Here is a 57671-nt window from a genome sequence, read left to right on the forward strand (position 1 = left end):
GCTTGATTGTTCATCCCTGACGAAAAACTTCCCCTTCTCTTGTTTTACATAAAGGAGGGAATAGCGTTCATGCTCTGCTTACTCTTCTTCACGAATAAATTCTTGGTAGCCATTTTCGCTTAAAAGTTCTTTAAGCTCTTCTGGATTAGACATTTCTACTTCAATTAACCAGCCGTCTTCATATGGCTGCTCGTTAATTAACGCAGGTTCATCTTCTAATAGCTCATTCACTGTCACGACCGTGCCAGATACAGGAGAGAATAACTCTGATACCGCCTTGACCGATTCAATTGTTCCCATCGATTCATTTGCTGCTACTTCGCCATCCACTTCTGGATTTTCTACGAATACGATATCACCCAACTGTTTTTGTGCATAATCAGAAATACCGATTCTTACACGGTTTCCACTTAGTTGAAATACCCATTCGTGCTCTTTGCTATATAGTAAATCTGCAGTCGCTTTTGTCATTGTTTCTTTTCTCCCTTTCTCTACAACGCTTTTTCTTTTATTTATATAAAAACTTAGTAAACCCCTTTTGTGTAAGACAGCACCTCTATCGTGACGTCTTTTTTGTGCATGGATGGGTACAGCTCCCAAAAGCTATACCCTATCCTTTCTTCCCTCTGAAAATACGTAGCGATCAAACTCACGCTTCCCCTTTTATCGTGATGTTAGATCCAGACATCATGTTGTTCCCCCTGCATGATGTCTGGATTGACTTACGAACTTCTCGTTATTTTTTACTGCAAAACAGCCGTTCTTTAACCTTGAGTCCCGTTTCCGTTACGGCAAGGCCCCCAAGAGCTGTTTCCCGGAGTGTTCTTGGCATGTCTTTCCCTACCTTATACATTGCCTCAATCACTTCATCACACGGAATCCGGCTTTCTACTCCGGCAAGAGCCAGATCGGCAGCTGAAAAAGCAATGGATGTGCCAATTGCATTTCGTTTAACGCAAGGCACTTCGACAAGACCGGCAACAGGATCACAAACTAATCCCAAAAGAGATTTCATTGCTATAGCGGTTGCATGTACCGCTTGCTGCGGGCTTCCTCCCTTTAATTCCGTAATGGTACCGGCAGCCATCGCAGCTGCCGAGCCAACCTCTGCCTGACAACCGCCAGCAGCCCCTGAAATAAATGAGCGATTGGCAATTACATACCCAAGCATGCTAGCCGTAAATAATCCCATAACCAAATCTTTAAAAGGCGTTCCATCATTTTGATGCAGGGAGAATAGCACGCCAGGTAAAATGCCTGCTGCTCCAGCAGTTGGAGTGGCTACAATAACACCCATTCGAGCATTGCTCTCTGAAGTAGCGAGTGAAAATGTCATAGCCTGGCTAATATAGCTGCCTGTAAGCGGTTTTCCAGACTTCACGTACTCTCCCATCTTAACGGCATCTCCCCCTGAAATACCGCTTGGTGCAGGAGAGGAATCCTTTGTTCCAATATCAACGGCTTCCTTCATCTTGATCAATCGTTCTTCCATCATACGAAGAATCGTTTGTTGATCTCTTCCTGACTTCTTTTCTTCCAGCATCAGCATGGTTTCACCGATCGTTTTCTGTTCCTTTTCACAGAATTCCAGAAGTTCTCTCATTGATAAAATTTCCATCAGGCATTCCTCGCAATTTCTTCTCTTAATCGGTACACTTGGTAGTTTTTAGCCAAGGCTGAAAAATCATCGCTTGTGCTCAGACGGATATCCACCATTCGTCCGTTAATCATAAAGATTTTAGATAAACCGCCTCCTAGCGAAGCTCCGCCTACTTTTACAAGATGATCCCCTCTTTTTGCGGTTACCATCGTTGTATTGGGATGATCAAAGAATAGGCAAGACCCTTGAGGTTCAATCGTGTAATCAAGACCCGCTTTATATGCAAGCTGCAATGCATGCCGAATTCCCGGGTCATCCGTACCCATGCCGAGTAATCCGCCAAGAAGTGCTTTATCTGTCCCATGGCCTTGATACGTTTCAGCAAAAGAGTCGTAGAAAATAATGTCTGCCTCTTCAGGACAACCATCCAGCAGTTCATAAATGAATTTGCCAATCGACACAACACCAGCAGTATGGGAACTTGATGGTCCAACCATAATAGGTCCGATAATATCAAAGCAACTCTGAAATTCCATTATGATGCTCCTTTCTTATACGTTGATCGGCTGTTGGAATAACGGATAAACTCCGCAGATAGACGCAGTTTTTTCTTTAGCCTCTGCCACCACTGCCGGCTCCCCTTTACTTTTCAGTACAGCAGCAATCACTTGGGCAATCTGTTCCATTTGTTCTTCTTTCATTCCGCGCGTTGTTAAGGCAGCAGTTCCCATCCGGACTCCGCTCGTCACAAAAGGACTTTCTGGATCGTAAGGAATCGTATTCTTATTCACTGTGATTCCTGCTTCTTCAAGCAGACGCTCTGCTTCTTTTCCAGTTAACCCCCATGGGCGCACATCTAGCAAAATCAGATGATTATCCGTTCCTCCAGAGACGAGAGCTGCTCCTTCTTTCTTTAATACTTCCCCAAGTTTTTGGCTGTTTTTAATCACCTGTTTGGCGTAATCTTTAAAGGCTGGCTGTAGAGCTTCGTTAAAAGCAACCGCTTTTGCGGCAATGATATGCATCAACGGTCCACCTTGAATACCAGGGAATACCGCTTTGTTAACCGCTTTAATGATCTCTTCGTCGTTCGTTAAAATAAAGCCGCCGCGTGGTCCTCTTAATGTTTTATGGGTCGTGCTTGTCACTACATCTGCATAAGGAATCGGAGAAGGGTGAAGACCGGCTGCTACAAGTCCCGCGATGTGTGCCATGTCTACCATGAACTTTGCACCCACTTGATCGGCAATTTCTTTGAATCTGGCAAAATCAATCGTCCTTGGGTAAGCGCTTGCACCAGCAATAATTAATTTGGGCTTTTCTTTACGAGCCATCGCCTCTACTTCGTCATAATCAATTAATTGTGTATCTTCCTTGACTCCGTAAGAAACTACTTCAAACCACTTGCCAGAGATGCTTACAGGACTTCCGTGAGTTAAATGCCCGCCGTGCGAAAGATTCATCCCCATAATTTTGTCGCCAGGCTGAAGCAATGCATAAAAAACGGCAAGGTTCGCCTGTGCCCCTGAATGAGGCTGAACATTGGCATACTTGGCACCGAACAGTGTCGTTAACCGTTCAATCGCTGTCCGCTCTGCCACATCAACAAATTCACAGCCGCCGTAATAACGTTTCCCCGGATAACCCTCAGCATATTTATTTGTCATGACGCTTCCCATTGCTTCTAAAACATCCGTGCTGACAAAGTTCTCTGATGCAATCAACTCCAGCGTTTCATGCTGGCGACGTTTCTCATGCTCAATCGCTTCGAAAATAGTGAAATCATTATTTTGCAAACTCATCTCTACGCCTCCTATTCGTTTACATTTCGTTCGCTCGCTGCTGAATAACCAAGCTTTTTCACTCTTCTCTTTTAGAAAAGTGCTCTATCTCGTCACCTTTTCTGCACGCAAAAAAGGACAGAAAAGGGTAACGTTCCCTTCTCTGTCCTTTTACCTGAGAGTTTAACTCCATCCAGCGATCGGATTGAGTCTTCCCCTTTGGTGGCGTATTTAAACGCGCTCTCCAGAGGTGCGTCCCATTGTGGTTCTTCTACCTGAGAGATTAGTTCCAAGGGTCTTTTTTGGAACTTGCTCCTTCGGTGGCTCATTACTCGCACTCTCCCACAATCGTCATCCGCTATGTTTCGTTTAGAATATTAAAAATAGTTGTAATTGTCAACTGTTTTTTGATTAATTTGTTATTTTTTTATCGTTAATAAAATGAACAAAGGAGCATCCCGCAAAATCGCGGAATGCTCCTTCACTCCCCTATTGATAGAGGTATTTATTTAATTAGATAAAACGAACCATTTCTTCAAGCGGCAGCCGGGTCGTTTTATGAGCTGGCGCAGCGGCCTTGCCAAGAGCGATTAAAACAATTGGAATATATCTTTCTGGCACATCAAACCGCTCAGCAAATTTTTGCTTATCAAATCCACCCATCGTTACCGTATCGTAACCATTCGCTTTGGCAATCAGCATAAGCTGCATCGAGACGAGGCCTGTGTCAAATGAAGCAATATTAGCTCTTGCTTCAACAGGCGCATTAGGATAAGTATTATTCGTATTCTGAATTAGCTTGTTCATGCTCGCTTCGTCGATGAAACCTGCCTCATAGCTGCTGCGGTATACTTTTTCGACATTCTTGTACATCTCAATATCACCTAAAACGGCAATAACTGCTGAAGATGTCTCAACTTGCTCCTGATTATAAGCAATAGCCTTCAGTTCCTTCTTCGTTTCTTCATCATCAATGACGATAAAGCGCCACGGCTGAAGATTACTAGATGATGGAGCTAACATGGCTTCTTGCAGCATTTCCTCTATTTCCTGTCTCGGAATTTTATAATGTGGATCATATTTTCTAACAGAATGTCGATTGCGAATGACTTCTGATAAGCTTGGCATCGTTGTTATCATACTTTTCCCTCCCAATTAAACTTACTAATAGTAAGTTCAAAAATAAGCTTACTACTAGTAAGCTTGGGTTGTCAAATACTCTATGCTAAAATTAAGATAAAAACATTGAGGTTATCAGAATGAGCGAACAAAATGAATGGAATTGTCTTCAGAAGAAACATAAAGACAAAGCGACGATTTGCGATAACTTTCACCATACGATTGAATTCATTGGCAAGCGTTGGATGGGAATCATTATTTATACTTTGCTAAAGGGTGATAAAAGATATCACGAATTGCTAAATGAAATCTCTGGCATCTCTGACCGGCTCCTCACAGAACGGCTGCGGGAGCTAGAAAACGAAGGACTAGTCGTAAAGAAGACATTCGAATCCTCCCCAAGAAAAGTCATCTATTCCTTAACCCCAATCGGCAGAGAACTGGAAGATGTCATCACGGCTGTTATGCGCTGGGTTAGTAAGGCTTCTCGTATCTAAACCCTATACTTGGATCATTATCTAAATAAAAACTTAATTTTTATTATCCTTTCTTAGAAAAATAGACTCATAGAAATAACAATTCTATGTTTTGAAGCTTCTATACAAGTTGATGATCATCACAACTTGACGAGTTTTTTCTTTCATAAAGCTTCCATTTTTTCAGGAATAACAATAATTTAGGGGGAGAGGACATGAAAGATTGGGAAGCGGGCTATTTAGCAGGAATTATAGACGGGGAAGGCTCTATCACACTAACTAGAATGCATCAAAGAGAACATCGGCGTCCTTGCATTACCATTTCTTCGTCGGATAAAGAGCTTCTTCTATACATTCAAACACTGACCGGCGGAGCCATTAGTAACAAGAAGAATTATAAGCCTGGCCTTCACAAGGACTCTTATACATTGTCTATAAAGAACAAAGAGAGTGTGTTGATTATTTTAAAAGAAGTTTCCCCCTATCTCAGAATAGATAAAAAAGAAATCGAGCCAAATGGATATTGGAACACTACGACAGAGTCACTCCTCGAAATGGAAAGTATACAACAGCTATGCTAAAAGCAAAATTATTATTTGAGGAAGCCTTTTTTAACATATAAAAACTGTTAAAGACCTCCTTCTCGTTCACGAACACAAAAAGACTTGCCACGTTTGGCAAGTCTTTTAATTAACTAGATAATATCCACCAAATTATGTATGGTGGAGACGGTGGGACGTGCTTTTCCATGCTTTCGTCATGGCACTGACTATATCTTGAACCTGCGTAGTAAGACAGGTCCTTCGGCGTCTTATGCGAAAAATAGTTTTACCCAGATCTCTCAGGCAGCTTCCCGCATCCTAGTACTGCCCGCTAAGTGGCAGCCTATAAGTCGATACACGGCTGTTGGATTGCTCCACATACCGCTCGGCATTGCCTTATCATCATTCGATGACTTAGGTTTCACCGATAAAGCCGAATTTTCACTTGTATGTTACCATACAAGGCGACTATTTACTAATCGAACCCACGTCCAAAGATAACGGCACTTGAACGTCTACGAGCGTAGTCGATATATTACGGGTTTCGCTGTTCCTTTTGCCTATCGACGGGCGTCTGGACAGCTAGCCTGATTCATCTCTTCCTTTGTCCCCAGGCGGAGAACTACGGCGTAGCCCACTAAGAGTGAGTCCCTTACCCTACCACATGGGCGATGGAGGGAGGAACCGCTTCAAGCTGTTATTAGGCAGCTAAAGCGAGGTTGTTGTTTTGTTTGCCAGTTATTATTGGCTTTGACGTTTTTACGAGGACGATCCCCTCGGCTCGCAGCCCAAGCTCGAACTATCCCTGTCGAATCCGTAACGTCCCCATTATAAAAATAGGAATTGGACTCTATGTCCGAAGCTTAGCTACAGTTCTTATTATAACATAATCAGCAAAAAAAGCAACAGCTGTTCGCTTTTCACCCTTTTTGCCGTTCTCTAAATGCACGCTCCACGTCACGCTTCGCTTCTTTCTTCTTCAAATCTTCCCGCTTATCGAATTTTTTCTTCCCTTTAGCCAGACCAATTAACAGTTTCGCATAGCCGTCTTTTAAATACATTTTCAGCGGCACAATGGAATAGCCGGCTTCCTTCGTTTCCCCAATCAGCTTATCAATCTGCTTACGGTGCAGCAGCAGCTTTCTCGTTCTAAGCGGATCATGGTTATAACGGTTCCCTTGTTCATAAGGGCTGATATGCATGTTATATACGAATACTTCCCCTTTTTGTATGCGGGCAAACGCATCTTTCAAATTTACCCGTCCGGCGCGAATTGATTTAATTTCAGTTCCTTGCAGTACAATCCCCGCTTCAAATGTTTCTTCGATAAAAAAATCATGATGCGCCTTTTTGTTTTGCGCGACTACTTTTCCTTCTCCCTTTGGCATCCTTCTTCACCTTCCATTATTCAGTCCGACCCGGCAGCTAAAAGAGCCGCCGGGTACCTATTATCCTTTATTCCGGCGTCTTTTCTTCGCTTGCTTTTTCGGTACGCCTTCATAATACTTGCCGCGTTTTTTCTTTTTGTTCGGCGACTGATTCGTCCACTCACCGCCCGCTCCTTCTTCACTGTTTCCTTGCGGGCCGCTCGCTTTTTGACTTTTTGATTTTACATTAATCGTTTTAGTCTCCACAGCTGGACGCTTTCTTATATTTTTCATGCCAACGATTTCAAAGTCAATCGATTGTTCATCCTTATTGACATCTCTCACCCGAACAGTGATTTGGTCACCGATGCGGAACACATTGCCCGTTCGCTCACCAATCATAGCAAACTGGCGCTCATCATAACGGTAATAATCATCTGTCATATAAGAAACGTGAACTAAACCTTCAATTGTATTTTCCAGTTCAACGAACATACCGAAGTTTGTAACAGAACTGATGATGCCGTCAAATTCTTCCCCAATCTTATCCAGCATAAATTCTGCTTTTTTCAGTTCATCTGTGTCACGCTCTGCATCTACAGCCCGGCGTTCCATATTTGATGTGTGCTCAGCAATTTCCGGCAGGCGTGCCTCCCACTTTGCTTGTGTTGCTGGATCGACATGTCCTTCAATTAAATACGTACGGATCAAACGGTGCACAATTAAATCCGGATAGCGGCGAATTGGCGAAGTGAAATGAGTATAATAATCCGTTGATAATCCAAAGTGGCCTAAGCTCTCATCAAAGTATTTCGCCTGTTGCATAGAACGAAGCATAACTGTTGAGATGACTACCTCTTCCGGCTTCCCTTGAATCGCTTCCAGCACCTCTTGTAAAGCCCGTGGATGCACAGCGTTTGATGTACCTTTTACAACAAGCCCAAAATTCGTAATAAACTCAAAGAAACGCTGTAATTTATCTTCTTTTGGATCTTCATGGATTCGATAAATGAATGGAACGTCCATCCAATGAAAATGTTCAGCTACTGTTTCATTCGCTGCCAGCATGAATTCTTCAATTAACCGTTCGGCAACGGAGCGTTCACGCAGCACGACATCGATTGGTTTGCTGTCTTCATCGACAATGACTTTTGATTCTTTAAAATCAAAGTCAATAGCGCCACGTTTTTCCCGCTTTCTGCGTAAAATAGACGCCAGCTCTTCCATATTCTCAAACAACGGCACGAGCGATTCGTATTTAGCCCGCAGTTCTTCGTCTTTGTCAACGAGAATTTGATTCACATCGCTGTACGTCATTCGCTCTGTCGTCTTAATAACACTTTGAAAGATTTCATGTTTGACCACTTCCCCTGCTGGGTTAATCTCCATTTCACACGAGAGCGTCAATCGGTCCACTTTCGGATTCAATGAACAAATACCGTTGGAAAGACGATGCGGAATCATTGGAATGACGCGGTCAACTAAGTAGACACTTGTTCCCCGCTCATATGCTTCCTCATCAATAGGTGAACCTTCTGTCACATAATAGCTGACATCCGCAATGTGAACGCCAAGCTTATAATGGCCATTATCAAGCTTGGTCACGGTAACAGCATCATCTAAATCTTTTGCATCGGCCCCGTCAATCGTTACAATCGTTTGATCACGCAAATCCCGGCGGCCTTCTATATCCTTTTCACTAATTGTTTCCGGTACAGCATGTGCCTGCGCCATTACCTCCTCAGGAAATTCTTGCGGCAGACCATGCTTGTAAATGATCGAAATAATATCAACGCCCGGATCATTTTTATGACCAAGAATGTTGATGACTTCTCCTTCAGCACTCTTGCGGCCATCAGGATAAGAAGTAATTTTTACGACGACTTTATGGCCTTCAACAGCGCCGTGAGCAGCCTCCTTCGGGATAAAAATGTCGCTCGCAAACTTTTTGTCATCCGGAATAACAAATCCAAAATGCTTGCTGTCCGTGTATGTACCGACAATCTCTGTTTTTCCGCGTTCGAGAATGCGAACAACGGTCCCTTCCCGGCGTGATCCGCTCGTTTCCGATGTAATCCGCACAAGGGCAATGTCTCCATTTAAAGCCCCGTTCGTTTCATGGGGCGGAATAAAGACATCATCCATCCCCGGCTCTTCTGGTATTAAAAAGGCAAATCCTTTTGAATGGCCGGAAATCTTGCCGCGGATTAAGTTCATTTTCTCCGGCAGGCCATAACGATTGGCTCTCGTCCGAACGACTAGCCCCTTTTCTTCCATATAAACAAGGGCTTTTACAAAGTCCTTAAAATCAGCAGAATCTTCAATCTGCATCATTTCTTCCAGCTCTTTCACTGTGAGCGGCTTGTAAGACTCTTCTTTCATATACGTCAACAGCCGATCAACGAGTTCATTTTGCTGATCCATCATATTCCCTCCTCACATTTCATCTTAATCGTTCCAGTCCAGCCTTTCTAAAAAAGCATAAATATCTTCATGAAGCTGCTCTTTTTCTTTATCAATGGTAATGACATGGCCGGACTCTTCATACCATTTTATTTCCTTCATCGTTGATTCAATCTCATTGTAAATAATGTTAGCACTCTCTGGATTGATCATCTCGTCATGACGGGCTTGAACGACAAAAGCCGGCGCATAGATCATATCGATATTATTGCGCACATCAGATATGAGATTTTGCAGTGCTTTCAACGTATTCATCGGTGTTTTTTTAAATGCTTCTATTTCTTGTTCAATTACCTCTTCCGATTTTCCTTCAAACTTCTTAAATTGGCGAGCGTAATCGATCACACCTTGATACATTACTTCTTCACTTTTGATATACATCGGCGCACACATCGTCACAATTCCTTTGACAGGAACAGTATAGCCGAGCTTTAACGAAAATACCCCGCCGAGCGATAGGCCAGCTACCGCAATTTCAGTGTGTCCTAGACTTTTCAGGTGCTCGTAGCCGTCCATTACATCTTGCCACCAGTCTTGCGGGCCGGTATGGACCAGCTCCTCCGGCGGTACTCCATGGCCTTTATAATGCGGTGCATGTGATGTGTAGCCTTTTTTCTGTAAAAAACGCCCAAGCATTCGCACGTCGGAAGAGTTCCCCGTGAACCCATGAAGCAAAAGCACCGCCCGCTTCCCAGCTTCAAACGTAAATGGTTTCGGCAAACGTAATCTCATAATTCAAAAAACCCCTTTTCTCTAGTATGAACCGTTCCGCAGACATTCATTATCATTTTACGAAATAATGTCCTCAGAAACCAGCAAGAGAGCCCAATTCCTTTTAATAAAAAGATTTCGCCGCTCTAATAAAAGATAAGAGACTACCTGCACGATTTCACTGTAAAAAATTGAGCGGCCCTTTCCTTAATGAAATCATAGGAAAAGACCGCTGTTCGTTATACTTATCCTTCATAGCACGGTTCCAATTCATATTAAAGAGAAAGACTTTTAACTACTCACGCCTGCCCAAAAAATCTTCCATATATTTTGAAGTCTCGGAGCCATTTTTTCTGTTCCATAGAAAGACAATTCAATAAAGATTCCATCAAGCAAACAGTAATAAGCAATGATTAAATCTTCTATGTTCTCTTCACGTATTTCTTTCTTCTCTATTCCCCGTGTAAAAATCGAACGCAAAATAGCAGACAAAGCTTCCTCCGATAACAAAAACTCTTCATTGACAAGCTCTTTAAGTGACTCCGGCGGAAAGACTACAGCTCTTCTTAGAAAAGTGGTTTTTTCCTCGTCATCTATGTAATCTTGGGCTGTTAATAGCATAATTTGCTTCAATTGTTCTTCAGAAGAAGCGTCTTTTATACTCTCCATCAGCCGCCTTACATCCTCGATATGATTCCATAAAATCTTCTTATAAATCGTCAAAAATATTTCTTCTTTACTTTTATAATGGTTGTAGATAGACGGCTTTTGAATCCCGACTCCCTTTGCAATCTCCGCTAAGGTCGTTCCCTCATATCCATTTTTAGCAAATAACGCAATCGCTATAGCGATAATCTTATCTTTTGTCATTAGCAGCCTCCGAATCCTTTTCTTTCATTAAGAAAATGATAAACGATTCTCGCTGTTTAGTCTAAGTGTTTCCTTATAAACTTACACAAAAAGCCCTGTCCTTAGTCAATAGAACTAAAAACAGGACTCTTTGTTAACTGAAAGACGGCTGTTCTTGTTTAGAATAAATAATTTTTCCGTCACTTATCGTCATTTCCACTTTCGTATCAAGAATTTCCTCAACGGGCACATCAAAGATATTTCTATCCAACACCGCAATATCGGCTAATTTTCCGGCTTCGAGCGTTCCTAGCTCATGATCTCTAAATGTACCAAAGGCTGAACCATACGTATAGGCACGCAGAGCCTCAGATACAGTAATTCGCTCATCAGGATTCCATACATCTTTTCCGCCGCTGTCAATTCTGGAGACTGCCCGGTATATTTGCAGCATCGGATTTAAAGAATCAATTGGAAAGTCTGTCCCTAATGCAAGCTGTGCTCCTGATTTTTTCAGTGTATTAATAATAAAGACATCTTTTTCCCGTTCTTTGCCGATTCGTTCTGTATAAACTCCTCTCTCAGATAGAGCCATGTGATCCGGCTGCATAGAAGCAATCACTCCTAATGAAGCAAAGCGGGAAACATCGTCTCTATTCATCACTTCTATATGTTCAATCGCATGGCGGGAATCTCTTGCTCCATTAATTTTTTGAGCTTCTTCAAAGACATCCAAAGCTAAACGGATAGCTCCATCCCCGATAGCGTGAAAACGAATACTAAATTCCTCTTTATCGGCTGCAGCTACCCAATCTTTTAATTGGGCTGAAGAGAAAGCTGCATGTCCGCAAGTGTCCGGCTCGTCCGCATAAGGCTGAAGCATATAAGCTGTCCGGCTCGTCACGACACCGTCAATGAACTGCTTTAATCCAGCAACTCTTAATTTAGCTGATTGATATTTTTCCCGCAGTTGTTTGGCATAGTCAATATCGCCGTCAAGCTGCGGAAAAAGATGCATGCGCACCGTTAATTGGGCATTCTCTTCAAATTCCTGAAAAAGTTCAAAATCATCTAGCTTGCTTAATGTTTCTGTTCCATATAAATTATTGACAGATGTAACTCCGTAACTCGCTGCTTCTTTCAGAAAATTTCTAAATAAACTAGCTTTCTTACCTTTCGGGAGATCGTAAGCATACTCTGTTACCAATGAAGAAGCTTCCTCAATTAATATGCCTGTCGGTTCCCCGTTATCATCTTTTTCAATGGTCCCATAAGATGGATTTTTCGTATCCTTATCAATATTAGCAATCTCTAATGCTTTACTGTTTACCCATGAATAATGCCCTTCCGCATGAAACAACACAACCGGCCGGTCTGGGAATACACGGTCAAGAGAAAAGCGGCTCGGCAGCCCCTTATCCTCCCAATAGCTCGAATCCCACATAAAGCCAATAACCCAAGGTTCATCTGGATGCTGTTCTGCGTACTGCTGCACCATTTCGACCGCTTCTTGTTCTGAGCGTGCTTCAAAAAGATTTACACATTCCAATGCAAGACTGCCCATCATCGCATGCAAATGAAAATCATGAAAACCAGGCATAATTAATTTGTCTCCACAATCAAGAACTCTAGTTTCTTCTCCGATCAATGACTGGAGCTCTTCCTTGGAACCTGCTGCTGCAATTTTATTATTAACAATGGCGATCGCCTTTGGCTCCGGGTTGCTTTCAAGTCCTGTAAACACAGCATTGCTAATAAGAACAATATCTGCTTTCTTTTGCTTATTCACCATAACGTCTCCTCTTCTTTTTAAGTTATAACTCTAGCAATTACTTATTCGACCATTTTCATTTCATATTCTGTTTCCTCAAAATGCAATTCAGGCGGACGCTGCTTGAACATTTTGGTTAGATGCAGGAGATACCCGAACCCAATGAGCAGCCAAATACTCCCCAGAGTCATGGAATGAATGTCTAGTTTCGTCCAAAATAAAGCCGTTGTAGCAGCCCCCATTAACGGGATGAGCATGTATAACAATAGCCCTTTTATTGAACGTTGTTTTTTTCTGATAAAATAATGGACAAAAACCGAAAGATTCACGAATGTAAAAGCAAATAAGGCACCGAAGTTAATAAAGGAAGTAGCTGTCTCTATACTTAAAAACAGAGCGCTCATCGCGATAACAGCAATAATCAATATATTATAGACAGGTGTCTGGAACTTGGCTGAAAGATGGCCGAATATCTTGTTTGGAAGGATATTTTCCCTTCCCATTGCATATAAAATCCGCGATCCGCTGCCGCCGGATGCAACTGCTGAAGCAATAGCTGCTGTTACAGTTACAGAAAGAAAGAATGCGTTTAAAAAATTCCCTCCGGCATACATAAAAATCTCCACAGCAGCTGACTCAGGATCCTTAAATACATTAAAGTTTGGGAAGATGGACTGGGCAAAATAAGTAGAAGCGATGAACAACACTCCACCTATCAAGACAATCCCATAAATAGCCTTGGGCATTACTCTTTTTGGATCTTTCGTTTCTTCCGATAAAGTTGTTATGGCGTCAAACCCTAGAAAGCTAAAACATAACAGAGGGACAACCGCTAATAAATTTGAGAACTTAACATCCGGGTCAAAAAACGGAGCAGACGTGAACAGTTCTCCAGATCCTTTTCCTTCCAATAGTCCTTTAAAGCACAAAATACAGAAAACCACGATAAAGAGAATTTGAAAAAAGACAAGAAGCGCATTCACATTAGCCGCAATCTTAATCCCAAAAATATTGATAGCGGTTACAATTACGATGAAAGAAAGAATGCATACGCCGATAGGAATTGCCGGCAAGTAAGCATTCACAAAAATCCCAAAAAGCAAGGCACTGATCATAGGACTGAATAGGTAATCCAGCAAAATCACCCATCCCACAAGAAAACCAAGTGATGGACTAATCCCTTTTTGCACAAACGTATAAGCTGATCCTGTTATCGGAAACTCCTGAACCATCTTTCCGTAGCTATAAGCGGTAAACAGCATGACCATCAAAGCAATCATATAAGCAACTGGTATCATTCCGTGCGTGCTTTCAATGGCAATACCGTATGTTGTAAACACGGTGATTGGCGCCATAAAAGCAATGCCGAATAAAATTACGTGTCGTAAAGTGAGCGATCGTTTTAATGCTGGAGACCCATTCATGGTAAAGTCTTCCCCCCTATGAATACAATTTAAAGATCTATCTATTTTTCAAGCTCATTTCTGAACAGAACACTTATCCCAGAACATTTTCTTTCTCTTGATCTTTAATTTTTAACGCCGTCAAGCTGGCAAATTCATGGACAAGCGTTGCCGCCAACAAAGACGTAATCTGCGTCGGATCATAAGTAGGCAGCACCTCTACCAAATCAAACCCAATATAATTAAACCCTGTAAGGGAGCGAACCATTTTTAAGGTCTCAAGACTATTGAAACCGCCTACCTCCAATGTTCCAGTTCCAGGAGCACAGGAAGGATCAACAAAGTCAATATCAAATGTTAAAAAGCACGGTGTATCGCCAATAACTTCTTTCATTTGCTTCAGCACACTTTCAAATCCGCGTTCATAAAGCTCAGGAGTCGTGATCACCTGATACCCTAAATCATAACTCGCTTGCATATCGCCCGGGTGGTTTAATGTTCCCCGGATGCCAATTTGAAACACCTTATCCGGCTGCAGCAGGCCTTCTTCATGCGCCCGGATAAACGGCGAACCATGCCAATACTTCTCCTCATAGTATGTATCCCATGTATCTGTGTGGGAGTCAAAGTGGATCAACGCGACAGGTCCATGTATTTTAGCTGCAGCGCGAAGGTTAGCCAGCGTAACAGAATGGTCTCCTCCTAAACCAATAGGAATGATTCCTTGCTTCATCAAATCGACCATCGCGTTTTCGATTAATTCATAGCTGCGATGAATGTTATGAGGAATAACTGGCACATCTCCTATATCAATGGCGTTACACTCATCAAATGGGTATACCTGATGAATCGGATGATAAGGAAAAAGTGTCATGGAGGCCTGACGAATAGCTTGAGGTGCAAAGCGTGCCCCTACACGAAAAGAAGCGGCTGTATCAAAGGGCATGCCTACGATCGCCAGCTTTGCATTTTCTTTTGAGGAAGGCAAACGCATAAACGTGCCAGTCGTACAAAATTCAGGCTTTACATCGGGTGAAAGTGGATATTTCATTTTTATCAGCTCCTATTGTATGAAATGTTACTAACTACCGGTAGTTAGTTCCACTATAAAACCAGCTCACTAAAAAGTCAAACTATTTTAAACCTTTAAAATAAACTTGGATACGTAAACCTATGCTTCAAAGCGGAAAGCATATGGATTCGTTTTCCGCTTTGATTCTAACTCTTTTTTTACAGAATAATTTTTTACATTTCATCCGGCGCTTCAATTCCAAGCAAGGATAAGCCTTTCCTTAAAACTTGCGTGACGGCCGAAACGAAAGCAAGGCGGGATTCCTTCTGCTCATCCTCTTGGAGCACCTTTACCTCTGCATAATATTTGTTAAAAGCCTGTGCCAAATCAATAATATGTTTTGCAACTCGTGAAGGATCAAAGTCCGCTGCCGCTTTTTCAATCGTCTCCGGAAATGCCATCAGCAGACCGAGCACTTCCCACTCTTGTTCACCGGACAGTTGAATATGCATTTCTTTTTTACCATCCCAAGCGGCCTTCCGCAAAATAGAACAGGCTCTCGCATGCGTATATTGCACATATGGCCCGGTTTCTCCTTCGAACCGTAAAATATCCTCCAGTGAAAAATCAATGTCATTCATCCGGTAATTTTTCAAGTCATTAAAAACAATGGCTCCGACACCAACCTGTCTCGCGACTTCCTCTTTATTCGGCAGGTTAGGATTTTTCAGCTCGATATTCTCTTTGGCAAGCGCAATGGACTCCTGAAGCACTTCTTCAAGTAAAACAACCTGTCCTTTTCTTGTTGACATTTTCTTGCCGTCTTTACGCATCATCCCAAACGGAACATGAACCAGATCGTCTGCCCAGTCAAATCCTAGTTTTTTTAATACAGCTTTTAATTGTTTAAAATGCAGGCTTTGCTCCCCTCCTACGACATAAAGAGCCTTTTCAAAATTGTACGTTTCTTTACGGTAAAGAGCCGCCGCTAAATCTCTCGTTGCATACAAAGTAGCCCCGTCTGACTTTTTAATTAAGCAAGGAGGAAGATCTTCTTCTTCCAATGAAACGACTTGAGCCTGCTCTGACTCCGAAAGCAGTCCTCTACTCTCAAGCAAGTTAACAACACGGTCCATTTTGTCATTGTAAAATGCCTCTCCCGCATACGAATCGAAATCAATATTCAGCAGCTTGTAAATCCGAGAAAAGTCCTTTAAGGATTCCGCTCTAAACCACTTCCATAGCTTAGCTGCTTCCTCATCACCGTCTTCAAGCCGCTTAAACCATTCACGTCCTTCAGCTTCCAGGCGGACGTTCTTTTCTGCTTCTTCGTGAAATTTCACGTACAAAGCGAGCAATTCCTTAATTGGATTCGCTTTTACTTTCTCTTCATTTCCCCAGTGTTTATACGCTGTAATCAATTTGCCAAATTGAGTTCCCCAATCACCGAGATGGTTAATTTTCACGGGTTTATAGCCGCATTGAGCCAATAAAAGGGCGAGTGACTGGCCGATTACAGTTGAACGAAGATGCCCCATAGAGAACGGCTTGGCAATATTGGGAGAAGACATGTCAATCGCTACTGTCTTTCCCTTTCCGCTGTTTGAAGCGCCGAAATTTTGTTTTTTTTGTAAAATCTCTTCAAGCACTTGGGCGGTTACTTCTTGTTTATTCAAAAACACATTAAGATAGCCCCCGACTGCTTCCACTTTCTCAAAAAGCGGGGAATTTATTTTTTGGCTGACCTCTTGTGCAATCAATTGCGGGGACTTCCGCTCAGTTTTTGCCAATGAAAAGCACGGAAACGCCAGATCTCCACGTTCTAGATGCTTTGGCTTTTCAATGAATGGCTCCAAATGATCCATCGTCACCCTGCCCTCTAATGCCTCATACAGAACTTCTGCAAATTCTTTACTATACATCATCGTCGTTCTCTCCTTTTAATAAAAATAAAAAACCCCGTCTCCTCATTAAGAAGAGACGGGGTTTGTATCCCGCGGTACCACTCTCTTTGTTCCATAACAGAACCGGCTTGTTTTTAATAACGGGAAATCCCCGGCTTGCCCTATCATGATCTTTTCAGGCAGGCGTCTCAGAAGTGCGGTTCATCATTCGATCTCGATCAGGCTTCCACCATCCCTGATTCGCTGTGTCCCCTCATTATGATTACTCTCTTCGTCATCGACTTTTACGTGTATAAATTAGATTTTCATCATTTTCATCATTTTCAGCTCTTATTTTTTACACGATTGCAAGATCTATGCCAGAGTCTGAAGCCTGCTAAATGTACAAAAAATACTTAGCTATCCATTTTGTCTATTCATTTTATAATAATTTATGCACAATAGAATAAAAATCACCAGAAAACTTTTTCACAAAAAATTGGAAATAATTTATAATGTATATTTAAAAGCTTACGTTTTCTTTGATTACTTTGAATCCGTTTTCATGATTCTCTGCTAGTTGGCACGAAAATTGTAAGAATGTTTGGAGATTTCAAAATAAATTCGTAAAAGGGGGAGAAACCTTGAATGAAAACATTCGTCTTAAAAAGTCCTTAAAGTTGTGGCAAGTTGTTATGATCGGCTTGGCCTATATGGCTCCAATGGTCGTGTTCGACACATTTGGGATTGTTTCAGATATCACAGGCGGTCACGTGCCTGCCGCTTACTTTATCGCTTTGGCAGGGATGCTGTTCACAGCAGCCAGCTATGGAAAGCTTGTTAAAGTCTTTCCTTCAGCCGGTTCAGCCTATACGTATACTCAAAAAGCCATTAGTCCTCATCTCGGGTTTTTGGTCGGCTGGTCTTCATTGCTTGATTATTTATTTTTGCCAATGGTCAACGCTTTACTGACTAAACTTTATCTGAATGCTTTATTTCCAGCGGTACCTTCATGGATATGGGTAGTCGGTTTTGTCGGACTAGTCACGCTAATCAACCTGCGCGGCATTAATATCCTTGCTAATTTCAATACACTCTTTGTTCTCATACAAATTGCCATTATGGCCGTATTTGTGTTTCTTGTGATCAAGGGGCTTAACAGTGGTACAGGAACTGGACAGCTATTAACTTCTCAGCCTTTCTTTAACGACAGCATGGAAGTAGGGGCTCTTATTGCCGGAGCAACCATTCTCTGCTTTTCTTTTCTAGGGTTTGACGCAGTCACCACCCTTTCAGAAGAAACACCTGATGCAGCAAAAACGATTCCAAGAGCAATTTTCTTTACAGCGCTTTGGGGAGGCATTATTTTCATTTTTACTTCTTACTTTATTCAAGTATTTTTCCCGGACAACGCAAGATTTAACGATCCAGAAGCGGCTCTTCCTGAAATCGCTTTATACGTCGGAGGCGCTTTATTTCAATCAATTTTTCTTGGCATTACGTTCGTCAATACACTCGCCTCTGGACTCGCCTCTACAGCGAGCGTGTCACGGCTTTTGTATGTTATGGGAAGAGATAATGTTTTTCCGAAAAAATGGTTCGGTTATCTTCATCCAACATGGCGCACGCCGATGTTCAATATTATGATTGCAGCAATCGTTTCTTTGTCAGCGATCTTTCTTGATCTTGTTACGGCCACCTCACTGATTAATTTTGGCGCCTTAATCGCCTTCACATTCGTTAACTTATCTGTTATTAGCTACTTTGTTATTCATAAGAAACAACATAAAACGGTCAAAGGGTTTATTAACTATTTGGTCATGCCGCTCATCGGAGCAGCGATTGTTGGTGTGCTGTGGGTAAACTTGGATATTCATTCTCTAACATTAGGGATCGTCTGGGCCCTCATCGGCTTTTCCTACTTGTTGTATATAACTAAAGGGTTCCGGCAACAACCGCCTCAGTTTGCTGATGAACAAACTGAGATTGCAGCAGAGGTCATTGCTCCAAAAGCGGGAAATGATAAATAAAATCGTATGTTAAAATAAAAAAGGGCTGTCCTAAAAAACGGTAAAAACCGATTTCAGGGACAGCTCTCTTTGCATTATAGACCAAAATAAGATACGGCAATAGTTAGAACGAAAAATAAAACAGCTAATACAACCGTCACACGGTGTAATACTAAATCGATTCCGCGAGCTTTCTGTTTACCAAAAAGCTGTTCTGCTCCACCGGAAATGGCTCCGGACAATCCGGCGCTTTTTCCTGACTGCAGCAGCACCACAATAATTAACGCAATAGATACAATCACAAGAAGAGTCAATAACAAAGTGTGCATCGTTCTACCTCCATAAACGAACATACGAATAACCTAACTCTAACATAAAATAACTAAAAAGTGAACAAATTAGCAAAAGGAATTCAAGAAGGGGTCAGTCCCTCACCGCTTTAAAGTGGTGGGATACTGACCCCTTTACTCTTATTTCTTTAAGTTATAGAATGTTTTGCTGCCAAGATATTGGGCAAGCGCACCAAGCTGGTCTTCGATACGAAGAAGTTGGTTGTATTTAGCGACGCGGTCTGTTCTAGATGGCGCGCCTGTTTTAATTTGTCCTGCATTTGTTGCAACGGCAATATCAGCGATTGTTGCGTCTTCTGTTTCACCAGAGCGGTGAGAAATCACAGCTGTGTAACCAGCGCGTTTCGCCATTTCGATTGCGTCAAATGTTTCCGTTAATGTACCAATTTGGTTCACTTTAATAAGGATGGCATTGCCAACACCTTGCTCGATTCCTTGAGAAAGTTTTGCTGTGTTCGTTACGAACAAGTCATCACCAACAAGCTGCACTTTGCTGCCGATGCGTTCAGTCAGCATTTTGTGGCCTTCCCAGTCATTTTCATCTAATCCATCTTCAATTGAAATGATTGGATATTTAGAAACCATTTCTTCATACCAATCAACCATTTCTGCAGAAGTTTTTACGACACCTTCTCCGCTCAAATGGTACTTGCCGTCTTCTTTGTTATAAAACTCAGAAGAAGCAGCATCCATCGCTAGTTTCACTTGTTCACCAGGTGTGTAGCCCGCTTTTTCAATCGCTTCAATGATTGTTTGCAGAGCTTCTTCGTTTGACTTGAGGTTCGGAGCAAACCCGCCTTCGTCACCTACTGCTGTATTTAAGCCTTTTTCTTTTAGAACGGCTTTTAAGCTATGGAAGATTTCTGCTCCCATGCGCAAAGCTTCTCTGAAGCTTTCCGCACCTACTGGCATAACCATAAATTCTTGAATATCAACGTTGTTATCAGCGTGCTCACCGCCATTTAAGATGTTCATCATCGGTACTGGCAATTGTTTTGCATTTACACCGCCAAGATATTCATATAAATGAACGCCAAGGAAATCAGCAGCAGCATGCGCAACAGCCATAGATACACCAAGAATAGCGTTGGCACCGAGTTTGCCTTTGTTATCTGTTCCGTCTAATTCAATCATGGCACGGTCAATGCCGATTTGATCTAGTACTTCAAAGCTGCCGACAAGTTCTGGTGCAATGACTTCATTTACATTTTCAACCGCTTTTAATACACCTTTGCCAAGGTAACGGCTTTTGTCACCATCACGTAATTCAACGGCTTCATATTCTCCAGTAGAAGCACCAGACGGCACGAGCGCTCTTCCGAAAGCGCCGGATTGTGTGTAAACTTCTACCTCCACTGTTGGATTTCCACGAGAATCTAATACTTCGCGTGCATAGATATCAGTAATAATTGGCATAAAAATTCTCTCCTTTTGATAAAACCCTTATTTTTTTATTAAAGATGTTCCAGTCATTTCTGCTGGCTTCTCTATTTTTAGCAGATCAAGCATCGTTGGCGCTAAGTCACCAAGAATACCGCCTTCGCGCAGTTCAACCTCTTTCTTTGTGACAATAACCGGCACCGGATTCGTCGTATGAGCTGTCATCGGCTCTCCTTCTAACGTAACGACTTCATCAGCATTTCCGTGGTCTGCAGTAATAATCGCCGCTCCGCCTTTAGAAAGGATTAGATCTACAATGCGGCCCAAACACTCATCGACTGTTTCCACCGCTTTAATCGTTGGCTGTAACAGCCCCGAGTGCCCCACCATGTCCGGGTTGGCAAAGTTTAAAATAATTGCATCCTGACGGTCATTTTGAATTTCATCTAACAAGGCTTCCGTTACTTCATAAGCGCTCATTTCCGGCTGTAAATCGTAAGTCGCGACTTTCGGAGAATTAATTAAAATCCGTTTCTCTCCAGAAAACTCTTTTTCTCTGCCGCCGCTCATAAAGAAAGTAACGTGGGGATATTTCTCCGTTTCGGCAATACGCAGCTGATTTAAATCATGCGCAGACAATACTTCCCCAATGGTATTCGTTAAATCTACACTATCAAAAGCAATATCGCCTTTAACGGTTACACTATAAGGGGTCATGCAGACGAAATAAAGGTTTTTCGGCAGCAGTTCACCACGGTCGAACCCTTCAAATTCTTCATTTGTAAACACATTCGAGAGTTGAATCGCCCGGTCAGGACGGAAATTGAAAAAGATGACGGCGTCGTTATCTTGCACTTTTGCCACCGGCTGATTTGCTTCATTCGTTATGACAGCCGGAACGACAAATTCATCATAAATGCCGTTTGCATAGGACTCCTCCACCACTTCTAGCGGGTCTTTAAAGAACGGCGCTTCGTTGTATACCATTGCACGGTATGTTTTTTCTACCCGATCCCAGCGCTTGTCACGGTCCATCGCATAATAGCGGCCAGAAATAGTAGCAAATTGGCCAACACCGTATTCCTTCATTTTTTCGAGCGCTTCTTCAATATAGCCTTTTGCTGTTTGCGGACCGACGTCACGGCCATCTAAGAAGGCATGAACATATACCTTCTCCAGCCCCTCTTGTGCTGCGAGCTTCAATAAAGCAAACAAATGCTCAATATGGCTATGAACCCCGCCATCGGACAGCAAGCCAAACAAGTGAAGAGCGGATCCATTCTGCTTCGCATGGTGAATCGCTTTTAAAAAGGCCTCATTTTTGAAAAACTCTTTTTCACGAATCGAAATGTTAATACGGGTTAAGTTCTGATAAACAATGCGGCCGGCACCAATGTTTAAATGCCCTACCTCAGAGTTTCCCATTTGACCCTCTGGCAGACCTACTGCTTCACCGCTCGCTGTTAACGTCGAGTGGGGAAACTGCTCCCAATAGCGGTCAAAGTTTGGCTTTTTTGCCTGGGCTACTGCATTTCCTTTCGTTTCACCCCGGCAGGCAAAGCCATCCAAAATAATCAATGCAACAGGTGATTTAGCCATGATTAACGGCCTCCAATAACTGAAGGAATGAAGCTGGTTCCAAGCTGGCTCCTCCTACAAGCGCTCCGTCAATATCAAATTGAGCAATAAATTCACTAATATTATTTGGCTTGACGCTGCCCCCGTACTGGATACGCAGGCTGTCTGCTGCTTCTTGTGAGAATTGCTTTGCTACTGTTTGACGAATGTGAGCACACACTTCATTCGCGTCTTCTGCTGTCGAAGATTTCCCTGTTCCGATAGCCCAAATTGGTTCATAGGCAATGACCGTTTCCCCTGCTTGTTCTGCCGTAAGACCGGCCAACGCTTTTTCAACCTGGCTTGCAACAAAACGGTTCGTGTCGCCATTTTCACGTTGTTCAAGCGTTTCGCCACAGCACACGATTGGCGTCATTCCAGCTTTAAAAGCAGCCAGTACTTTTTTATTTACCGTTTCATCTGTTTCATTGAACATGTCACGACGCTCGGAGTGGCCAATGATGACATACTTGACGCCAAGATCCGCCAGAGCTTTCGGGCTGATTTCTCCGGTAAACGCCCCGCTTTCTTCAAAATGCATCGTCTGCGCTCCAATATGAACGTCAGAATCCTGCACCGTCTGTACAAGCTCTTGTAAAAACAAAGCAGGAGCACAAATAACACTATCCACGATGAGAGCATCTGGCACACGATTTTTTACTTCTAGAGCAAAGCTTTTTGCTTCCTCTGCTGTTTTGTGCATTTTCCAGTTGCCTGCAATAATCGGTTTGCGCATAAAGCTTCATCCTTTCTATTTTTCATGGATTTTACTTATCATCTAAGGCGACAATGCCCGGAAGCTGCTTCCCTTCCATAAATTCAAGCGAAGCACCGCCGCCTGTTGAGATATGGCTCATCTTATCAGCCAGATTGAACTTTTCAACTGCTGCTGCAGAATCTCCACCGCCAATGACTGAATATGTATCTTCCGCTTCAGCAAGAGCTTCGGCGACTGCCTTCGTTCCTTCAGCGAACTTGTCCATTTCGAACACACCCATCGGTCCATTCCAGATCACAAGCTTAGATGAGTTGATAGCTGCTTGATAGAGACTGCTCGTTTTTGGACCAATATCGAGTGCCATCCAATCAGCCGGAATGTCTTCGATGTCGACGATCTTCGCTTCGGCATCCTCAGAAAACTTATCGGCAACGACAGCATCGATCGGCATGAGAAATGCAACACCTTTGTCTTCTGCTTTCTTCATAAATTGCTTGGCCAATTCAATTTTATCTTCTTCGAGCAGCGACTTTCCGATTTCATAGCCTTTTGCTTTAATGAACGTGAAAGCAAGCCCGCCGCCGATAATTAAATTGTCCACTTTATCAAGCAAGTGATCAATGACATCAATTTTATCTTTTACTTTAGCGCCGCCAATAATAGCTGTAAATGGACGCTCTGGATTCGACAGGGCTTTTCCAAGCACATCTAACTCTTTTTCCATCAAAAAGCCGGCTGCCGATGGCAAATGATGAGCAATCCCTTCTGTAGAGGCATGAGCACGATGAGCAGCGCCAAACGCATCATTGACATAAAGGTCAGCAAGCGCAGCAAATTGTTTTGCTAGTTCTTCGTCGTTTTTTTCTTCTCCTGGATAGAAACGAACATTTTCAAGCAGCAGCACATCGCCGTCTTTCATTTCAGCTATTTCCTTTTGAACGGCTTCACCGAAAGCTTCATCCGCTTTTTTCACTTCTTTGCCGAAAAGCTGGGATAAGTGGGCTGCCACAGGTGTTAAGCGCAATTCCTCTTTTACCTCACCTTTCGGACGGCCAAGATGACTTGCTAAAATGACTTTTGCGCCTTGATCAGACAAATATTGAATGGTTGGAAGCGCTGCCCGGATACGTGTATCGTCTGTTACGACACCATCCTTCATCGGTACGTTAAAGTCCACACGGCAAAATACGCGCTTGCCCTTCACATCCAAATCTTTCATCGTCTTTTTGTTCATCTAAAAAGGTCCTCCCTCTTCAATAGAAAAGTAAAATAAAAAGGAGGGGGATCTTTTCCCCGCTCCCCTTTCATCCCATTTACATTATAGATGTTGGGTTACCATTTTCCAATAAAGATATCGAAAAATATAACACATTTTATTATTAGTATCACACTATTTGAATTATAAACCCTTTTGCGCAATATAATCGACGAGGTCGACAACCCGGTTAGAATAACCTGTTTCATTGTCGTACCAAGACAACACCTTCACCATGTTATCTTCCAATACCATTGTAGATAAGGCATCAATCGTAGAAGACGCTGGATTTCCGTTGTAATCACGTGAAACGAGCGGCTCTTCACTATAAGCAAGAATACCTTTTAATTCGCCTTCTGCTGCTGCTTTTAACACATCGTTCACTTCTTCTGCTGTTGTGTTCGTATTCAACTCAGCTACTAAATCAACAACAGATACGTTAGGAGTCGGTACACGCATCGCCATTCCGTTTAATTTGCCTTTTAACTCCGGCAAAACAAGTGAAACAGCTTTTGCGGCTCCTGTCGTTGTTGGAATAATGCTTTCTGCTGCAGCCCGCGCACGACGGTAATCCTTATGAGGCAAATCTAGAATTTGCTGATCATTTGTATAGGAGTGAACGGTCGTCATCATACCGCGCACAATGCCGAATTTATCGTTCAAGACTTTAGCAAATGGAGCTAGACAGTTCGTTGTACAAGAAGCATTGGAAATTACATGATGGTTGGCCGGATCGTATTGATCTTGGTTTACACCCATCACAATGGTGATATCTTCATTTTTGGCTGGCGCTGAAATTACCACTTTTTTCGCACCCGCTTCTAAATGTTTCGCCGCATCTTCGCGCTTTGTGAAACGGCCAGTTGATTCGATGACGACTTCTACGCCAAGTTCTCCCCAAGGAAGAAGGGCTGGATCACGTTCAGCCGTTACTTTTACCCGTTTGTCACCAACGAGGATATATTCTCCTTCGACACTGATCTCCTCTTCCAATGTGCCATGTACGGAATCATATTTTAAAAGATGAGCCAGCATCTCCGCATCCGTTAAATCATTGACCGCTACAATGTCTATGTTAGGATTTTTCATTGCTGCCCGAAAGACAACGCGTCCGATTCGTCCAAATCCATTAATACCAACTTTTACTGTCATGTAAATCGCTCCTTCTTGAAATTTTAAAGTTTTTATAGTTAGCAGCTTTTAAACAATTGTCCAGCTAGCAGGACTCACTCAACAACTGTTCGGCCGCTGCTTCATCCGTAATGAGTACTGTCATTTTTGGGGCTCCCCGCAAATAAGAGCGGATCGCTTTTCCCTTCGATGCTCCACCAGCGACTGCGATGACGTCATGAGCTGACACAAGATCATCGAGCTGTAAGCCGATCGTCGACACACGATGGACAATCTGCCCTGCTTCATTAAAATAATAGCCGAACGCCTCTGCCGTCGCCTTTCCATCTTTAATTTTCTGGAATTCCTCTTCAGGCGTATTGCGGCGTTGTGCCATTGCAATCGCCTCTCCTACACCATGAAGGACAAGGGTAGAGGATTTAATCAGCTGAAGCACCTCATTAATCGTCGGTTCTTTCAAAATGGATTCGTGGGTTTCACGGCTAATCTGATCAGGCGCATACAGCAATCGATGTTTGCCGCCAGTATTCGCCGCCATTTTTGCTACAATGGAATTTGCCTGGTTTAATAGATCTTCACCGAGCCCTCCTCTTGCTGGTACAAATACAACTTCTTTTCCATCAGCAAAATCCTTTGTCATCGCCTCTGCTGCTTCGAGCGTCGTTGTTCCTCCTGTTACTGCGATGATATTCTTTGCCAATAGACGCTGTTTTATACTATTTGCACAAGCTTTGCCAAGTTCTTTCTTTACCCAGGAAGACTGATCACTGTCCCCATGAACGATGGTAACCTCATCCAAACCAAATTGCTCTTTCAGCCGCTCTTCCATCGTATGTATACCCTTTATCATGCCCATCAACTCTTGCAATTCTTCAAGAACCGAGATCCCTTCTTCTGTCAAAATCATGCCAGTGGTCTTGTAGTCGATTAAGCGTTGCTTTTTTAAGAACTCCACTTCTGACCTAAGAGTTCTCTCTGTGAATCCAAGCGACTGAGCTAAAATTCTCCTGCCAATTGGTTGAGATAAGCGAATCGACTGCAAAATTTCATATCTTTTTTGTAAGACATCAAGCAAATCCGGTACGATTTTCTTTTGGATATCAATCAGTGTTTGCATCTAAAATCCCTCTTTTATAAAGGGTCGTTTTTTGTCCCTATTTTAAAAATCGTGTCCCACTTAATCTAAAAAAAATAAATCCCTGTTATAAAAATCATTTTAACAGGGAGAATAATGAAAAGCAATCGATATGAATTTTTCCTAATGGAGTACTTCGACAAGTCTAGGAATCCAATTTCATTTTAATGGTTGGATAATCTACGTGTCCAAACTGAATTATTTCTGCATCCATTTCAACGACTGGAATCATCAATCCATATTTCTCCGTCAACTCATCACTTTCATCAATGTTGATTTCATGAATATGAAATGCTACTTCTTCTTGAACAAGCTCTAACGTGCGCTTTGCCTCTTCACAAAGGGAGCATTGAGCTCGTGTATAAAAATAAACTTCTTTCATTCATTCGTTCCTCAATTCTCAATCATATCTTTTTCTTTTGGAAGAAGAAGGAATAAAGAGCTGATCACGATATTTAGCCACCGTTCTTCTAGATACCTTCCAGCCTTCTTCCTTTAGAAGATTGCTAATTTCCTGATCAGAAAGCGGCTTTTTCTTATCTTCTTCATTAACAAGTTCGGTAATTTTTGATTTTACCTGAGCGGCAGAGGCCGTCTCTTCTGTTCCTCCCCCTCCCGATAGACCTGCAGGGAAAAACGTCTTTAACTCATAAGTACCATAAGGTGTCTGCATATATTTTCCGCGTACCGCCCGGCTGACCGTCGATTCATGAATCTCCAGCTCATCCGCAATCTCCTTCATTGTCAGCGGCTGCAGACGGCTCGGGCCGTAAAAGAAAAAGTCTTTTTGTTTTTCAACAATCTTTAATCCAACGCGCTGAATCGTTCTTTTGCGCTGCTCTAGACTCTTCAATAACCAGAGATAATCTTTATGCTTATCTTTCATAAATTCTTTTAGCTGGTCATCCTTGTGACTGGCTAGTTCATCAAAATAGTCTTTTTGAAAAACGATTTTCGGCATCTCATCTTCAAGCAAGTGCACTTCAATTGAATCGTTTTTTAGAATCACAGTCAAATCTGGACGAACATACGTCGGTTGTTCATAATGAAAACGAGAGCCGGGCTTCGGATTTAGCTTTTGAATAAAATCAGCTGCTTCTTGAATTTCTTTTACATCCACACCTAGCTTTTTAGCGACGACACGCCAGTTTTTCTCGGCAAATTCAACAAAATAATGCTGAATAATATCCGGTACGATCGGTGGAACGTCTTTCATCCGTTCAAGCTGCAACAGCAGACAATCTTGCAAATTGATTGCACCGACGCCAGCAGGTTCTAATTCACGAATAAATTGAAGAACCTCTGCTACTGTTTCTTCTTGACAGCGGCACATCTGAGAAGTTTCTTCCACCGTTATCGACATGTAGCCGTTTTCATCCATATTATATAATAAAAAATCAAGGATTCGCCTTTGTTCAGCACTCATCTGGACGAGTGAAAGCTGCATCCTTAAGTAATCTGTAAGTGTCTGGGAGTGATCAGCTATATGCTCAACCCAGTTTTTATCATCCTTTTTCTCGATTCTTCCTTTGCGAGCGCTCGCTTTTTCCTTGGACTGAAGCGCTTTCATTTCCGATACTTCCAATTGGATAAATGGATTTTCCATTGTCTTTGCTTCTAAAAATTCGGTTAACTCCTGGGCAGAGTATTGCAGCAAAGCAATTGCTTGTGTTAATTCCTGGGTCATCGCGAGTTTCATCGTTTGCTGCTGCCAAAGTCCGGGCTTCAAATGCATACTCAAGTTCCTCTCCCCCTTCCTACTCTATTATACAACAGGATCAAAATTTGAGAATGAAAATTTAGAATTTTTCACTCACTATGTTAGGCAGGTTGGGAAAATAATAACAGGACCTATAGGAGAATCGTCGTCATATTGCGGTTTCTAGCCGCTGAACTCGTTAAGAACAACAAAAAGAAAAAACCTTAAAATTTTTTAAAGAGAAAACTAGCAGCCTGGAAGTTCTATAATAAAAATACAAATTATATACTGTTTAGTAAATTTGAAGAAATGAAAGAACGGATTTATAGAGGAAGCACTGCCCTCATTCTATTTAGATATCTCTGTTTGATCGTCCTCTCAAACGGCCATAATGGAGAAGCATGCATTCAAAATCGCTTTCCTTGCTGAGGGCTGCCTTCAATACTTACCGAAGATAAAAAAAGCTCCATAGCATGTAACTAAAAGTTACATGCTATGGAGCAGCATTTTCATACGCCCTCGGCAGGAATCGAACCCACATCTTAAGAACCGGAATCTCACGTGCTATCCGTTGCACCACGAGGGCTTAATCAGTACATTTCAAAATTATAGCGTAAAACTCGCATAAATGCAATCATTATTTGAAAGTTTTTCACAAAAGTGAGCTTGCTTGCTTTTCTTTCGGGTTTAGCAGGAATTCAAGTGGGTATAATAGAAATCTATGAAGAAGAATCATTTTCCATATAAGCCATATTATTTGACCTTTATTGACCATCAATGTATGATACTACTACATAAGAGTTTCTAACTATTTCATTTTTGAGGAGGAAAGAAAATGAATTTAATCCCTACAGTTATTGAACAAACAAATCGCGGAGAGCGTGCTTATGACATTTACTCACGCTTGTTAAAAGACCGCATTATTATGCTTGGAAGCGGAATTGATGACAATGTAGCCAATTCCATTGTGTCACAATTATTATTCCTTGAAGCGGAAAATCCGGAAAAAGATATCTCCATCTACATTAACAGCCCAGGCGGAAGCATTACAGCTGGTATGGCGATCTATGATACAATCCAGTTTATCAAGCCGGATGTACAGACAATCTGTATCGGTATGGCAGCTTCTATGGGTGCTTTCTTGCTCGCAGCTGGTGCGAAGGGCAAACGCTATGCTTTGCCAAACAGTGAGGTCATGATCCATCAGCCGCTTGGAGGAGCTCAAGGACAAGCAACAGAAATTGAAATTGCTGCGAAGCGTATTCTCTTCTTGCGTGACAAGTTAAATCAAATTTTAGCTGATCGTACAGGACAGCCGCTTGAAGTAATCGCAAGAGATACAGACCGCGATAACTTTATGACAGCTGAACGCGCACTTGAATACGGCTTAATTGACAAAATCTTAACACGCAACGAACTACCTGAGAAATAAAATTGAAAAGGGCTGTTCTATAGCCAGCACATCGCTGGTTCTGGAGCAGCCCTTTTACTTTTATAGATAGTATGTAAGGAATATCGGGCTTTGTACAGCCATACAGCAAAAACGTTGCACATCGCCCGTCGTTTTCAATAGTTGCCTTCTTTTTCAACAAACTCAAGTAGTGTGTTCATCGCTTCTTCTTCATCGCGGCCATCAATTGATAAAGTAACCGTACAGCCGCGATTAATCGCCAAGCTCATAATGCCCATAATACTCTTGGCATTGACTTTCTTTCCTTCTTTTTCAAGGTGAATTTCTGAAGCAAAACGATTTGCCTCCTGAACAAATAAAGCAGCTGGACGAGCTTGCAGTCCTGTTTTTAATTGAACTTCCGTTGTTTTTTCAATCATGGTTCTCTCCTCTTTCATTATTTATTTATTGGTTCACTAGCCCGAAGTTTTTTGGCAATTTCATCAATTTTGCGGAGCCGGTGATTAATGCCAGATTTACTAATAGCTGAGCCTGAAACCATTTCACCAAGCTCTTTCAAGGTAACATCTTGGTGAGCTACGCGCAATTCTGCAATTTCGCGTAATTTATCAGGTAATATATCTAAACCGACAGATGCCTCAATAAAACGGATATTTTCTACTTGGCGCAGAGCCGCACCAATTGTTTTATTTAAGTTAGCCGTTTCACAATTGACAAGACGATTAACAGAGTTGCGCATATCTCTTACGATACGGACATCCTCGAAGCGGAGCAAGGCGCTGTGAGCTCCCACAACGTTAAGAAACTCCGTAATTTTTTCAGCTTCCTTTAAATAAGTGATAAACCCTTTTTTACGTTCAAGCGTTTTACTATTTAAGTCAAAGCTGTTCATTAGTTCGCACAGGGCATCATTATGCTCTTTATAAAGCGAAAAAATCTCCAAATGGTAGGAAGATGTTTCTGGATTATTAACGGATCCACCCGCTAAAAATGCTCCGCGAAGATAAGAACGCCGACAGCATTTTTTTTCAATTAAAGAAGAAGATATATTATGAACGAAAGAAAATGAATTTTCAATAATCGCTAAATCCTCAAGAATCTCGCGTGCCCTTTCTTTCAAACGCACGATATAGATATTATTTTTTTTCAATCTCATTTTCTTGCGCACCAGCAATTCTACTTCTACCTCATAGTTTTTCTTTAATAGTACATAAATTCTCCTGGCAATCGCTGCGTTTTCTGTCTGAATATTGACAACAAGGAGACGATTGGAGAAAGAAAGAGAGCCATTCATACGAATGAGCGCCGAAAGCTCGGCTTTGGCACAGCAATCTTTCACCTCAAGCATCGTTAGTTCTTTCTTTGTTTCAGAAGCAAATGACAACTACGCCACCTTCTTCCATTTATTTTTTATCCCGAATAAGCTGATAAAGTATCTCAGAGACTTTGTTTGTGTTATGACGAACGACACCGCCTTCTCGAATCGCAATTTCATCGAAAATTACGTTCAATCCGAGCGATTTTAATAAATCCACATCATAAAAGACTGGCTTAGCCATTTCTTCTTTGTATTTCTCCTGAATGTGCTCCGGGATCGGCTCATTGTTAACTAAGATCGTATCAATAAAAGCACAGGACATATGATCATAAATGGCTTTTACATGATCACTCGCTGTAAAATCAAGCGTTTCACCAGCCTGTGTCATTAAATTGCAAATATAGACTTTCTTTGCAGCTGAACGGCAAACTTCTTCTCCAATTTGCGGAACGAGCAAATTAGGTAAAATGCTTGTGTACAAGCTGCCAGGACCGACGACAATTAAGTCGGCCTCTCTAATAGCCCGAATGGTTTCAGGCAAAGGCTGAATATTCTCAGGCGTTAAAAACACCCGCTTGATCCGCTTGCCGGAATACGGAATTTTCGATTCACCTGACACAATCGTACCATCTTCCATTTCCGCGTGGAGCACAACGCTTTGGTTCGCTGCTGGCAAGACTTTGCCGCGTACATTCAATACTTTGCTCATTTCCTGTACAGCATGAACGAAATCCCCGGTAATGGATGTTAACGCCGCAATCATCAAGTTTCCGAGTGAATGTCCTGATAATTCATTCTTCGTACTGAAACGATGCTGAAATAACGTTTCCACAAGCGGCTCGACATCTGACAGAGCCGCCAGCACATTGCGTATGTCTCCTGGAGGAGGAATATTCAACTCATCACGCAGCCGTCCAGAGCTGCCGCCATCATCCGCTACCGTAACGATAGCTGTTAAATCGACGGGATGCTTTTTCAAACCGCGTAAAAGAACGGACAGCCCGGTTCCACCGCCAATAATGACGACTCTCTTTTCTTGTTTCGTTCTCATATTTTTTGAACCGTTCTTTTATTAATATCCCGATGAGTAATCCGAGTTTGATAATCATCAGCAAAATAATGACCAAGATACTCAGCTAAAGCGACGGAACGATGCTGGCCGCCTGTACACCCAATGGCTATGACAAGCTGCGACTTGCCTTCCATCTTGTAATGGGGCAGCATAAAGGAAAGCAAATCAATGACTTTTTCAAGGAACTTTTGAGTATCGTTCCATTTCAGCACGTAACTGGATACATCTTCTTCAAGTCCGGTATGTGGACGCAGATGATCGATGTAGTGCGGGTTAGGCAAAAAACGAACATCAAAAACAAGATCGGCATCAATCGGCAGACCATATTTAAAGCCGAAGGACATCACATTTACAGTAAAAACAGATTTCTTATTAAGAGAAAACTCACTTAAGATTTTCTCACGTAATTCCTTTGGTTTCATGGAAGAGGTATTATAAGTAATGTGGGCCCGGCCTTTTAAGTCTTCTAAAAGAGCACGCTCCTGCTGGATGCCATCTAGCGGAAGTCCCGTCGGTGACAGTGGATGAGAGCGCCGCGTTTCTTTGTAACGACGCACCAATACAGAATCCTCAGCATCCAAAAATAACAACTTAGGGACAACCCAGGACATCTCAGCGGCTTCATCTAGCGCTTGGAAAAGATGGTCAAAAAATTCCCGGCCGCGCATATCCATAACGATCGCTACTTTGTTCATTTGGTTGCCGGAGTCTTTCATTAGCTCTAAAAATTTAGGAAGCAGCGTTGGCGGCAAATTATCAACACAGTAAAATCCGAGATCTTCAAAGCTTTGAATCGCTACTGTTTTCCCCGCCCCGGACATTCCCGTAATGATAACTAGCCGCATTTCATTTCCCGCTTTATTGCTCATTCACATTTCTCCTCTCTCTTCTAGCGGTTATGCCTGCACTTTCTTTGCATACATTCTTCTATTAGTTCGGATCAAGCCGGTAGGAAAGCAGCTTAAAATCAGGCGTATATGTAAAAGCTCCATAAATGACCCCGGTGCCATGTACCATGTATTCTAAAATGTGCCGGTCGCCTTCCGCCATTGGCAGTTCTTTTATTTTTTCAACCGGATGCCATTCCAGCTGGCCTTCTTCACATTCCTTGATCGATACACCATCACTTTCCTGAGCAAAAAATGTAAACATCATCCACTCAGAAACAATGTCATCGCCGTCTTTAATGATAAATGTAAAAATACCTTTTACAGCCGGCCGGCGTAAGTAAATGCCCGTCTCTTCTCTATATTCACGGATAACAGCATCGCGGATCGATTCTCCTGGCTCCATTTTCCCACCCGGAGCGACCCACCAGTTGCGGCGAGGCTTTTGTAGAAGCAGAACCTTATCGTCTTTCAATAACAAACAATTTGTTACACGTTGCACATTCTTTCACCTCCGGGTAAGCTTGAACTTCAAAAGAAACCAGATTATTCGTCTCTTCTTTCATTCTTATTATTATACTATGTTCACTCCATTGATCTCAATGCTGGGTTCATTCAAGAAAGCATTTCATCTCTGAAAATAAAGGATAATCTAACAAAACGAGGATACGATTGATATCGAACCTTTCTGCGCACTGAAACACTAAAAAAAGAGGCTATTCCATAGCGGCGATTCAGACGGCTATGTGAGCCGCAGAAGTCAGTGCCGATCATCGGAACAACCTCGTCAAAAGGGATATGATTAAATATAGGGGGTGTATCAGATTACTGAATTAATGTACCATATTTTTATTTCAGCTTCATTACGAGTCGATTAACAGTCTGTTAAACTTATGCCTTTACCCCTAATTCTTCTTTTAATTCTTCGACATAATGTTGAGCAGCTTGAGCTGCAATACTTCCATCCCCGGTTGCCGTCACAATTTGACGAAGTGTTTTTTCACGTACGTCACCTGCTGCAAAGATACCTGGAATATTCGTTTCCATTTGCTCGTTTGTCACAATGTAGCCGGCTTCATTCGTAATACCAAGGTTTAAGAACGGTTTAGAAAGCGGCAGCATGCCTACATAGATGAACACACCATCAGCAGGAAATTCTCGTTCCTCACCGTTTTCAGTAGAGACAAGTGTAACACTGCCAACTTTTCCATCCTTCTCATTGATTTCTTTTACTGTGTGATTCCAGATAAAATCAACTTTTTCGTTTTTAAATGCCCGGTCTTGCAAAATCTTTTGAGCACGAAGCTCATCACGACGGTGAACAATCGTCACATTTTTAGCAAAGCGCGTTAAATATGTTCCTTCTTCAACAGCTGAATCACCACCGCCGACAACAACAAGATCTTTTTCTTTGAAGAACGCACCGTCACAAACCGCGCAATAAGAAACACCGCGGCCAGTTAGTTCTTTTTCACCAGGAACGCCAAGTTTTTTCCATTCAGCCCCTGTTGTAATGATAACCGAACGGCCTTTAAAGTCTTTGGCACCTGCTTTGATAGTTTTGTATTCTTTACCATCCACGATTTCTTTAATATCGCCATAGGCATATTCAGCGCCGAACTTTTTCGCATGTTCAAACATTTTCGTGGACAAATCCGGACCAAGAATGTGATCATATCCAGGATAATTCTCCACTTCCTCTGTGTTTGCCATTTGTCCTCCCGGCACGCCGCGCTCAATCATTAACGTAGAAAGATTCGCACGTGATGTATAAACAGCGGCTGTCATTCCCGCCGGTCCTGCGCCGATAATGATGACATCATAAATTTTATCTTCTGCCGTCAAAACTAGCCACTCCTTTTCCTTCGGTACTATATAGATACCCTAAAACGTATTAATTATTCTCCTCTTTATCCTAATCAATTAAGGGCTTTTCGTCTATTTTTCTGCTCACTATAATCGTTCACGTACATACTTGATGTACTTTTGCAATGTTGAAGGAGAAAGGTTATATTTTTCCGCCAGGCTTGTCTGTGATTTCTTTTCACCACGAAGCTTATGCCACATATATTCTGTAGCCGCGGCAAAGGCCTCACTGTTTTTTAAACGGGTCTGTTCCTCAGCCAATTCACCAAAAACTGTAAACCACAGCATCAATAAGCCGGCTTCCTCCGTGCCAATTGGCTGAAATCTTCTGTAGAGAGCTAGGGCTGTTTCGTGGGCTAACCGGATGCGGGCCTCTTCCTTCAGTTTTGTATCTACCGGCATGCCGAGCACATCAGCTAAATAGATTTTTTCACGAAAAGCGAGTGTTTCAATATCACAAAAATCAGAATGTCCCATTACCTTCTTGTGATCATCCGTGACAGAAAGCAAGAAGATACCGAAAAGACGCTCTTCTTCATATTCACTATTCATTCTCTTTACTATAGAAGATGGCTGATGTTCATGGCCTAGATGCTCTGTTTTTTTAGTCGCCCACGGCTCTTGACCTGCTTTCTCCGGGCTTATTCGCAACATTTGCTTCCAAGCCTTCTCTGCCGCTTCCTGCCGGCCAGAAAAATAAGCTGAATGCGAAAGCCAATAATAAAAAGCCGGCTCGCCTTCAAAACCACTTTTATGGAGCTTCTTCAGCCAGCGATAAGCATCTTCATACTGACCGATTAAAGCAAATGTAACACCGAGCTTAAATTGCTGTTCTGGCAACAGCGGATACGTCTTCCGCAGTAGATCTACCAACTGTCTCAGCAGACCATATTGTTTTTCATAAAAGAAAAACACGGCTAAATTACATAGGGCATGCAAATTTCCAGGATTCTTTTCTAGCACGTCCTCCAACACCTGATGCGCTTTTTCGATCTCACCAAGATAAAAATGAGCAAGGGCCAGGTTGTTATGAGCAGGCCAAAAATCCGGATGCTTGGCAATTAATCCTTCTAGACGATCAATCGCCTTTTCGAAACTGCCTCCTTCAAGTAAATAGCGGGCCTCTTCCTGCAAAACGATTAGCTCATCCTGTTCCTCTAATTCAGCGAAATCTTCCTCACTATCGAGTTCAATTAAATCTAACAGCTCCTCGGCATCTTCAGAGAACTCACCTGTTTCGTCCTGCTCTAAATAGGCTTTTGCATGCTTAAATGCTTCTTTAAATAAACCGAGATGAGCATAATTATTAGCTAAAAAATAATGGCATTCGCTAATGAGTGGATCTAAATCATCCAACACAAAATGCAGCAAGCCATTTGATTGTTCAAAATTTCCAAGTTCTGTCTCTACCACTGCTAATTGACAGGCAATCATGGGCTCCATCGGCTCCAAATCCATAGCCCGTGACAAATACTTTTTCGCTTTTGGCAATTCTCTCTTTCGCAGCGCTTTTAACCCTTTTGTATAGTAATACTCACCTGTCGGCAAAAAAGAGATAACCTTTCCCTTTTCCTTCCGTAACTTTGAGTGTTTTGTCATGAAAGTCCTCCGAGCATTGTTAATTAACCTATTGAGTATATCATAGATATCGAAGGCTCGTTAATATAAAAGCGATCTTTTTAAACCACTGGCAGTAGAGATACTCTAGACTTTGTTCGTCGCTCCAGTCTAGTTGTCCATGATATCGGCTCTTTGTTCGTTACTCAAGCTCGGTTTCCCACGAAAAAAGCCGTCTTAAAGTGTTCTTTTCTCAACTTTAAGACAGCTTATCTCATTATTTCCCTTTTTCTTCATGGCGCTTAGCTAACACGCCAAGAACGTCAGCGAGCTCCACTTCTTGTTCACGAAGGAGAACGAGCAAGTGATACAACAAATCAGCTGCTTCCCATTGCAGCTCGTCTTTGTCGCGGTTTTTAGCCGCAATAATGACTTCTGCTGCTTCCTCGCCGACTTTTTTTAGGATTTTATCGACCCCTTTTTCAAACAAGTATGTCGTATAAGCTCCTTCAGGACGAGTCTGCTCTCTGTCAGCGATAACTTCCTCTAATTTATGCAAAATCGTGTACGGCAGCATCCCTGTTTGTTCGCCATATAAAGAATTCTCAAAGCAGCTTGTCGTTCCGAGATGACAAGCAGGCCCCTGTGGTTTAACGAGTACGACGAGCGCATCTTGGTCGCAGTCATACTTGATGTTCACGACCTTCTGTGTATTTCCGCTCGTTTCTCCTTTATGCCAAAGCTCTTGACGTGAACGGCTGAAAAACCAAGTTTCTCCGCTGTCTATCGTGCGTTGAAGCGAATCTTTGTTCATATAAGCAAGTGTCAATACTTCATATGTAGTTGCGTCTTGAACGACGGCAGGCACTAGCCCTTTTTCATCAAATCGAATTTCTTCTACGGTTATACTCATCTCATATTCACTCCCCGAGCTTTTAAAAAGTTCTTCACTTCACTGACACTGGTCTCCTTATAGTGGAAAATAGAAGCAGCCAATGCCGCATCTGCCAATCCTTCTGTGAATACCTCGAAAAAGTGCTGCGCTTCACCAGCTCCGCCAGAAGCAATGACTGGAACGGAGACTGCTTCACTAACTGCCTTTGTCAAGGCAAGATCAAAACCTCTTTTTTCACCATCCCTATCCATGCTTGTCAGTAAAATTTCACCGGCTCCCCGCTCGACGGCTTCCTGTGCCCAGCTAATCACTTCCTGATCTGTTTCCTGGCGTCCACCATGTGTATACACCCGCCATGAGCCAAGTGCTTCATCCCACTTTGCATCAATCGCAATGACAATACACTGCGTACCGAAATAATCGGCACCAATTGTGATTAACTCCGGATTAAGAACAGCGGCTGTATTTAAGGATACCTTATCAGCACCTGCACGCAAAATGCGCTTCATGTCCTCAAGTGAGTTAATACCGCCACCAACGGTAAAAGGAATAGCAAGCTGCGAAGCCACATCTTGAACTACTTCCACCATCGTCTTCCGTCCTTCATGGGAAGCAGAAATATCAAGAAATACTAATTCGTCTGCTCCTTGTTCGTCATATACTTTAGCAAGTTCAACTGGATCTCCGGCATCCCGCAATTCAACAAACTGAATACCTTTCACAACGCGGCCATCTTTCACATCAAGACAGGGCACAATCCGTTTTGTAATCATACGGTTTCCGCCTCCTTCAGCGCCTCACGGACAGTGAACTGGCCCGTATAAATAGCTTTACCCACAATGGCGCCACTGACACCTTCCTGCTCATAACGTTTGATTTTTCTTAGATCTTCAAGCGAGCTGACGCCGCCAGAAGCGATGACACGTTTTCCAGTTACGCGGGCTAGCTCGGCTACTGCTTCGATGTTAGGCCCCGAAAGCATTCCATCAGTCGCAATATCGGTGAAAATAAAGGTTTCTGCCCCTGCTTCCGCAAGTTCCTTGCCTAAATCTGCCGCTTTTAAAGAAGACGTTTCAATCCAGCCATGTGTCGCAACAAATCCATCTTTCGCATCAAGGCCAATGGCGATTTGGCTGCCAAACTTCTTAAGCCACTGCTTAACGAGTTCTTTTTCTGAAACAGCAAGACTGCCGATAATAACTCGGTCTACCCCATTGTCCAAATAGTGGCGAATATCTTCCTCGGTGCGAATGCCGCCTCCAATTTGTACTTTTGCCTGAAGCTTTTGTGCTGCTTCAATGACGAACCGATCGTTAATCCGCCGTCCGTCTTTTGCGCCATCCAGATCAACCATATGAATCCATTCTGCTCCTTCTTCTACAAATGACTTTGCCATGTCAAAAGGAGAATCACCGTATACTGTTTCCTGATTGTAGTCTCCTTGCTTTAAGCGAACACATTTGCCGCCACGCATATCAATGGCCGGGTAGATCATAAAACTCATAAAATCGCCTCCGATTGTTCCATTGCTTTTACAAAATTCGTTAATAGCTGCATGCCGACCCGGCTGCTCTTCTCAGGATGAAACTGCATGCCGAATACATTATCCCTTCCGACAACAGCCGGAATCTCTACACTATAAACCGTACTAGCAAGCAGTGCTTCTTTATCCATCCTATCTACATAATAAGAATGAACAAAATAGACAAAACCCTCTTCTACAGCGTGAAGCACAGGTGACTCCTGATGGAAAGTCAGTTGATTCCAACCCATATGCGGCACTTTCACTCTATCATCCTGATCAATAGGAATACGCACAACTCGTCCTTTTAACAAGCCAAGTCCTTGTGTCCGTCCATTTTCTTCACTTTCTTGAAATAATAGCTGCATGCCAAGACAAATACCTAAAAGCGGACGGCCGCTCTCTACATAGGCATGGAGAAATTCATCCAGCTTTTTCTCTTTCAATAATGTCATTGCATCTCTGAACGATCCCACTCCCGGTAAAATCAAACCTTTCGTTTCGTTCAGCTCTTCAGCAGAATCGCTAATAATATAGGGAACGCCTATGCGCTCGAGCGCCTTGCTGACGCTAAATAAATTGCCCATTCCATAATCAACGATGCCGATCATTTACAACATTCCTTTCGTCGACGGCACGCCTTTAACACGCGGGTCAATGAAAGTTGCTTCATCTAACGCTCGAGCAAGTGCTTTAAAAACGGCTTCGATCATATGATGTGTATTGCTGCCATAGTGAATGATGACATGAAGATTCATTCTTGCTTCCAAAGAAAGCTTCCAAAGAAATTCACGAACAAGCTCTGTATCAAACGTGCCAACCTTCTGTGCTGGAAACTCCCCGCGCATTTCAAAATGCGGGCGATTACTTAAATCGACTACCACTTGGGCAAGTGTCTCATCCATAGGAACAAATGCATTTCCGTAACGCTTGATCCCCTTTTTATCGCCGAGAGCTTCTTTCAGGGCAAGCCCAAGACAAATCCCAATATCCTCTGTCGTGTGATGGTCATCTATCTCTACGTCGCCGTCTGCTTTAACCGTTAAATCAAACTGGCCATGCTTTGTGAATAAATCCAGCATATGATCCATGAATGGGACACCGGTTTGGATATTTGCCTGGCCCTCACCATCTATAGAGAAAGCAAGCTGGATTTTTGTTTCGTTCGTGTTGCGGTTTAGTTCTGTCATCCGGTTACTCAATTGGGCCACTCCTTCTTCTGTTCATTTTCGAGATTCTTTCATGCTATTTTATTTTTCTTGCTTCTACCGCCCGTGCATGGGCTTCTAGCCCCTCCAGCCGGGCAAATGCGGCAATTTTATCGACATTCTCATTGAAAGCCTGCTCGCTATACATGATTAAACTTGATTTCTTCATAAAATCGTCCACGTTTAACGGTGATGAAAATCGAGCCGTTCCATTCGTTGGCAACACGTGATTAGGTCCGGCAAAATAATCACCAATCGGTTCGGAACTAAAGCGGCCGATGAAAATAGCTCCTGCATGGCGAATTCTTTCTACGACATCCATCGCGTTTTCTGTCATGACTTCTAAATGCTCCGGCGCCAGCTGATTCACAACATCAATTGCTTCCTGTATATCTCTTGTAACATAAATCGCTCCATAGTGTTCGATCGCTTTTCGGGCAATCGCTTCCCGCGGAAGACCGGTAAGCTGTCTTTCAACTTCTGCTGCCGTTTCCTCTGCTAATCTTTGCGAAGGAGTCACCAGCACACTGCTTGCCCGTGTATCATGCTCTGCTTGTGATAGTAAATCGGCGGCAATCTCTACCGGCCGGGCACTCTCATCCGCAAGAACCGCAATCTCACTTGGTCCGGCAATCATATCAATGTCCACATCTCCAAACACTTCTCGTTTAGCCAACGCAACATAAACATTGCCGGGTCCGGTAATTTTATCAACTGGCCGAATCGTCTCTGTTCCATAAGCAAGGGCTGCTATTGCCTGAGCACCGCCGACTTTATAGATTTCTTCTACCCCGGCAATATCGGCAGCGATGAGAACACCGGCAGGCAGACGGCCATCAGGACCTGGAGGTGAAACCATAACGATTCGCTTCACTCCCGCAACCTTTGCTGGCAGAACATTCATCAGGACAGAGGATGGATAGGCTGCTGTCCCCCCTGGCACATAGACACCCGCTGAGTCAAGCGGCGTCATTTTCTGGCCGAGCATCGTCCCATTTTGATCTGTGTACGTCCATGTTTCCCGCAGCTGCTTTTGATGAAAAGTAAAAATATTTTCAGCTGCTTCTTTGATTACCTGAGTAATATGCTCTGGAAACTCGCTATAAGCTTCCTCAGTTTCCGCCTGTGTTACCCGCATGCTGTCTAATTCCGCTTGATCAAACAGCTTCGTATAAGTAAAGAGGGCAGCGTCGCCGTCTGATCGAACTGCCTGTATAATCTTTTGGACAGCGGCACGTTGTTCATCTGTACCGCTATCGACAGAACGCTTTAATGATAATCCTTGTGTCACGCTTTGAATTTTCATCTTTTTCACACTGCCTTTTCTGCAATAATCTCTGACAGCCGGCTGACAAGTTGTCCAATTTCCTTATCCTTTAAGCGATAGCTAGCCTGATTGACAATTAATCGAGAAGTGATATTTACAATGGTTTCATATTCAACGAGGCCATTTTCCTTTAATGTCCGCCCTGTTGAGACAATATCGACGATGCGGTCGGCAAGGCCAATCATCGGGGCAAGCTCGATCGAACCGTTCAGCTTAATAATCTCAACCTGCTCTCCCTTTTCCCGAAAATACGAGGAAGCGACGTTAGGGTATTTCGTTGCCACTTTCGGTGCTACTTCATCCACAGACGTATTCGGCAATCCGGCAACCGCCAAGTAACATGGGCTGATTTTCAAATCAATCAGTTCATAAACATCTCTTTCTTCTTCAAGAAGCACGTCTTTCCCTGCAATCCCCAAATCCGCAACCCCATATTCTACATAGGTAGCAACGTCCATTGGTTTGGCTAGAAAAAAGCGTAGATTTTCTTCCGGCACTTCAATAATGAGCTTACGCGAATCATCAAGATCCGGCGGCAGCTGATAACCGGCTTTACGAAGCAGGTCAGCGGCTTCTTCAAAGATCCGTCCTTTTGGCATTGCAATCGTTAACATCGCTCTTAAAACTCCCTTCCGCTTGCTGCTTTTCCTACGAAAAACGAAACACTTTTACATGATTCCGTAAATCGGTCCACATCTTCTACACCCGCTACGTCCTGCAGAAGAACTGCCTCTCCAGCTTCCCGGCGCTTCTTAGCTTCTTGAATAGCTTCTAATCGCCTTTCGTTGCTAAACAATATGCAATGCACTTTTTCTTCTTCTGCTAATTGTTCGAGAGCGCTAAGCAACACGTCCACTCGAAGCCCAAAGCCTGTAGCACTTGCCTGACGGCCGAACTTTTCAAGCAGCTGATCATAACGACCTCCATTGCCAACCGGTGTACCGGCTCCATCCACGTACACTTCAAATACTAACCCTGTATAGTAGCTCATATGGCTGACGAGCGGTAAATCAAATTTAATATACTCCGCGACCCCATACTCCTGAAGTCTTTCATATAAGTTACGTAATTCAGCAATCGCTTCGCTGCCTGCTCCACCTTCAATTAAATCAGCTGCTCCTTCTAGACAACTTAGCTCTCCCGATAAATCAAGAAAACGAAGAAGCCGTTGCTGATCGATAGAAGAAAGAGCAAGATTTTTCACATGTTCACGATAGCCGACATAATTTTTTTCATATAAAAAGCGGCGTAAATGCTCAGCCCGTTCCTCAGTGCCGAGAATTTGCCGGAACAATTCATCTGTAAAACGAATATGTCCGAGAGAGATCCGAAAACGGTCGATGCCTGTTTTCTTTAAAATCGATGCAAGCAAAGCAATAATCTCTGCATCAGCACTAATGGTCTGGTCACCGATCATTTCTATTCCAATTTGTTCAAACTCAGCGGCTCTTCCGCCTTCACGCTGTTGCGCCCGATAAACGTTCGCTGAATAAGCAAGACGCAGTGGAACACGTTCCTTTAGTAACTTCGACGCTGCTACCCGCGCAATCGGCGTTGTCATATCCGGCCGAAGCACAAGTGTGTTTCCCTGCTGGTCAAGCAATTTAAACAGCTGGCGATCAAGAATAGCCGAGGCTTCTCCAATTGTTTCATGGTACTCTAATGCAGGTGTTTCAATAAAACGGTATCCCCAGCTTCTCATTTCCCTTTCTGCTGCTTCTTTTAACTTCCGTTTCGTTTCATATATGTGAGGGAGGGTGTCCCGCATCCCGACAGGTTTTTCAAACATTAACAGCTTCGACATGATTTATCACCCGATTATCTGTGTATTTCACGCAGCATGCTTTAGTTCGCTAATATGCTAACATGATGAAGTATTTACAAGTAGTGTAACGTTTCTGACAATTCTAGTCAAGAAAAATAAGAGGGTGGACGCTGCAGCAAACTCCTGCTTTTTCTTAAAAAGAAAGGGACACTGAAGCAGCGTATATTCCCTTTTTATCTATGCAAGAATGATGAACAACGTTTGTTTTATCGTTTCCTAAAGAAAGAAAAACGTTCCGGCTGCCGAAACGTTTTTTAACTTATGTTTATTATTAAATTTTAACAGGTTCTCTTTTTTCTTTAATTTGCATCGGATTGCCGCCGGCGAATGCTCCGGGAGGCACATCGCGATGAACGAGCGTTGCGGCAGAAATAACCGCGCCATCGCCAATTGTCACTCCAGGAAGAATCAGACTGTTAGCGCCAATCATCACATTATCACCGATTATAACTTCTCCAAGACGGTACTCTTCAATTAAATACTCATGAGCAAGAATTACCGTATTGTAGCCAATAATCGTATTGTGGCCGATTGAAATCAGTTCCGGAAACATAATGTCTGGCACCACTTTATAAGCGAGCGCTGTTTGCTCACCAATTTTCATCCCAAGAAATGTGCGATACAAGCTGTTTTTTACTTTCATGAACGGGACAAACCGGCCAATTTCAATAATGGCTGTATTTTTAAATGTTTTCCAAAACGAGACGGTTTTATAAATGTTCCAGAGCGAATTAGCTCCTTCTGTTTTATACCGTTTCGTCTTTCTCACTTTTCGGATACCCCAATCTTGAGGATGTCTAAAAGATCCGGCATCGTCTCAAGCATGTAATCTGGATCGAATGATTGCAAGAAATCTTTTCCTTTCACAGACCAAGCTACACCAGCGGTTAACGTGCCGGCATTTTTTCCGCCTTCGATGTCATGAAAGTTATCGCCGATCATCATCGCTTCCTCCGGCTTGGAGCCGACCTCCTGTAATGCCTTTAATAAAGGTTCAGGGTGCGGCTTAGGATGAGTCACGTCATCGAGAGCGACAATTGTATCGAAAAACGGATATAAATTCGTCAATTTAAGACCTTTGATCACGGTATCTCTAAGTTTTGTGGAAACGATTGCGAGCTTAAAGTTATTTTCTTTTAATGTACGGATTGTTTCAAAAACGCCGGTAAACTCAGTAACGAGCATGTCATGATTTTCAAGATTAAATTTTCGATAGCGAGCGATCATCTCTTCTGTACGTTCTGCATCAATACCAGAAAACGTCTCAACGAGTGTCGGTCCCATAAACGGGTAAACATCTTCACGTTTATATTGATCGGGAAAATAGTGATTGAGTGTATGCAAGAACGAAGAAATGATTAATTCATTTGTATTAATAAGCGTTCCATCTAAGTCAAACAGCAATGTTGTAATTTTCGTCATGATAATTTTGCTTCCTTTCTTTGAACCAATTCAGCTGGCTTCCATAGCGACGACACAGCAAGTGTTAGTAAAATAGCGGTGATTAACCGAATTAAAAATAGCGCTAGTAAAGGCCACCCGGTAATACCAAGGGGCATAAAGATGACGGTATCTTCCACGACCGCATGGCACGCGACTAAAAAAATCATCGCCAATGTAACATCCCGGCTGCTTACCCCGTCCTCTCTTACCGCTTGAATCATTACCGCGGAACCAAGGGCAAGCCCAAAAAGCAAGCCTGATGCCAGTGTCATAGATGTATTTTCTTTCATTCCGAGCAGGCGAGTGACAGGCGCCATCCACCGAGAAAAAGCGTCCAGCCACTTTAAGTCTTTTAAAACTTGAATAGCGAGCATGAGCGGCATAACGATCAAAGCAAGCTGAAAAATTCCGTATCCTGCTTTTTCAAGACCAAGCATGAATATTTGTCCCCAGCCATCTGGATCAGCCTGAAGCGGCGGGGCCATGCCATATTTCGCTATTCCGCTGCCGCCGTGCCAAACTAAATTGATGATGATGGCTGACGCAACGGCAAGACCTAATCTTACCGCCAAAATAACAGGCAGCTTTACGCCGACACGAGCGGCAACACTGGATTCAATAAATAAATTATGTGAAAAGGACAGCATTACAGCTAAAATAAATACTTCTTTCACTGATAAATCCAATGATAGAATGGCACCGATCGCTGCATATAAATTCAGGAAATTACCGAGCACAAGCGGGATAGAAGCATCGCCTGACAATCCAAATATCCGCATGACCGGACTGATAGCATCCATTATCCATGGTAAAATCGGTGTATATTGCAATAACGTTACAATAAGAGTGATTGGAAAAATGATTTTACCGAGCAGCCACGTCGTTTTAACCCCTGAAAGCAAACCATTTCGCAATGTTTTCCCCATATTATCCCCTGTTCCTTTCATCGTCATTCGTTTACTGCGCTGTTATAAGGCAGCTGTTCCTTTTTTTGTCTGCGGCGAATGACTAAGATTGTGATAGCTGTCGCCAGAAGGACGAGCGAAATCACTTGAGCAATCCTCAGTGAATCTGTCAGCATCAAACTATCTGTTCGCATCCCTTCGATAAAGAAACGGCCGATTGAGTACCAGATCACATAAGATAAAAATAGCTCTCCCCGTTTTAAGTTCACTTTCCGCAAGCTTAACAGCAAAATAAACCCAACGAAATTCCAGATCGATTCATAGAGAAAGGTCGGATGATAATAATGACCATCTATATACATTTGATTGATGATGAATTCAGGCAAATGCAGGTTTTCTAAAAAAGAGCGTGTCACTTCCCCGCCGTGTGCCTCTTGATTCATAAAATTCCCCCAACGGCCAATCGCCTGCCCTAAAATAATGCTTGGAGCAGCAATATCGGCCAGTTTCCAGAACGAAATGTGCTTCATTTTTGAAAAGACAATGGTAGTCGTAACAGCACCGATTAACGCACCGTGAATGGCAATTCCGCCATTCCAGATTTTAATGATGTCTCCTGGATGTTGAGAATAGTATCCCCATTCAAATAACACGTAATAAATGCGTGCCGAAATAATGGCGATCGGAATCGCCCAAATGAGTAGATCGGCAAATGTATCTTTAGGCAAGCCGAGACGGTCGCCTTCTTTGACAGCTAAATAAAAACCGAGTGCAATGCCAAAGCCAATAATTAGGCCATACCAGTGAACCTGGAGCGGTCCAATGGCAATAGCAATCGGATCAAGTGGATAGCCTTCCATTCTCTTTCCCCTTTCTGCTCGTCATCCTCTCTTATATAAAATCAGTGTCGCGTTCGCTGATGACATTTGCTAACTTGTCTGTAAATTCCTTCGCCGTATTAATACCAAGACGTTTTAAACGGAAGTTCATGGCTGCTACTTCGATAATAACGGCAATGTTTCTTCCGGGACGTACAGGAAGGGTAATTTTGGTGATTTCGGTATCAATGATTTTTAATTTATCTTCTTCAATGCCCAGCCGGTCGTATTGTTTTTTAGAATTCCATAGCTCCAAATGAACATTGAGCGTAATTCTCTTCGTACTTCTAATCGCGCTAGCGCCAAACAAGGTCATAATATTAATAATACCAAGTCCGCGGATCTCCAGTAGATGCTCGATCAGCTCCGGCGCACTGCCGACAAGCGTATCATTATCTTCCTGACGAATCTCTACACAGTCATCCGCAACGAGGCGATGCCCTCTTTTTACAAGATCAAGAGCCGCCTCACTTTTACCGACGCCGCTTTGTCCAGTAATCAGCACCCCTACGCCATAAATATCAACGAGAACACCGTGAACGGCGGTTGTCGGTGCCAGCATTTTTTCCAAATAATTTGTCAGTTTGCTCGACAGTCTCGTTGTTGTCAATTTTGATTTCATCACGGGTACCGCATGCCGTTCGGAAGCTTCAATTAATTCTTCCGGTACTTCCAGTTCACGGGAAATAACAATCGCCGGTGTCCTGTCGTCACAGAGCCTTTCCATTCTTTCTAGCTTTTCATCGGAACGAAGTTTTTGAAAAAAGGTCAGCTCTGTCATCCCAAGCAGCTGAACCCGTTCTTTCGGATAATAATCAAAAAAGCCGGCAAGCTCAAGGCCCGGACGAGAAAGATCGCTCGTTGTAATTGGACGATGAATACCGTCTTCACCGCTAACAAGTTCTAAATCAAGATTTTCCAGCAAATCAGATGTACGCACTTTAGCCACTGTTTTTCCTCCTCATCATGGCAATCTTTTTCTATTGTAACATTTTTACCGGTACCAATTAAAATGAAGAATGAGAAATTTTACTGCCGAGCCGTGAATGTGACCTTTTTCTTTACTATTTGGTATGTATAAATTGAGAAAATAAGCAGGAGGAAAAGCATATGAAAATCATAATTGATGCAGGTCACGGTTACTCAACGCCTGGCAAAAGAACACCGGACGGCATGCGAGAATTTGAATTTAACCGCGATGTCGCGCTCCTACTAAGAAAAAAGCTAGAGGGAAAAGGAGCAAGCGTGGGGTTTTCTCACTCCGATCAAGTGGACGTGCCTCTGGAGGAGAGAGTATCTAAAGCAAACCGCTGGAAAGCCGACCTTTTCTTATCCATTCACGCAAACGCTTATGGAGATGGCTGGAACGAGGCGCACGGCATTGAAACCTTCATTCACTCTTCACGCCCAAAACAGGCAGAGGCTGTAGCGAAAGCGATTCAGCAGCGCCTCGTAACTCTCACTGGCCGCAGAAACCGCGGCGTGAAAACAGGCAACTTTTATATTCTGCGGAAAACTCTCATGCCAGCTGTATTAATTGAAGCGGGGTTTATGACGAACAAAGAAGAAGCACAATTGCTGCGAACGAGAGCTTACCGAGAGTTATGCGCTCAAGCCATCACAGAAGCCGTCGAAAGTATCTATCCATTGCCCGCTAGGTAAAAGGAGACGGCTCTCATTCTATATGAGAGCCGCCTCCTTTTTACTATCAAATCAAGCACAAACAGCATTATTTATCTTTCTTTAAGAACGTTACTTGTAAAATAAGATTCACCAATGCCATCATAACAGCAATGAACAAGGCCATTCCAAAGCCGGAAATATCGAAAGCCGATCCCATAATGCTGTCAGTTAATAGCAGCGTGATTGCATTGATTACAAATAAGAAAAGACCCAATGTTAAAAAGGTAATCGGTAAGGTAAAAAGAACAAGCAGCGGCCGGACGATCATATTTAAAATCGATAAAATGATACTAGCAATGACGGCCGACGAAAAGCTATCTACATGCAGTCCTGAGAAATAGCCGGAAATGGCAATAAATAAGACTGCATTAATTAAAATGCCTATGATCCAATTCATTCCAATCACTCACCTTCAAAGATAGAAGGGGGTTCACTTTCTTCGTCATTGTGGTTTTCATGGAAAGCTGTTGTTTTAACAGAAACAGATCCGGTTTTCGTTTCAGCCTCAATCACGACTTGCCCCAGTGCTTCTTTTTCACTTTCAAAGCGGACAAGCTTCTGAACCATTTCTTCTTTTTCAATCACTTTTTTCATGCCAGATTCCGGAAGCTGCAAGGAGCCGAGATTCGTACGCAGTATTCCTTTCATCGCCATATGATCAGGTACATATACTTCAATATTTCCTGTCACAGCCTGTGCTTTTACTGTATGAGCTGCATCGGATTTCAAATCACAGAGCACGTTGCCGTTAAAGGATTTAATTTCGGTATAGCCGACGGAGCCGACCACGTGAACCGCTCCGTTAAATGAGCTGGCTTCCACTTTTCTGCCTTCACAATCGATAAAGTAGATTTGTCCATTGCCTGTTTCACCTTCAAATTCTCCAACCTTCGATCCTTTAATTTCAATTTTACCGTTTGCCGTCTTCACTTCTAGATTTTGAACATCCAAATCACGCATATTAAATGAACCATTAAACAGCTTAACAGAGATGTCCTTTATAGCGGCTTCTGGCACGTATAAAACCGTATCCACTTTCATTAACTTCAAGCCAACTGAAAAAGAAAGTTTGTCTTCACGGGCATAAAAGACGCTATTCTTAATAAATGATTCACGCGCTTCATCTTCATTATCAGCGCCATACATCTTAACATGGCACTCCGCCTTTACACCGCTTCCCTGCCAAGGCTTAATTGTAAAGCTGCCGCTTGCTGTTTCTGCCTTAATGCGCTGTGGAGAAAAACCATTTTCCTGGAACGTATGCGAAAATTCCACTGTTTTCCCGAGTGGAAACTCGAAGTCTTTCAGTTTTTGCACTGCGGACTGAACAAACTGAAACAGCTTATCCTTCGGCTGGTTGGAGGAACCGGTTGATTGATCGCTTTGTTTTTCCCAGCTGCCGCTCAATTTTTGCCCAAAGCTGACAAGCTCATCAAAGAAATGATCTCTGCGTTCTTTGCGTGCCTGCTGAGCCGGCTCTTTATCGAGCGCCTCTAGTAAGGTCAAACCTTCACTTGCTGAAATCAAACCTGCTTCTACCATTTCTAAAATTCTTTTTTTCTCTTCGTTCATTTCAGGCACTCCATTCATTAAGAATTGGCTTTCTGTTCATTCTTACGAAGATAGAAAGAAAAAGTTTCACCCTTTTCACAGGCTGATAGCAAACGTTTGCCATCAGCCTGATCGGGCGGAAAAGAGAGTTTGCTTTCCCTCTTAGCTTTCCGAGTAGTGTTCCCTTTCCCTTTCACGCGCTAACACTCTATGCAAATAATGGCCAGTGTATGACCCTTTCGTTTCCGCTACTTCCTCCGGCGTACCCGCTGCCACGATCGTGCCGCCTTTATCGCCGCCTTCAGGCCCAAGATCAATAATATAGTCCGCTGTCTTAATCACATCGAGGTTATGCTCGATGACTAATACCGTGTCGCCATTCTCAACGAGGCGCTGCAGTACAGTCAAAAGACGAGCAATATCGTCTACGTGCAAGCCGGTTGTCGGCTCATCTAAAATATAAAATGAGCGTCCTGTCGAGCGGCGATGAAGCTCGGAAGCAAGCTTAACACGCTGCGCTTCCCCTCCCGACAACGTCGTCGCCGGCTGCCCAAGTGTGATATAACCGAGACCCACGTCAGCGATTGTTTGCAGCTTGCGTTTAATTTTAGGAATGTTTTCAAAGAAATCAAGGGCGTCCTCCACGGTCATAGCGAGAACATCAGCAATGTTCTTCCCTTTATATTTGACCTCCAGTGTTTCGCGGTTATAACGCTTGCCATGGCAAACCTCACACGGCACGTACACGTCCGGCAAGAAGTGCATCTCGATTTTGATAATGCCGTCCCCGCGGCATGCTTCACAACGGCCGCCTTTGACATTAAAGCTGAACCGGCCTTTTTTGTAGCCCCGAACTTTCGCCTCATTTGTCGTAGCAAATACTTCCCGAATATCATCAAATACGCCCGTATACGTAGCCGGGTTAGAACGCGGTGTCCGTCCGATTGGCGACTGATCGATATCAATCACTTTATCCAAATGCTCAATTCCTTTAATCGTTCCATGATTACCCGGTTTTTGTTTAGAACGCTGCAGCTTTTGAGCGAGTGTTTTATAGAGAATGTCATTAATTAATGTACTTTTTCCTGATCCTGATACACCGGTAACCGCAATAAACGTACCGAGTGGAAATTTCGCTTTTACGTTACGCAAGTTATTTTCTTTCGCGCCCGTTATTTCAACCCAGCGTCCATCTGGTTGACGGCGTTCCGCTGGCAGCGGGATATATTTTTCCCCTGATAAATATTGGCCAGTCAAGGAAGCCGGATCGTTCATGACCTCTTCCGGCGTGCCGGCTGACACGATTTGGCCGCCATGAACGCCAGCCCCTGGTCCGACATCGATTAAATAATCGGCTGCCATCATCGTGTCTTCGTCATGCTCCACGACAATGAGCGTGTTGCCGATGTCACGCATATTTTGCATCGTGCTGATTAAGCGGTCATTATCGCGCTGGTGCAGGCCGATCGACGGTTCATCCAAAATATAAAGAACCCCTGTCAGCCTTGAACCAATTTGAGTGGCGAGACGAATCCGCTGGGCTTCCCCGCCTGAGAGCGTGCCAGCTGAGCGGCTGAGCGTTAAGTAATCCAAGCCAACATCGACTAAGAAGCCAAGCCGCTCGCAGATTTCCCGCAAAATTAACTGGGCTATTTGCATTTCTTTTTCTGTTAAGGACAAATCCCCGAAAAACTGCTTCGCTTCCTCAATCGAAAAGTTTGTCACTTCACTTATATGCAGGTCGTTGATTTTTACGGCTAAGCTTTCTTTTTTTAAGCGATAGCCTTTACACGTCGGACATTTCTGCTGTCCCATGTATTTTTCCATTTGTTCCCTAATAAAATCTGAGCTCGTTTCTTTATAACGACGCTCTACATTGCTGAGAACACCTTCAAATATAATGTTATTTTCGCGGATTTGGCCAAAGTCATTTTCATAACGAAAATGAATACGATCGCGCCCAGAGCCATTTAAGATTTTATCAAGCTGCTCTTTCGGTAAATCTTTTACCGGCACATCCATTGGGATGCCATAATGACGGCAGACTGATTCTAACAGCTGCGGATAGTATTGTGAGCTCGTTGGCTCCCACGGCGCAATCGCATGCTCTTTTAAGCTTAGATCCGGATTAGGAATGACAAGATCCACATCTACCTTCAGCTTCGAACCTAGTCCGTCACAGGTTGGACAAGCTCCGAATGGACTGTTAAAGGAAAACATACGCGGTTCAAGCTCTCCAATTGAAAAACCGCAATGCGGACAAGCGTGATGCTCAGAAAACAGCAGTTCCTCACGACCGATTACGTCAATGACAACATTGCCCTCGCCAAGCTTCAAAGCTGCCTCAAGCGAGTCAGCTAGCCGCGCCTCAATGCCGTCCTTTACTACGACACGGTCAATGACTACTTCAATCGAATGCTTTTTATTTTTTTCAAGTTCAATTTCTTCTTCTACTTCCCGCATTTCTCCATCAACTCGCACACGAACGTAGCCTTGACGCTTAATGTCTTCGAATACTTTCGCGTGCGTGCCTTTGCGGCCAGAAACGATCGGAGCGAGCACTTGCAGCTTTGTCCGTTCTTCATATTGCATAATGCGATCCACCATTTGCTCAATCGTCTGAGAGGTAATCTCAATACCGTGAACGGGACAAACCGGGCGGCCAACACGAGCAAACAGCAAGCGAAGGTAATCATAAATTTCCGTAACGGTCCCGACCGTTGAGCGCGGATTTCGGCTTGTTGTCTTTTGATCAATCGAAATAGCAGGTGACAGCCCTTCAATTGCATCCACGTCCGGCTTGTCCATTTGTCCAAGAAATTGGCGGGCATAAGCAGACAAAGACTCTACATAGCGCCGTTGTCCCTCTGCATAAATGGTATCAAACGCTAATGATGACTTCCCTGAACCCGATAAGCCCGTCAAAACGACGAGCTTATCGCGTGGAATGGTCACATCAATATCTTTTAAGTTGTGCGCCCTTGCCCCTTTTACAATAATCTTATCTATTCCCATATCAACGTCATCCTTCCGATTTCAACTCTAACAATGCGTCACGCAGCTGAGCGGCTAATTCGAAATCAAGCGCTTTGGCTGCTGCTTTCATCTCGCTCTCTAAGTTGGCAATGAGACGGTTTCGTTCTTGAGGTGTCAGCTTTTTCTTAGCAGCTGCTGTTTCATAGCTTTCTACTTCTTCAGCAGCATGTGTTGCCCGAATCACATCACGAATATCCTTTTGAATCGTTTGCGGTGTGATGCCATGCTTTTCGTTGTACTTCTGCTGGATTTCCCGACGCCGCTTCGTTTCTTCCATCGCTTTTGCCATGGAGTCGGTTATCTTATCGGCATACATAATAACGTGGCCGCCAGCATTACGAGCTGCCCGTCCCATCGTCTGAATAAGGGAGCGTTCAGAACGAAGGAAGCCTTCTTTATCAGCATCTAGTATTGCGACAAGTGACACTTCCGGAATATCGAGTCCCTCTCTCAGCAAGTTAATCCCGACAAGCACATCAAATTTGCCAAGCCGAAGATCACGAATGATCTCTATCCGTTCAAGCGTCTTAATTTCAGAATGAAGATACTCGACTTTGATGCCGATTTCTTTTAAATAATCCGTTAAATCTTCGGACATTTTCTTCGTTAAGGTGGTGACTAGCACTCGCTCATTTCGGGCGGTCCGCTCGTTGATTTCATTCAATAAGTCATCAATCTGACCTTCGATCGGCCGGACATCTACTGTCGGATCAAGCAGCCCGGTAGGACGGATGATTTGCTCTGTCATATGCGGTGTATGCTCTATTTCATAAGGACCCGGTGTGGCGGATACATAAACAATTTGATTCACATGATCCTCAAACTCCTCGAATTTTAACGGGCGATTGTCTTTAGCAGATGGCAGACGGAAGCCATGATCGACAAGCACCTGCTTACGCGCCTGGTCGCCATTGAACATGCCGCGAATTTGCGGAAGCGTCACGTGGGACTCATCCACTACGATTAAGAAGTCATCTGGAAAATAGTCAAGAAGTGTGTAAGGTGTAGAACCGGGCGGCCGTAACGTCAAGTGGCGCGAGTAATTCTCGATCCCCGAACAAAATCCCATTTCTCTCATCATTTCTAGATCATAGCGCGTCCGCTGTTCAAGCCGCTGTGCTTCAAGTAATTTATTTTCGGCACGCAAAATAGCGAGCTGTTCCTCCAGCTCTTTCTCAATATTCCCAATCGCTATTCTCATTTTTTCTTCACGTGTAACGAAGTGAGACGCCGGAAAAATCGCTGCGTGTTCACGATCGCCAATGATTTCCCCAGTCAATGCATCCACTTCACGGATTCGGTCAATTTCGTCACCAAAAAATTCTACACGGATACAATGTTCATCACGAGAAGCAGGAAAAATCTCCACTACATCCCCGCGCACCCGGAATGTCCCGCGTTTAAAGTCAATGTCATTCCGTTCATATTGGACGTCCACGAGTTTGCGAAGCAGCTGATTGCGTTCAATCTCCATCCCATTTCGTAAAGAAATGACGAGGTCACGGTATTCCTCCGGTGAACCTAAGCCGTAAATACACGATACGCTGGCAATAATAATGACATCATTCCGCTCAAATAATGACGATGTAGCCGAGTGGCGAAGCTTATCAATCTCATCATTGATGCTCGCATCCTTTTCAATAAACGTGTCTGTCTGCGGCACATACGCTTCCGGTTGGTAATAGTCATAGTAACTGACAAAATACTCGACAGCGTTGTTCGGAAAAAACTCCTTGAACTCGCTATACAATTGTCCGGCGAGCGTTTTATTATGAGCGATAATAAGAGTTGGTTTATTAACCTCTTTAATGACGTTAGAGATCGTAAACGTTTTTCCGGTCCCCGTTGCTCCGAGCAGTGTTTGCTCTTTCTTTCCTTCCTTTATGCCTGAAACAAGTTCGGCAATGGCCCTTGGCTGGTCCCCTTGCGGACTGTATTTAGACACAATTTCAAATTGGTTTTTCACCTTCGAACCCCCTGTCTTCTGGCAAATATACTTGTTCATTTATCTAAAAATGCTTTATTGAAAGCCTATGCCGTTTTCTTATGTTAGTAATCATAATCCCCATTTTATCATAAATGAAACCTGACTGGCTATTAATAAGCGTACGTATGTTCTTGTGTTCTCATATAAAAAAGTCCCTCCGTTAAATGGAGAGACTCTCACTATAGTAAAATATCGACCCAGATTTTAATCGCTGTAGCCGCAATCAAAATCGCCAACAGCCATTGTAAAACCTTTGTGTTTATTTTTTGTCCTGCTTTCGCTCCAAGCGGCGATGCAATAATGCTTGCTACAACCATAATCATCGCTGGCACAAATAACACTTGTCCTGTCATTAATTTTCCCGCTGTCGAACCGATCGAGGAAATAAATGTAATAGCAAGAGAGCTGGCAATAGTCATTCTTGTCGGAATTTTTAACAAGACGAGCATAATAGGCACGAGCAAAAAGGCACCGGCAGCTCCGACAATTCCGGCCCCAATTCCGACAATGAAAGCGAAGAAGGCAGCAAGCCACTTATTAAATTTCACTTCCTCCATTGGCCGATCATCTAAATTTTTCTTAGGAATAAACATCATAATCGCAGCAAGTGCCGCTAATACTCCATAAATCACATTAACGGTTGATTCTCCCATATTCTCCGATCCGAATCCCCCGATAAAGCTTCCCGCCAGGATGGCAATACCCATATAAATAATTAACGTCTTATTTAAATACTCACTCTTCCGATAAGCCCATACACCGGCAATCGTTGCGAAAAATACTTGAACCGCACTGACGCCTGCTACTTCATGAGCGGTAAAGGCCGCAAATCCTAACATAGGAGGAATATACAATAACATCGGATATTTAATAATAGAGCCGCCAATTCCAACCATTCCCGATAAAAAAGATCCAATAAAGCCAATTAAAAAAATGACAGCCATCCAGCCGATTGACCAATCCATCGCTTTTCCTCTCCTTTTCTGCTTTTTATTTCCAGGCGGCAAGACCGCCCACTACATTCGTAATCTTCTTAAATCCTTTTTTCTTTAACAGGCGCGCTGCCTTTTGACTGCGCATGCCACTCTGACACATGACGACGACTTCTCTTTCAATGTCCAGCTCATTCACTCGGACAGACAGCTGCTGCAATGGAATGTTTTGAAACCCATTAATATGACGCGCTTTAAATTCTCCCGGCGTCCGGACGTCAACCCATTGTATGTCTTTTCTTCTTATCTCCTTCTTTAGCTCGTCAGCTAGAGCATGACGAATCCCTGTCACCGGCAGCATATTTCGAATAGCTATAAAAATTAAGACCGCTACTACAAGATAAAAAACAATCGTCATCTTCGCTCTCCTTTTACGCATAGGGGTATATTTTTATTCAAAAAAATTAACGGCTCTTTACGAGTAGATCGACTGCTTCTTTTACGAGGGCGTCTGTTGGTTCCCCCTGTTCCATATTCGCACGGACACATCGCTCCAAATTTTGGCTGACAACGAGGCCCATTGTCCGTCCAACTGCACTTTGTACAGCACTCAGCTGCATAGCAACGGCTGCGCAGTCCGCTCCCTCTTCCATCATCCGCATAACTCCGCGTACCTGACCTTCAATACGTTTCAACCGATTTTGCAAGTCTTTGCCATATTCCACGGATTATCACCTCTATACATTATGACAGTATGTTTCACACAGCGTACCTCTTATCGTTCTTATGCATAGTTTTTCACTCTAAAAAGTAGAGGGTGCCCAAATAGGATTGCTTGCAGGACACCCTTATAAAATCATTTATTTAAGAAGCTCCATCACAGCATCTGGATCATAGCCAAGGATCCATTGACCGTTAATTTCTGTTTGCGGCACTCCCATTTGCCCTGTCGTTTCTACAAGACGCTGGGCAGCTTGCCGGTCTTGTTGAACATTTACTTCTGTAAAAGGAATCCCCTGCTCCTTTAAGAAATTTTTCATCATTGTGCAATAAGGGCACGTATTGGTTGAGTATACTGTTACTTGATTCATAGTTATTCCTCCTTGTTATAATTGCTTGATTGGTCCGCCTTCTCTTTTCCAGCCGGCAAAACCGCTTGCCATGTTTTCAATGTTTTTAAAGCCCTTTGCTTGAAGCAAGCTTGTTCCAATGGCAGAACGTGCTCCAGACTGGCAATGAACGATAATCTTCTTATCTTTCGGCAGTTTTTCTGCTTCTTCCTCTAAATAACCGAGCATGTGATGATGAGCGGTTGGAATATGTCCCGCCTCCCATTCTCCCTGTTGGCGAATGTCGACTACGTAGACGTCATCTTTTTCATATTGAGCTTTTAATTGGTCAACATCAATATTCACGTACTTTTCTAGTTCAGGCGCTTCACTTACCATGCTTAGGCTTGCAAATGCCACAAGGTTATCAAGACCAATGGATTCAAGAGAACGTTTAATATCAGCTGCTTGTTCTTTTTCCGCTATCACAACCAATTTTTTCTCATAATCTAAAATCCAGCCGGCCCAGTTTGTAAAGATTTTTGTATATGGTAAGTTGATGGTACCTTCAATATGCCCTTGAGCAAACTCGCTGCCATGTCTAGTGTCAATCACCATAGTATCCTCTTGAGCTAAATATGACTCCAAGTCCTTGTAGCTTTCTGCATAAGGAATCGTTTCATTCGTTAGAATAGCCGGGCCAACTTTATTTACTTTCTTCATCACCGCAAAATATTTAGGAGGCTCCGGTTGATCTTTCAGCAGCTCTTTTTGGAATTCATCTTTATCCATTTCTTGCAAAGCCCAGTTGTTTGCTTTTTCATAGCCAACTGTTGAAAGCGGAACGGAACCAAGTGATTTACCGCAAGCACTTCCGGCACCATGACCTGGCCAAACGACTAAATAATCCGGCAGCTGTTTAAACTTTTGAATGGATTCGCACATTTGAGCAGCGCCCGAATTAGCTGTTCCTTTTACTCCAGCTGCTTTTTCCAATAAGTCCGGTCGGCCAACATCCCCAACAAAAACAAAATCACCTGTGAAAATA

The 57671-nt window shown here is 43.1% G+C and carries 56 protein-coding genes, 1 tRNA gene, 1 other RNA gene, 2 riboswitches and 1 other annotated feature (1 of these 61 cut by a window edge); of the genes, 5 read left to right on the plus strand and 53 right to left on the minus strand.

Annotated features, from left to right (window positions below; genetic code table 11):
* Window positions 1–78: 78 nt before the first annotated feature.
* From gcvH to AC623_RS16865, 5 genes are all read right to left on the minus strand, one after another.
* Entirely contained in the window at window positions 79–471 is a 393-nt protein-coding gene (gene gcvH / locus AC623_RS16840; protein WP_049664689.1) for a glycine cleavage system protein GcvH, read from the minus strand.
* A 265-nt stretch (window positions 472–736) separates the two neighbouring features.
* Window positions 737–1618, minus strand: a complete 882-nt coding sequence (gene sdaAA, locus AC623_RS16845) for an L-serine ammonia-lyase, iron-sulfur-dependent, subunit alpha (RefSeq protein WP_049664691.1) — start codon at window positions 1616–1618, stop codon at window positions 737–739.
* Window positions 1618–2136 (minus strand): serine dehydratase beta chain, encoded by a 519-nt coding sequence (locus AC623_RS16850; protein ID WP_049664693.1) that lies wholly within the window; start codon window positions 2134–2136, stop codon window positions 1618–1620. Before AC623_RS16850 ends, sdaAA begins: the two co-directional genes overlap by 1 nt.
* A 15-nt stretch (window positions 2137–2151) precedes the next feature.
* Window positions 2152–3402, minus strand: a complete 1251-nt coding sequence (gene glyA / locus AC623_RS16855) for a serine hydroxymethyltransferase (protein ID WP_049664695.1) — start codon at window positions 3400–3402, stop codon at window positions 2152–2154.
* Window positions 3403–3542: 140 nt separating this feature from the next.
* Window positions 3543–3631, minus strand: a riboswitch (glycine riboswitch).
* Between the two features lie 3 nt (window positions 3632–3634).
* A riboswitch (glycine riboswitch) is annotated at window positions 3635–3736 on the minus strand.
* Between the two features lie 158 nt (window positions 3737–3894).
* Complete coding sequence (locus AC623_RS16865; RefSeq protein ID WP_049664700.1) at window positions 3895–4521, minus strand: nitroreductase family protein; 627 nt, start codon at window positions 4519–4521, stop codon at window positions 3895–3897.
* A gap of 119 nt (window positions 4522–4640) precedes the next feature.
* Between AC623_RS16865 and AC623_RS16870 the strand changes: the two genes are divergently transcribed.
* Together AC623_RS16870 and AC623_RS16875 are read left to right on the plus strand one after the other, a co-directional pair.
* Window positions 4641–4997 (plus strand): winged helix-turn-helix transcriptional regulator, encoded by a 357-nt coding sequence (locus AC623_RS16870; protein WP_049664702.1) that lies wholly within the window; start codon window positions 4641–4643, stop codon window positions 4995–4997.
* Window positions 4998–5191: 194 nt separating this feature from the next.
* The gene (locus AC623_RS16875; protein ID WP_231603539.1) at window positions 5192–5557 is read left to right on the plus strand and encodes an LAGLIDADG family homing endonuclease; all 366 of its coding nucleotides are present in this window, start codon (window positions 5192–5194) and stop codon (window positions 5555–5557) included.
* Window positions 5558–5994: 437 nt separating this feature from the next.
* Here AC623_RS16875 and ssrA read toward each other — a convergent pair.
* The 9 genes from ssrA to argS form a co-directional block, all read right to left on the minus strand.
* Window positions 5995–6337, minus strand: a transfer-messenger RNA (tmRNA) gene (ssrA, locus tag AC623_RS21235).
* Window positions 6338–6438: 101 nt separating this feature from the next.
* The gene (gene smpB, locus AC623_RS16880) at window positions 6439–6906 is read right to left on the minus strand and encodes an SsrA-binding protein SmpB (RefSeq protein ID WP_049664704.1); all 468 of its coding nucleotides are present in this window, start codon (window positions 6904–6906) and stop codon (window positions 6439–6441) included.
* A gap of 60 nt (window positions 6907–6966) precedes the next feature.
* Window positions 6967–9312: a ribonuclease R gene (gene rnr, locus AC623_RS16885; protein WP_049664707.1), complete on the minus strand. Its 2346-nt coding sequence runs from the start codon at window positions 9310–9312 to the stop codon at window positions 6967–6969.
* 21 nt (window positions 9313–9333) lie between these two features.
* Window positions 9334–10080: an alpha/beta hydrolase gene (locus AC623_RS16890; protein WP_049664709.1), complete on the minus strand. Its 747-nt coding sequence runs from the start codon at window positions 10078–10080 to the stop codon at window positions 9334–9336.
* Between the two features lie 270 nt (window positions 10081–10350).
* Window positions 10351–10929: a TetR/AcrR family transcriptional regulator gene (locus AC623_RS16895; RefSeq protein ID WP_049664712.1), complete on the minus strand. Its 579-nt coding sequence runs from the start codon at window positions 10927–10929 to the stop codon at window positions 10351–10353.
* Window positions 10930–11062: 133 nt separating this feature from the next.
* On the minus strand, window positions 11063–12700 hold the full coding sequence (locus tag AC623_RS16900) for an amidohydrolase (protein WP_049664713.1): 1638 nt from the start codon (window positions 12698–12700) through the stop codon (window positions 11063–11065).
* A gap of 41 nt (window positions 12701–12741) precedes the next feature.
* Window positions 12742–14103, minus strand: coding sequence for an APC family permease (locus AC623_RS16905; RefSeq protein ID WP_049664715.1), 1362 nt, complete (start codon window positions 14101–14103; stop codon window positions 12742–12744).
* A 73-nt stretch (window positions 14104–14176) separates the two neighbouring features.
* Window positions 14177–15133 (minus strand): agmatinase, encoded by a 957-nt coding sequence (gene speB, locus AC623_RS16910; RefSeq protein WP_049664717.1) that lies wholly within the window; start codon window positions 15131–15133, stop codon window positions 14177–14179.
* Between the two features lie 194 nt (window positions 15134–15327).
* Window positions 15328–17019 carry an arginine--tRNA ligase gene (gene argS, locus AC623_RS16915; RefSeq protein ID WP_049664720.1) on the minus strand — a complete coding sequence of 564 codons (1692 nt, stop codon included), beginning with the start codon at window positions 17017–17019 and terminating at the stop codon, window positions 15328–15330.
* Between the two features lie 48 nt (window positions 17020–17067).
* Window positions 17068–17285: a binding site (T-box leader), on the minus strand.
* Between the two features lie 336 nt (window positions 17286–17621).
* Between argS and AC623_RS16920 the strand changes: the two genes are divergently transcribed.
* Window positions 17622–19007 (plus strand): APC family permease, encoded by a 1386-nt coding sequence (locus tag AC623_RS16920; RefSeq protein WP_049664723.1) that lies wholly within the window; start codon window positions 17622–17624, stop codon window positions 19005–19007.
* A gap of 74 nt (window positions 19008–19081) precedes the next feature.
* Here the strand turns inward: AC623_RS16920 and secG are convergent, their stop codons facing one another.
* The 10 genes from secG to AC623_RS16970 all read right to left on the minus strand — a co-directional run bounded on the left by secG (window position 19082) and on the right by AC623_RS16970 (window position 28857).
* Entirely contained in the window at window positions 19082–19315 is a 234-nt protein-coding gene (gene secG, locus AC623_RS16925) for a preprotein translocase subunit SecG (protein WP_049664725.1), read from the minus strand.
* Window positions 19316–19456: 141 nt separating this feature from the next.
* Entirely contained in the window at window positions 19457–20752 is a 1296-nt protein-coding gene (eno, locus tag AC623_RS21820) for a phosphopyruvate hydratase (RefSeq protein ID WP_049664727.1), read from the minus strand.
* A 27-nt stretch (window positions 20753–20779) separates the two neighbouring features.
* Window positions 20780–22315 (minus strand): 2,3-bisphosphoglycerate-independent phosphoglycerate mutase, encoded by a 1536-nt coding sequence (gene gpmI / locus AC623_RS21825; protein ID WP_049664729.1) that lies wholly within the window; start codon window positions 22313–22315, stop codon window positions 20780–20782.
* A complete protein-coding gene (tpiA, locus tag AC623_RS16940) occupies window positions 22308–23069 on the minus strand; it encodes a triose-phosphate isomerase (protein WP_049664732.1) in 762 nt (253 codons plus the stop codon). Before tpiA ends, gpmI begins: the two co-directional genes overlap by 8 nt.
* Before the next feature lie 31 nt (window positions 23070–23100).
* On the minus strand, window positions 23101–24285 hold the full coding sequence (locus tag AC623_RS16945; protein WP_049664734.1) for a phosphoglycerate kinase: 1185 nt from the start codon (window positions 24283–24285) through the stop codon (window positions 23101–23103).
* A gap of 165 nt (window positions 24286–24450) precedes the next feature.
* Window positions 24451–25458 carry a type I glyceraldehyde-3-phosphate dehydrogenase gene (gene gap, locus AC623_RS16950; RefSeq protein ID WP_049664737.1) on the minus strand — a complete coding sequence of 336 codons (1008 nt, stop codon included), beginning with the start codon at window positions 25456–25458 and terminating at the stop codon, window positions 24451–24453.
* A 64-nt stretch (window positions 25459–25522) separates the two neighbouring features.
* Window positions 25523–26554, minus strand: a complete 1032-nt coding sequence (locus AC623_RS16955) for a sugar-binding transcriptional regulator (protein ID WP_049664738.1) — start codon at window positions 26552–26554, stop codon at window positions 25523–25525.
* Between the two features lie 163 nt (window positions 26555–26717).
* Window positions 26718–26954 (minus strand): glutaredoxin family protein, encoded by a 237-nt coding sequence (locus AC623_RS16960; protein ID WP_049664741.1) that lies wholly within the window; start codon window positions 26952–26954, stop codon window positions 26718–26720.
* Between the two features lie 18 nt (window positions 26955–26972).
* On the minus strand, window positions 26973–28307 hold the full coding sequence (gene rpoN / locus AC623_RS16965) for an RNA polymerase factor sigma-54 (protein WP_231603660.1): 1335 nt from the start codon (window positions 28305–28307) through the stop codon (window positions 26973–26975).
* Between the two features lie 478 nt (window positions 28308–28785).
* Window positions 28786–28857: transfer RNA gene (locus AC623_RS16970), tRNA-Arg, on the minus strand.
* Between the two features lie 249 nt (window positions 28858–29106).
* On the opposite strand from AC623_RS16970, the gene clpP reads away from it, so the two are divergent.
* Window positions 29107–29703, plus strand: a complete 597-nt coding sequence (gene clpP, locus AC623_RS16975; RefSeq protein WP_049664742.1) for an ATP-dependent Clp endopeptidase proteolytic subunit ClpP — start codon at window positions 29107–29109, stop codon at window positions 29701–29703.
* Between the two features lie 134 nt (window positions 29704–29837).
* On the opposite strand, the gene AC623_RS16980 is transcribed toward clpP, so the two are convergent.
* The 20 genes from AC623_RS16980 to hprK all read right to left on the minus strand — a co-directional run bounded on the left by AC623_RS16980 (window position 29838) and on the right by hprK (window position 47334).
* Window positions 29838–30101, minus strand: coding sequence for an HPr family phosphocarrier protein (locus AC623_RS16980; protein ID WP_049664744.1), 264 nt, complete (start codon window positions 30099–30101; stop codon window positions 29838–29840).
* A 17-nt stretch (window positions 30102–30118) separates the two neighbouring features.
* A complete protein-coding gene (gene whiA / locus AC623_RS16985) occupies window positions 30119–31066 on the minus strand; it encodes a DNA-binding protein WhiA (RefSeq protein ID WP_049664745.1) in 948 nt (315 codons plus the stop codon).
* Between the two features lie 19 nt (window positions 31067–31085).
* Complete coding sequence (locus AC623_RS16990; RefSeq protein WP_049664747.1) at window positions 31086–32051, minus strand: gluconeogenesis factor YvcK family protein; 966 nt, start codon at window positions 32049–32051, stop codon at window positions 31086–31088.
* Window positions 32048–32941, minus strand: a complete 894-nt coding sequence (rapZ, locus tag AC623_RS16995; RefSeq protein WP_049664748.1) for an RNase adapter RapZ — start codon at window positions 32939–32941, stop codon at window positions 32048–32050. The genes AC623_RS16990 and rapZ overlap by 4 nt, the downstream gene beginning before the upstream one ends.
* A gap of 61 nt (window positions 32942–33002) precedes the next feature.
* Window positions 33003–33461: an NUDIX domain-containing protein gene (locus tag AC623_RS17000; RefSeq protein WP_049664749.1), complete on the minus strand. Its 459-nt coding sequence runs from the start codon at window positions 33459–33461 to the stop codon at window positions 33003–33005.
* Between the two features lie 389 nt (window positions 33462–33850).
* Entirely contained in the window at window positions 33851–34804 is a 954-nt protein-coding gene (gene trxB, locus AC623_RS17005) for a thioredoxin-disulfide reductase (protein WP_269429924.1), read from the minus strand.
* Between the two features lie 108 nt (window positions 34805–34912).
* On the minus strand, window positions 34913–36424 hold the full coding sequence (locus tag AC623_RS17010) for a tetratricopeptide repeat protein (protein WP_049664750.1): 1512 nt from the start codon (window positions 36422–36424) through the stop codon (window positions 34913–34915).
* Window positions 36425–36659: 235 nt separating this feature from the next.
* Window positions 36660–37295, minus strand: a complete 636-nt coding sequence (gene hisIE, locus AC623_RS17015; protein ID WP_231603541.1) for a bifunctional phosphoribosyl-AMP cyclohydrolase/phosphoribosyl-ATP diphosphatase HisIE — start codon at window positions 37293–37295, stop codon at window positions 36660–36662.
* Window positions 37292–38050: an imidazole glycerol phosphate synthase subunit HisF gene (hisF, locus tag AC623_RS17020; RefSeq protein WP_049664752.1), complete on the minus strand. Its 759-nt coding sequence runs from the start codon at window positions 38048–38050 to the stop codon at window positions 37292–37294. The genes hisIE and hisF overlap by 4 nt, the downstream gene beginning before the upstream one ends.
* A complete protein-coding gene (gene hisA / locus AC623_RS17025) occupies window positions 38047–38781 on the minus strand; it encodes a 1-(5-phosphoribosyl)-5-[(5-phosphoribosylamino)methylideneamino]imidazole-4-carboxamide isomerase (RefSeq protein ID WP_049664754.1) in 735 nt (244 codons plus the stop codon). Before hisA ends, hisF begins: the two co-directional genes overlap by 4 nt.
* The gene (gene hisH, locus AC623_RS17030; protein WP_049664755.1) at window positions 38778–39410 is read right to left on the minus strand and encodes an imidazole glycerol phosphate synthase subunit HisH; all 633 of its coding nucleotides are present in this window, start codon (window positions 39408–39410) and stop codon (window positions 38778–38780) included. The genes hisA and hisH overlap by 4 nt, the downstream gene beginning before the upstream one ends.
* On the minus strand, window positions 39411–39989 hold the full coding sequence (gene hisB / locus AC623_RS17035) for an imidazoleglycerol-phosphate dehydratase HisB (protein ID WP_049666735.1): 579 nt from the start codon (window positions 39987–39989) through the stop codon (window positions 39411–39413).
* Between the two features lie 55 nt (window positions 39990–40044).
* On the minus strand, window positions 40045–41313 hold the full coding sequence (gene hisD, locus AC623_RS17040) for a histidinol dehydrogenase (protein ID WP_049666738.1): 1269 nt from the start codon (window positions 41311–41313) through the stop codon (window positions 40045–40047).
* Between the two features lie 5 nt (window positions 41314–41318).
* Window positions 41319–41948 (minus strand): ATP phosphoribosyltransferase, encoded by a 630-nt coding sequence (gene hisG, locus AC623_RS17045; RefSeq protein WP_049664758.1) that lies wholly within the window; start codon window positions 41946–41948, stop codon window positions 41319–41321.
* Window positions 41949–41953: 5 nt separating this feature from the next.
* Window positions 41954–43138, minus strand: a complete 1185-nt coding sequence (locus AC623_RS17050) for an ATP phosphoribosyltransferase regulatory subunit (protein WP_049664760.1) — start codon at window positions 43136–43138, stop codon at window positions 41954–41956.
* A gap of 292 nt (window positions 43139–43430) precedes the next feature.
* A complete protein-coding gene (locus tag AC623_RS17055) occupies window positions 43431–43928 on the minus strand; it encodes an acyltransferase (protein ID WP_049664761.1) in 498 nt (165 codons plus the stop codon).
* A complete protein-coding gene (gene ppaX / locus AC623_RS17060) occupies window positions 43925–44581 on the minus strand; it encodes a pyrophosphatase PpaX (RefSeq protein WP_049664762.1) in 657 nt (218 codons plus the stop codon). The genes AC623_RS17055 and ppaX overlap by 4 nt, the downstream gene beginning before the upstream one ends.
* Entirely contained in the window at window positions 44578–45528 is a 951-nt protein-coding gene (locus tag AC623_RS17065) for a nucleoside recognition domain-containing protein (RefSeq protein ID WP_049666740.1), read from the minus strand. The genes ppaX and AC623_RS17065 overlap by 4 nt, the downstream gene beginning before the upstream one ends.
* Before the next feature lie 23 nt (window positions 45529–45551).
* A complete protein-coding gene (gene lgt / locus AC623_RS17070; protein WP_049664766.1) occupies window positions 45552–46367 on the minus strand; it encodes a prolipoprotein diacylglyceryl transferase in 816 nt (271 codons plus the stop codon).
* 31 nt (window positions 46368–46398) lie between these two features.
* Window positions 46399–47334, minus strand: coding sequence for an HPr(Ser) kinase/phosphatase (gene hprK / locus AC623_RS17075; RefSeq protein ID WP_049664767.1), 936 nt, complete (start codon window positions 47332–47334; stop codon window positions 46399–46401).
* Window positions 47335–47495: 161 nt separating this feature from the next.
* Here hprK and AC623_RS17080 point away from each other — a divergent pair, with 161 nt between their 5' ends.
* Window positions 47496–48047 (plus strand): N-acetylmuramoyl-L-alanine amidase, encoded by a 552-nt coding sequence (locus AC623_RS17080; protein WP_049664769.1) that lies wholly within the window; start codon window positions 47496–47498, stop codon window positions 48045–48047.
* Window positions 48048–48114: 67 nt separating this feature from the next.
* On the opposite strand, the gene AC623_RS17085 is transcribed toward AC623_RS17080, so the two are convergent.
* From AC623_RS17085 to AC623_RS17125, 9 genes are all read right to left on the minus strand, one after another.
* Window positions 48115–48465: a phage holin family protein gene (locus tag AC623_RS17085; protein WP_049664770.1), complete on the minus strand. Its 351-nt coding sequence runs from the start codon at window positions 48463–48465 to the stop codon at window positions 48115–48117.
* 5 nt (window positions 48466–48470) lie between these two features.
* Window positions 48471–49640 carry a DUF4097 family beta strand repeat-containing protein gene (locus tag AC623_RS17090; RefSeq protein ID WP_049664772.1) on the minus strand — a complete coding sequence of 390 codons (1170 nt, stop codon included), beginning with the start codon at window positions 49638–49640 and terminating at the stop codon, window positions 48471–48473.
* 141 nt (window positions 49641–49781) lie between these two features.
* A complete protein-coding gene (uvrA, locus tag AC623_RS17095; RefSeq protein ID WP_049664774.1) occupies window positions 49782–52634 on the minus strand; it encodes an excinuclease ABC subunit UvrA in 2853 nt (950 codons plus the stop codon).
* A 7-nt stretch (window positions 52635–52641) separates the two neighbouring features.
* Window positions 52642–54621 carry an excinuclease ABC subunit UvrB gene (uvrB, locus tag AC623_RS17100; protein WP_049664776.1) on the minus strand — a complete coding sequence of 660 codons (1980 nt, stop codon included), beginning with the start codon at window positions 54619–54621 and terminating at the stop codon, window positions 52642–52644.
* Window positions 54622–54821: 200 nt separating this feature from the next.
* On the minus strand, window positions 54822–55607 hold the full coding sequence (locus AC623_RS17105) for a sulfite exporter TauE/SafE family protein (protein WP_049664777.1): 786 nt from the start codon (window positions 55605–55607) through the stop codon (window positions 54822–54824).
* A 25-nt stretch (window positions 55608–55632) separates the two neighbouring features.
* Window positions 55633–55992, minus strand: a complete 360-nt coding sequence (locus tag AC623_RS17110; protein WP_049664778.1) for a rhodanese-like domain-containing protein — start codon at window positions 55990–55992, stop codon at window positions 55633–55635.
* A 46-nt stretch (window positions 55993–56038) separates the two neighbouring features.
* Window positions 56039–56299, minus strand: a complete 261-nt coding sequence (locus AC623_RS17115) for a metal-sensitive transcriptional regulator (protein WP_049664780.1) — start codon at window positions 56297–56299, stop codon at window positions 56039–56041.
* A gap of 135 nt (window positions 56300–56434) precedes the next feature.
* Complete coding sequence (locus AC623_RS17120; protein ID WP_049664782.1) at window positions 56435–56665, minus strand: glutaredoxin family protein; 231 nt, start codon at window positions 56663–56665, stop codon at window positions 56435–56437.
* 15 nt (window positions 56666–56680) lie between these two features.
* Window positions 56681–57671 carry the 3' portion of an MBL fold metallo-hydrolase gene (locus AC623_RS17125; RefSeq protein WP_049664783.1) on the minus strand. It continues 422 nt past the right edge of the window, so the window shows 991 of its 1413 coding nt (coding positions 423–1413); the start codon falls outside the window, past its right edge; the stop codon is at window positions 56681–56683.

It is taken from the genome of Bacillus sp. FJAT-27231, from assembly GCF_001183975.1.
Lineage (GTDB): Bacteria > Bacillota > Bacilli > Bacillales > Domibacillaceae > Pseudobacillus > Pseudobacillus wudalianchiensis.

Excerpts from the sequence above, each read along its gene's own strand:
- hisF (WP_049664752.1), bottom strand. The coding sequence starts at position 38,050 with ATGATTACAAAACGGATTGTGCCCTGTCTTGATGTGAAAGATGGCCGC.
- AC623_RS16900 (WP_049664713.1), bottom strand. The coding sequence starts at position 12,700 with ATGGTGAATAAGCAAAAGAAAGCAGATATTGTTCTTATTAGCAATGCT.
- gcvH (WP_049664689.1), bottom strand. The coding sequence starts at position 471 with ATGACAAAAGCGACTGCAGATTTACTATATAGCAAAGAGCACGAATGG.
- uvrA (WP_049664774.1), bottom strand. The coding sequence starts at position 52,634 with ATGGGAATAGATAAGATTATTGTAAAAGGGGCAAGGGCGCACAACTTA.
- AC623_RS16990 (WP_049664747.1), bottom strand. The coding sequence starts at position 32,051 with ATGAGAACGAAACAAGAAAAGAGAGTCGTCATTATTGGCGGTGGAACC.
- sdaAA (WP_049664691.1), bottom strand. The coding sequence starts at position 1,618 with ATGGAAATTTTATCAATGAGAGAACTTCTGGAATTCTGTGAAAAGGAA.
- argS (WP_049664720.1), bottom strand. The coding sequence starts at position 17,019 with ATGATGTATAGTAAAGAATTTGCAGAAGTTCTGTATGAGGCATTAGAG.
- rnr (WP_049664707.1), bottom strand. The coding sequence starts at position 9,312 with ATGATGGATCAGCAAAATGAACTCGTTGATCGGCTGTTGACGTATATG.
- AC623_RS16875 (WP_231603539.1), top strand. The coding sequence starts at position 5,192 with ATGAAAGATTGGGAAGCGGGCTATTTAGCAGGAATTATAGACGGGGAA.
- AC623_RS17080 (WP_049664769.1), top strand. The coding sequence starts at position 47,496 with ATGAAAATCATAATTGATGCAGGTCACGGTTACTCAACGCCTGGCAAA.
- AC623_RS16865 (WP_049664700.1), bottom strand. The coding sequence starts at position 4,521 with ATGATAACAACGATGCCAAGCTTATCAGAAGTCATTCGCAATCGACAT.
- AC623_RS16980 (WP_049664744.1), bottom strand. The coding sequence starts at position 30,101 with ATGATTGAAAAAACAACGGAAGTTCAATTAAAAACAGGACTGCAAGCT.
- hisD (WP_049666738.1), bottom strand. The coding sequence starts at position 41,313 with ATGAAAATTCAAAGCGTGACACAAGGATTATCATTAAAGCGTTCTGTC.
- AC623_RS17085 (WP_049664770.1), bottom strand. The coding sequence starts at position 48,465 with ATGAATTGGATCATAGGCATTTTAATTAATGCAGTCTTATTTATTGCC.
- smpB (WP_049664704.1), bottom strand. The coding sequence starts at position 6,906 with ATGCCAAAGGGAGAAGGAAAAGTAGTCGCGCAAAACAAAAAGGCGCAT.
- AC623_RS17105 (WP_049664777.1), bottom strand. The coding sequence starts at position 55,607 with ATGGATTGGTCAATCGGCTGGATGGCTGTCATTTTTTTAATTGGCTTT.
- secG (WP_049664725.1), bottom strand. The coding sequence starts at position 19,315 with ATGCACACTTTGTTATTGACTCTTCTTGTGATTGTATCTATTGCGTTA.
- hisG (WP_049664758.1), bottom strand. The coding sequence starts at position 41,948 with ATGTTAACGATTGCAATGCCAAAAGGACGGATCTTTGAAGAAGCCGCT.
- ppaX (WP_049664762.1), bottom strand. The coding sequence starts at position 44,581 with ATGACGAAAATTACAACATTGCTGTTTGACTTAGATGGAACGCTTATT.
- AC623_RS16905 (WP_049664715.1), bottom strand. The coding sequence starts at position 14,103 with ATGAATGGGTCTCCAGCATTAAAACGATCGCTCACTTTACGACACGTA.
- eno (WP_049664727.1), bottom strand. The coding sequence starts at position 20,752 with ATGCCAATTATTACTGATATCTATGCACGCGAAGTATTAGATTCTCGT.
- speB (WP_049664717.1), bottom strand. The coding sequence starts at position 15,133 with ATGAAATATCCACTTTCACCCGATGTAAAGCCTGAATTTTGTACGACT.
- lgt (WP_049664766.1), bottom strand. The coding sequence starts at position 46,367 with ATGGAAGGCTATCCACTTGATCCGATTGCTATTGCCATTGGACCGCTC.
- rpoN (WP_231603660.1), bottom strand. The coding sequence starts at position 28,307 with ATGCATTTGAAGCCCGGACTTTGGCAGCAGCAAACGATGAAACTCGCG.
- AC623_RS16960 (WP_049664741.1), bottom strand. The coding sequence starts at position 26,954 with ATGAAAGAAGTTTATTTTTATACACGAGCTCAATGCTCCCTTTGTGAA.
- hisH (WP_049664755.1), bottom strand. The coding sequence starts at position 39,410 with ATGATCGGCATCGTTGATTATGGAATGGGCAATTTATTTAGCGTCAGC.
- AC623_RS17010 (WP_049664750.1), bottom strand. The coding sequence starts at position 36,424 with ATGACAAAACACTCAAAGTTACGGAAGGAAAAGGGAAAGGTTATCTCT.
- rapZ (WP_049664748.1), bottom strand. The coding sequence starts at position 32,941 with ATGAGCAATAAAGCGGGAAATGAAATGCGGCTAGTTATCATTACGGGA.
- AC623_RS17050 (WP_049664760.1), bottom strand. The coding sequence starts at position 43,138 with ATGTCGAAGCTGTTAATGTTTGAAAAACCTGTCGGGATGCGGGACACC.
- clpP (WP_049664742.1), top strand. The coding sequence starts at position 29,107 with ATGAATTTAATCCCTACAGTTATTGAACAAACAAATCGCGGAGAGCGT.
- AC623_RS17090 (WP_049664772.1), bottom strand. The coding sequence starts at position 49,640 with ATGAACGAAGAGAAAAAAAGAATTTTAGAAATGGTAGAAGCAGGTTTG.
- AC623_RS17120 (WP_049664782.1), bottom strand. The coding sequence starts at position 56,665 with ATGAATCAAGTAACAGTATACTCAACCAATACGTGCCCTTATTGCACA.
- glyA (WP_049664695.1), bottom strand. The coding sequence starts at position 3,402 with ATGAGTTTGCAAAATAATGATTTCACTATTTTCGAAGCGATTGAGCAT.
- hisA (WP_049664754.1), bottom strand. The coding sequence starts at position 38,781 with ATGAGTTTTATGATCTACCCGGCCATTGATATGCGTGGCGGCAAATGT.
- AC623_RS16870 (WP_049664702.1), top strand. The coding sequence starts at position 4,641 with ATGAGCGAACAAAATGAATGGAATTGTCTTCAGAAGAAACATAAAGAC.
- gap (WP_049664737.1), bottom strand. The coding sequence starts at position 25,458 with ATGACAGTAAAAGTTGGTATTAATGGATTTGGACGAATCGGACGCGTT.
- hisB (WP_049666735.1), bottom strand. The coding sequence starts at position 39,989 with ATGACAGAACTAAACCGCAACACGAACGAAACAAAAATCCAGCTTGCT.
- gpmI (WP_049664729.1), bottom strand. The coding sequence starts at position 22,315 with ATGGCTAAATCACCTGTTGCATTGATTATTTTGGATGGCTTTGCCTGC.
- AC623_RS16945 (WP_049664734.1), bottom strand. The coding sequence starts at position 24,285 with ATGAACAAAAAGACGATGAAAGATTTGGATGTGAAGGGCAAGCGCGTA.
- hisIE (WP_231603541.1), bottom strand. The coding sequence starts at position 37,295 with ATGAGTATAACCGTAGAAGAAATTCGATTTGATGAAAAAGGGCTAGTG.
- AC623_RS16955 (WP_049664738.1), bottom strand. The coding sequence starts at position 26,554 with ATGCAAACACTGATTGATATCCAAAAGAAAATCGTACCGGATTTGCTT.
- AC623_RS16850 (WP_049664693.1), bottom strand. The coding sequence starts at position 2,136 with ATGGAATTTCAGAGTTGCTTTGATATTATCGGACCTATTATGGTTGGA.
- tpiA (WP_049664732.1), bottom strand. The coding sequence starts at position 23,069 with ATGCGCAAACCGATTATTGCAGGCAACTGGAAAATGCACAAAACAGCA.
- AC623_RS17065 (WP_049666740.1), bottom strand. The coding sequence starts at position 45,528 with ATGGGGAAAACATTGCGAAATGGTTTGCTTTCAGGGGTTAAAACGACG.
- AC623_RS16890 (WP_049664709.1), bottom strand. The coding sequence starts at position 10,080 with ATGAGATTACGTTTGCCGAAACCATTTACGTTTGAAGCTGGGAAGCGG.
- AC623_RS16895 (WP_049664712.1), bottom strand. The coding sequence starts at position 10,929 with ATGACAAAAGATAAGATTATCGCTATAGCGATTGCGTTATTTGCTAAA.
- AC623_RS17110 (WP_049664778.1), bottom strand. The coding sequence starts at position 55,992 with ATGACGATTGTTTTTTATCTTGTAGTAGCGGTCTTAATTTTTATAGCT.